We start from the raw sequence: 57,671 nt of genomic DNA on the forward strand, positions 1-57,671 counted from the left end.
AGTCATGATTTTAGTCTTGACTGGAATTTTATATGCAAATTATGCCCACTCGTATTGCGAATATTATTTATCCAAAAGATTTACCCAACGTTTTGTTCACCAGTCTTATCGTCGCTTGTCTATTGTTGGGGTTGGCTTCACTGAGTCATGGTACAGGGTTTCAAGGCTGGTTACATGTCTTTGAGAGTTGGCTACTCATGCTCATTATTATACCTACTGCTACGGCCACTATTGCGTTACCATTTAAATACCGTGATCCAGCGTTAGAGCTAAAGCTTATGTATTACCTTGGTATGTTTGTCGCTTTACTCTTTACCTTAGCAAAATTGCGCTACTGGCGTTAGAAAATGGACTATTATGATCTTGTTGACTACTTGTTCATTGATAAGAGTTGCGTGATTGCCCTTGAATTATAGTGGCAAAGCGTCCATTGTATGAGTATGACACATTTACTCATATTGTCCTGAGACGAAAAACTCTATGCAACGATGAGACAGTATAATTGAGGACATATTAGATGCCATACGATATTGATAACGAGATAGAAGTAGATAACGACAATCAAGATAAGTTTGCAGGATTTGGTAAAGAAACGACTCTTGAATTGATTCAAAGCGATGACGGCAGGTTGTTGTTACGTGATGCTGAGCAAGACGATACTCCATTAATGACTATCGATTTTTCGGATAAGCTCAAAGAGCTGCTTGGTAGTGATACTCAAGCGATCGGTCAACATATGATTCACGCTGCTATTCAGGTGATTATGCAAAAGCAGATGAGTCAATGGCATGCGCACGTATATGACAAAGAGCCAACGCATTATAGTTAATGCGTTATGAGAAACTAAAGTAGTTATTTATAAAAGTTTAAATTACTGACCACAAAAAAGGGTTTATCAATTGATAAACCCTTTTTTGTTTTCAAATAATAAGGCAATCATTATTACTTGATTTTTGCTTCTTTAAAGATTACGTGCTGGCGTACTTTAGGATCAAACTTTTTGATCTCCATTTTACCAGGCATTGTACGCTTGTTTTTGGTGGTAGTGTAGTAATAACCAGTACCAGCAGTCGATACCAACTTGATTTTATCTCTCATGATAGCTTTCCTTTAAATGGTGGTCTACAAGCGCGTGGCTTAAACTTTTTGACCTTGTGCGCGTAGATCCGCTAACACTTTATCAATACCAACTTTGTCAATGATGCGCATACCTTTGGTAGACACACGTAGACGTACAAAACGGTTTTCAGACTCTACCCAAAAACGATGATTTTGAAGGTTGGGTAGAAAGCGACGACGGGTTTTGTTGTTTGCATGCGAAACATTATTACCCACCATAGGGCGCTTTCCAGTCACTTGGCAAACTCTAGACATGGCGAACTCCTAATCTATGAGGTATGAGATATTCTCATACCAGTCTGGGCAAGTTGCGCGTATTTGCGGCATGGACACAGCAAGCAGCAGCTTTGCACCAAACAAAACTATATGAAGGTTGAGCTGGTTTTCGCTGTTACATAAAGGCAAATAACAGGCAGACCAATTCAGAAAATTTTAAAGCCGACATTTATACCATAAAATCAGTAAATACTCAAATTATTTTACGATAAACATCGTCTTACAGAAGTGGCATTATACCTTGAATTGACACTGCTATGTGATTGATTACTTAACTTATAGGTATAATTTTTAGTTGTAAGTTACGACAAAAGTCAGTAAGGTTACTGTTATAATTTTAATACAACTTATATATACAGTAAACAGAATGTAAACTTATCTATTTTTTCTTACACATTTATAGATTAGGTATGATTCTTGCTCGTATTTTCGGATATATCTTCGCTGATTCGGATTCGGAGTCCAAAACATGTCACATAGCTCGCTACCCTTTACTTCTAAGCTGTTTCAACTTACTTCTTTGACTTGTGCATTGGCATTGGCAGGATGTGGCGGGGGCGGCGATAGTGACACAGTAGACTCTGTTGCGCCTGCACCTGATTTAGGTATTGAGCAGCCAGGCTCAGGTGGTAGTAACGGAGGCAATGGTAATAATGGTGGTGGCGAACAAGTTCCAGATAGTGAACCTGATTTCTTTTTACAAAAGCTTACTACCTTACCATCCATTATTGAGCTATCAGATGAAGAAACCCTCTTTACTGTTACTGTTAAAGCCGTTGAAAAAAGCTCTGGTGGGGCAATGGTTGGCAAAGCAGTTACTTTAAAAGTGAACGACTCTGAAACCAACGGCATTACTATCGAAGGTCAGAGTACCCAAACTACTGATAATGACGGTAATGCTGTATATACCCTCAAGCTAAATCCACAAGCAGTTGCTGATAAAGATGAGCTGATAAATAAAGGTTTTACTCTATTAGCCACTGCTAATAAAGCAGATGGTACAGCTGTTACACCGCAAGAGTTAAAGGTTTCAGTAAGCAAAGAAGGCAGTGGCGACGGCACACAAGTCACTGAGAGTAAGCTTGAAATTACCTCTTCCTTAAGCACAAGTTCAGTTTCTAATAATAATTTGAACCCTTATGGAGATAGTGCTCAACTGACTGTCATCGCTAAAAACAACAATGGTGCTCGTGTTCAAGATGTAAGAGTTGGACTAGGTATTGATAGTATTAAGGGTATATCTATCGTAGGTGGTAATGGTAAAGTTACTGATGCTAACGGCATGGCAACCTTTGATATTAAAATAGAAGAAAATATTTGGACAGATGAAGATGAGGATAAGCTTGAAGCATTGCAAGAAGAGCTCGATGCGTTGCTCGAAGGCGAAGGCATTGCATATGCTATCAGTATCCAAGAGCAAAACGGTGCTACTAAACAAGATACCGGCCATCTACCTATAGCGTTGCCTGTATCTGACTATGAATTAAGTATGACTAATAGCACGGAGCCGCTTAGCGCTTATGGTGATACCCAACAACTAACTTTTATCGCTAAGCCAAAAAACAGTAGCGTATCAACCGACATTAACGGAGCTAAAGTCGCTGTCAAACTCAATGATGCGCCTAATGGTGTGAGTCTAGCAACCAATCAGCTGATTTTAGATGATAAAGGTCAAGCAACTGTTGCGTTGACGATAGCACCTAATCTTAAAGAGTCTATACGAAAAACGCTTGCTGAAGATGGCATCAGCTATACAGTGACACTGTCAGAACCCAATCGTTCAATCACTCCACAAACATTTGAAAGTTCAGTTGAAATACCAGTTGCAAAGAACGTCGTGAGTTTTGAGGGAAGTGACAAAAAACAAATCTCAAGCTCTGGTGGTAGTGCAGTGATTAGTTTTAGAGTCAATAGCAAAAATGGGGGAGCAGTAGCCAATCAATTGGTTTCAGCGACTCTACCAACGGCTTTGACTAGTAAGGGCTTAGTGACCATTGACGGTAGTGCTGAACAGGCCACCAATGATAAGGGTATTGTAAGCTATATAGTACGTGTACCTGCAGGACTGAGTGAAGCAAAAAAAGCGACTTTAGAAAAAGCAGCCAGCTTTGTTTTAAGTATCAACGCTGTGGAAGATTCTGGCGTTAGTAGTACGGCAAGTAGTGAAAGCATCACTATTGGCTCGGACATTGGACAAAGCGATATTACCTTGACAGCCAAAAGCGTACCAGAGATCGTTAGCGTCTTAGATGAGCAGTTTAAGCTACAGGTTACTGGTAAGCGTAAAGACGGTAGCGCTGCAAATGATCGCTCAGTAAAGCTCATTATTAATAAGGGCGCAGGCGTGACTATCGTTGGTAATCAGCAAGACACTAACGACGCTGGCGTAGCGACATTCACGGTTAACATTGATCAAAGCTTGACAGCAGCTCAGCGTGATCAATTGATAAAGTCCGGCATCAGTTATACCGCTGTATTGACTGATAAAGATGGTACTCAATCCAAAATTACTCAGTCTATCAAGGTTGCACAACCAACCACTAGTATTGAGTTTGCCTCTATCACAACTCCAACAATCAGTGAGCTCGGTGGTAGCGGTAATATTAATATCAAGCTGACAAACAAAGGCGATAAAACGCAGGCCGTTGATAATCAAAAGGTTGCTATTCAACTAGGCGCTAAAGCACAAAACTACGGCGTTACTATCGCTCAAGAGGCGGCAATCACAGATTTCAATGGTGATGCAACCTTCGTTGTTCAGATACCAGACAATCTAACTGCCGAGCAGCGCGCTGATCTCAAAAGCGTAGGAATCAATTATCAACTATCCTACGTTGAAAATAATATTACTTATAAGTCTGAAATACAAAAAGTTAATATTGTTACACCTACTGTTTCTCTAAACATATTGAATGCAACGAATAATATCGACAATCAAGCTGGCTATATCCTTAATAATGCCGGTAGTACAACTAAGGTACAGGCACAGCTTAATAACCAATCATCTGGCGATCAAGTAGCCAATCAACCGATCAGACTTACCTTTGATAACAAATCATTGGCAAGTTTACTAACTGTCAACGGTCAAATTGGCTCCGCAAATATCACAGCTACTACAGATGATAATGGTTTGGTAAGCTTTAATGTTATAGTTCCAAACAACTTAACTGATGAGCAAAAAGAGTCCCTTAACAAGCAGGTGCTTACTGCGACCTTGATGGAGACCCTAACGGGTAAGCAACAGCAGGTCAAAATTAAAGTACAATCCATGACTGCTGCTATCTCTTTAATAGGCAGTGCTTCAAGATCACTTAATTTAAATGGTGGTGAGAGCCAGATTGAGGTTATTGCCAAGGATAGTAAAGGCAATGTTGTAGAGGGACAAAAAGTATTCCTTGCTCTGCCAGCCTCTATCGCTCGTCAAGGAGTAACCTTGGTTTCTGGCGGCAATCAAACCACTGACAACTCAGGCAAAGCGACATTTACTATAGCTGTACCTAACGACTTAACCACTGAGCAAAAAACGGCCATTAGTAACAGTTTTGTCGTGGCGTTATCAGCGGCTGATGCTAGTGGTAATATCACTACGCAGAGCGTTACTGTTAACACGGTTACGCCAACGGGCACTGCAGAGAGCTTGAGTATTGGTGCAAATAAGGTAGTTAACACTCAAGGGGATACGTTCAAAGTCTTTGTACGTGTGACAGATAAGAAGGGTGGTATCGTAGGCCGTGAAGTGCGCTTAAACGTCGATGATCCCATAAAGACCGGCGTGAGCATTGCTAACGGCAAAGCCACGACTAACAATGATGGCGTCGCTAGTTTTGATCTTACACTCACAGACGGTGCTAACGTCAATCAAGCTGTTTTAGAAGAAGCTGGTATTCGTTTAACTGCTACGACGACAACTGCTGAAAATGTTGAGTTAGAGCAAAACTATATCGTAGCTGTAGATTCTACCAGCATTGATAGCTATCAAATTTTAGCTTCTTCTGACAAACCTACTTTAAACACTGGTGGCGATCAAACGAGCGCCACTTTCCGCGTAACCGATAGCAGTGGTGGTATCTTAGTGGGGGTGCCTGTACAGTTAAGTATTGAAAATCTAGAAGCTAGCGGCGCCGCTCTATCTACTCCAAGTATGGTTACTACTGATGCTAGTGGCTTGATAAATGTCGGGGTACTACTAGCGGCTAATAATATCAATGCGCGCCTTAATCATAGCGTCGTGATTAAAGCCAAAATCGTCACACCGCAGTATGACGAGGATGGCAATGTCAGTATGCAAGTGCGTGAGGAAAAGTCATTGAGCTTATCAGCAATTGGCACAGAGATTACGCTTGCCGCTGCAGAAGCCAATCTGAAAGATGGCGCTTCTACGACTATCACGACCACATTAGTGGATGGGGCAGGACGGGCTATTGCCAATGCTGATATGGAATTAGTCGACGCGAACGGCGATATTATCCACTCTAGTGCGACTGCTATTAGCAATGCTGATGGCCAAGCAGTATTTAATATTAACGAAGCTGATTTGAGCTTTGATAGTAATGGTAACTTACGTGTATTTGCTCGCGCTTTGGGCGAAAATAGTATTAATACTCAACGTAGTCTAAATAGTATTGAGTTGGTTAAGATTTCCCAAGCAGGAATCAGCTTTATTAATATTGCAAATATTTACAATGTTGAAGAACCACAAGAGATTCAAATTCAAATCCGTGCTGATAATGCTGATCAAGCGAACGGTTTAGAAGGGAAGCAAGTAGAATTACAGACCTCTCTTGGTAGTCTCATTACCAGTTATATCAGTAAATTCGAAAATGATGTCATCGTCTCTAAGCCTATCAAAGCTAGTGACATTAACAACAACGTCATTACTGTTAAGTTTTGGCTAAAGTCTGAGCTTGCTGGCACAGCGGTACTACAAGCTAAAGTATTAGGCGAAACTCTACAAAATGGTGAGCCGCGCTATCAGACCACCGTCGATACACGCTTCCGTGCTACGACACCTGCGAAAATGCTGTTCCAAGCAGTAAAATCTGTTATTACGCCAGGTGGTAGTACTGAAATTGTTGCTACGGTGAAGGACAAAAACGATGTGCCAGTAGAAGGGCAAACGGTCGTCTTTAGCCGTGCGGCAGATTCATCAGCTGGCCGTTTATCAGCTGCGACAGCAGTTACAAATAGCAAAGGTGAAGCACGAGTTGTCTATAAAGCCAATGCCAGCTCACCTATCGGCGGTGTGATTATCAACGCGCGTTTATTACAAGACGATGCCAATATCGGTAGTAAGACCACCAATATTACCGTCTCAGAAGAAGCGGTCTATACCACGTTAGCCTTTAGTAACGTAGTTTCTTCTGATACGATTTATTATACGAAACGCGTTTCAATTTCAGTGATGGACGGTTCGGGACGTGCTGTGCCTAATCAGGAAGTGTCAATTAAGTCTTACGCTACTGAATATGCACAAGGTGTATATTGCCTGTTAGATAGTACAACTACTTATCAAGCTGCTGATATCGAGGAATTAGACGAAAATGGTAAGGTGATTCAGGTTACAACACCAGAGCCTCAAACGTACTCTGAGAAAACATCAGTACCGTTAAAGTCTGATTGGTATCCTACGGAAGATGCTAACTACAATTACACGCTAGATCAAGATTCTGACCCTATATTAAATGAAGATAAAAATTTTAGTGGTAAGCTTGAAGCTATTAATCCAGTCACTATTCTTGGTGGCACAGTTTCAGAAGATGGTTACTCATTTATCACAGATGATGAAGGTCGCGCTGACTTTGATATTCGCTACCCACTACGCTATTCGAACTGGGTAAAAGTACGCTTTGATGCATCAACCTTTGTAAATGGTAGTGAAAACACACAAAGTATTAACTACCAACTACCAACTTCAGTAGATGACCTAATAATAAATGGTTCTACCTTAATAACTCCTTGGATTAACAATGCAAGTCCGTTTGGTACGGGTGGTGCTACATGTACCAATAGCTTGAGTGTGACGATAAATGAGAATATACCGCGTACAAGAGTAACTTTATCTCCATATTCGCCAAATTACAACGTAACAATTAATGGTGAGCAATCAGGTAATCAGCCAAATGCAGGGTTTAATACATATATAATAGACTTCAACAAAGCGTTTGAACTTGGTTCAACTGTAACTGTAAATAACAACGGTTTTGGTTTTTCTAAAGTTATCAAAATTGAGCAATGATTTATAATATTTACTTATATCATTGATATTTAGTACGAACCCCCAACCTCGTGTTGGGGGTTTTAACATTCATAATCTCAGTAACGAAATACATTCAGCAAAATATAGCAAAAACAATTAGAATAGTGGATTTGCTATGATATTAGTAGTTCTTAAAACTCAGGCAGCAAACATTTTATTTTAGGTTAAGCGCACTATGTCAGATACTATAACGACGACTTCAACACATGCTTTATCGCAAGCCATATCTAGTGCTTCACTTCCTCTTCATATGATTGATACAGCCACGCTATTGATTAAGTGCCGCGACCAAGCAGGCATTGTGCAGGCAGTATCCGAGTTTATCCATCGCTATGGCGCGAACATCATTACCTTAGATCAGTATTCGACCGCGCATGAGGGCGGGCAGTACTTTATGCGTTTGGAGTTTGCGTTAGCAGGCTTAAGTGAGATCATTGATAACTTTGAGGCCAGCTTTGCTCATACGGTTGCCAAGCGCCACAATATGGAGTGGCGGCTGCATAACAACTCGGTCAAAACCAAAGTTGGCATCTTGGTGTCAAAGTTTGATCATGCATTATTAGATTTGCTATGGCGGCATCAGCGCGGCTTGCTCGATTGCGATATTAGTTGCGTTGTCAGCAACCATCCAGACTTACGTCAAGCGGTCGAAAACTTCGGTATACCTTTTCATCATGTGCCAGTGACTAAAGATAATAAGGTAGAAGCGGAAGAACAGATTCATACGCTCATGGCAGGCAATGATTTATTAGTATTGGCGCGTTATATGCAGATATTATCGTCTGACTTTATTGATCGCTGGCCGATGCAAATTATTAATATTCATCACTCATTTTTGCCTGCCTTTGTCGGCGCAGACCCTTATCGTCAGGCCTATGATAAAGGCGTCAAGCTTATTGGTGCGACGGCGCATTATGTCACTGCTGATCTTGATCAAGGGCCGATTATCGAGCAAGATGTGCACCGCGTGACTCATCGTCAAAGTGTAATAGAGCTACGTGCTATTGGCCGCGATATCGAGCGCAATGTATTGGCTCGGGCAGTGAACTGGCATGTACAAAACCGAGTTATAGTGACGGGTAATAAAACAGTGGTCTTTAATTAAAAAAGCCCATATTCTATAACACCAATTCTAGGACAAACTTGCTACCAACAAAGCCTACTGCTAACAAGATAAAGGCATAAAAGGTAATGTTGGCTGCTCGTTTGCCACGCCAACCTGCACGCCAATGACCTATCAATAGTACGCCAAATAGTAACCACGACAGCAAGCTAAAGACTGTTTTATGTGCAATGTGCTGCGCCATTAAATCTTGTACGTAAATAAAGCCAATGCCTAAGGCGATGCTTAGTATAATAAAACCTACCAGTATCATATCAAATAATAGGCTTTCCATACTTTGTAAGGGAGGTAGTTTGTTCACCCAAAAACGATGAATGGTGTGATGTTTCAGCTCACGAATCTGCAAACGCAAAAATAGCGCTTGTAGAGCAGCCATCAGCAGTACACAATAGGCGGCAAGTGATAATAAAATATGGGCTTCAAGTCCAATACTCACATCAGTCAAGGGCTGATACGGGGCGCGGCCAACATAACCTATCGTCATGCCAATAAGCGCTGTCGGTGCGGCTAGAATTCCAAGACTAAGAATAGGACGATATAAGCAAAACAGTACGTAAAAGAATAAGAAAAACAGACTGATGAGACTGATTATATTAAATAGGTTAAAATTTAATCCATATAACGTAACGACATATGGATACAATAGCGCGGCATGGGCAAGCATACCAACGATTAATAAACCAAGGCTTAAACCTTTATGAATAGGGTGACTCTTTGTCAGCGCCCAACTGATATGGATACTGACCAATATATAAGCCATACTGGCAATGATAAACGCAAGGTGCACTGGTAAAAAGCCTCATCCCATAATGAGCACAAAATCGCCGCTCAATTTAACGCTAAAGTGGTATTATTAGAATAATCGTCCAATTTATCATAAAATGAAGGCTAATTGAGAATCATCTCTATTATTCTTTATAGCTACTAAGACAGTAGTTGCCAAATCTACAGATGCTAAGGCATCAATTACGCGATAGTATTGATAAGTAGTTGTTTTTGGATAACTTGCATATAAAACAAGCGAGTAATATTCCAAACTATTTTATTTAGTCCATCTTTAATAAAGTGCTTTTTGACTGCATATATTTTAATAAGAAGCCTTTTGATAAAAATATTTTAACTGTTTAATTGAGAGTTATTTATGTTTGATACCTTAACAGAACGTCTGTCGTCAAGCCTACGTAATATCGTAGGGTCTGGACAACTGACTGAAGACAATATCAAAGACACGCTGCGCGAAGTGCGTATGGCGCTCTTAGAAGCTGATGTGGCGCTACCTGTCACGCGCGACTTTGTCAAACGTGTCAAAGAGCAGGCGCTGGGTGCTGAGGTGCTAAAAGAGCTGGCGCCAGGACAAGCCTTTGTCAAAATCGTCCATGATGAGCTGACCGAGATGATGGGCAGTGCCAACCAACAGCTTGAGATGACAGGCAAACCGCCGGTTGTGTACCTATTAGCAGGTCTACAAGGTGCGGGTAAAACCACCACCGCTGGTAAGTTGGCCAAATATCTACAAGAGCGCCAAAAGAAAAAAGTCATGCTGGTCTCAGCTGACGTCTATCGTCCAGCAGCAATCAAACAGCTTGAGCAAGTGGCTGGTCAAGTGAATGCTAAATTTGTCAATTCAAGTGTCGATGAAAATCCTATCGATATTGCCCGCCGTGCCATCGAAGAAGCCAAAATCCAATATCAAGACATTTTGATTATCGATACTGCGGGTCGCTTACACATTGATGACACCATGATGGATGAGATCAAGGCACTAACGGCAGCGGTTAATCCATCTGAGACGCTGTTTGTCGTCGATGCGATGACGGGTCAAGATGCAGCCAATACTGCCAAAGCCTTTAACGATGCGTTGCCATTAACTGGTGTTGTCCTCACCAAGACCGACGGTGATGCACGCGGCGGTGCTGCATTGTCTGTACGGGCGATCACAGGTAAGCCGATTAAGTTTTTGGGTCGCGGTGAAAAGCTAGACGCTTTAGAGTTGTTCCATCCTGAGCGTATCGCCCAGCGTATCCTCGGTATGGGTGATGTACTAAGTCTGGTTGAAGAGGTCGAGCAAAAGATCGACCGTGATAAAGCCGAAAAAATGGCGAAAAAGATGCAAAAGGGCGGTGATTTCGACCTTGAGGATCTATTAACTCAGTTTCAGCAAATGAAAAACATGGGCGGTATGTCAGGCTTCCTCGATAAAATGCCTGGTATGGGCGGCTCTGACATGCAAAAAGCAGTCGAGGACGCTAAGCCTGAAGAAAAAGTGCGTGAAATGGAAGCGTTGATTAATTCTATGACCCCATTTGAGCGTAAAAATCCAGATAAGATCAATCCAAGCCGTAAGCGCCGTATTGCTGCGGGTTCTGGCCGTGAGATTCAAGACGTCAACCGTTTGCTAAAGCAGCATAAGCAAATGGCAAAAATGATGAAAATGATCTCAAAGCCTGAAGGTATCAGTAAAATGATGAAGTCGATGCAAGGCTTGATGGGCGGTGGCGCCGGAGCTGGAGGCGGTGGTCCTCTATTTGGTGGTGGTCAGCAGGGCGGCCCTAAAGATGTGAGCCCGCAACAGATGGCGAAGCAAATGGGACTTGATCCCAACAACATGCCTAGCACCGAAGAGATGCAAAAACAGATGCAAGAGTTGCAGGATCAAGCCCCTAAAAAGTTTAAGACGCGGTTTTAATAGTCCAGTAACAAGTTTCTGTTATTGTAAGTTTTCTTTTTAATGAAAACCCAAAGCTAAAGCAGTTTTGGGTTTTTTTGTGAAAATTATGAGCAAATATTTTCTAATAATTAAAGTATGAAAAACGTAGAAAGTCATAAAATCACTTATCCTAAATGCTATTATAGGCGCAATTTTATTGGGGTTTTTTTATATAGTCGTTTCAGTTTAAAAGTAGTATAAGTTTAAAGTGTTATAAAGCAACCGAGTGTGTAGGTAGTACTACAGACGAGACGCTATAATGTTTACAGCGGACTGACTATAGTGCCAAAAGTATAAGCCGAGGTTACGATGTTTTTAGCAATGGATACCGTGTTTGATCAGTGTTCGATCGCCGTTTTAGATGCGAGAGGGCAAGTGCTGTCGAACCATACCGAGACGGGTAAGCGTCAGCAGACTCAGCAAATCTTGCCTATGATTGATGCAGCGTTGTCTGAGGTAAATCTCAACCTTGCTGACATACAAGCACTTATCTTTAACCGTGGCCCTGGCGCATTTAGTGGTATTCGGATTAATACCGCAGTGGTACAAGCGCTATCAGTGGCGCACGACTTGCCTTGTGTCGGCGTGTCTAGTTTGCAGGCCATTGCTCAGTGTGCGTACCAACAGTATGGTGTGACAGAAGTTTATAGTGCTCTTGATGCGCGTATGCAGCAAGTGTATTTTGGCCAGTATGAATTAGTGGTTGACGACCAGTCGGGTCGTAACGTCATGCAGCCCGTATTGGCTAATGATAGCGATAGCACCGAGCAACTGTTAGATTATGACAGCCAAACTGCGCTTAATCTTGCTATCGTCGGTAACGGTGCGCCGCTATTAAAACTGTATGATGGACAAATATGCCATGACGATGTCTGGCCAGACGCAACAGTGATTGGTCAGCTGGGTATCGCTCAATTTATAAGTGCTGGTGGTACCGATGCGGCACATGCGCTGCCTAAATATCTGCGCAATCAAGCATGGAAAACCCTAAAAGAGCAAGGTAAGGCCTAAACGCTGCTAGTCGCTACAAACGATAACAACCTCTCAAACATTTATACTCAGTTACCTGTAAATCTGGATCTAGGAACACCATCGTGGATATCATTTTATTAATTCAAGCTGTCATCATGGGTATCGTTGAAGGTATCACTGAGTTTTTACCCATTTCTAGCACGGGTTATTTAATCTTATCTGCCGATTTGATGAGTTTTTGGACCAAAGACAAAGTCGATTTGTTTGTGGTGGTGGTGCAACTGGGAGCTATTTTAGCGGTCATTTATGATTATTGGGGTAGGCTCTGGCAAGCTTTTATGGGTCTACTGACTGGCAAAGCAGAAGGCATGAGTAACCCAAGACAGCTGGGGCTGAGTCTGATTGTCGCTACCATTCCAGTGATGCTCGTAGGCTTTACTTTTGCTGATGAGATTAAAACCTATTTGTTTAATCCGATCACAGTCGCCATCATGCTTATTATCGGTGGTCTGCTGATTTTTTATGTCGAGAAACGCCCGAAAACGATCGTTGCGCGTGAGGCTGAAGACGTCAGTCTAAAGACAGCGCTAATGATAGGTTTGTTTCAGTGTTTGGCTCTCATTCCGGGAACCTCTCGCTCAGGGGCAACCATCATCGGTGCGCTTTGGCTTGGGGTCTCGCGCAAGGCTTCGGCTGAGTTTTCATTCTTTTTGGGGATTCCTGTCATCGTGGGTGCTGCATTATTAGACTTGCTCAAACACGGTGATGTATTGAGCAGTCGTGAAGACTGGCTGGTATTGGGCGTAGGCACAGTAGTGTCATTTATCGTCGCGCTGCTTTGTATACGCTGGCTGGTGGCATGGGTCAGTCGCCGTGATTTTACGATTTTTGCATGGCTACGTATTATCACAGGAGTCATCGTACTGTTGGCGTCTTGGCTATTTGGCTATCAAATGGCAGGTTAAATGTGCGCTATGATTTGTGGTTATACAGGCAATAAATAGAGAGAAATAGTCATGAGCGCGTCGCGACCAGCCGCTAACAATCCTAATGTGCAAAGTTACTGTCAACTGTTTTATATCAGCGATAGCCAGCAAGCACAGATTGAGCGCTTGCAAGCATTGATAGTACAGCACCAGCTGCCCATTGTCTTGAATACTGAGCAATTGAGCGTTAAGCTCACTCAAAAACGTCGCCAGCAGTTAAGCCAAACCTTCACTTTGCCCATTTTAGTATTGGATCAAAAAGACAAGTTATCATGGCTGAGCGATGGCCTAAGCGTGGCGCCAGAATGGGACAAATTGCAGCGCCGCGTGGTAAGCGCTGGGCGTAAGTCTGAGCTATTGCTGCAAGCAGCGAAGGTCACAGCGGACAGCCGTGTGATTGATGCCACGGCAGGCTTTGGCCATGACAGCTTGATATTAGCCAGTACGGGTGCACAACTCACCATGCTCGAGCAGCAGCCGTTGATGGCATTGCTATTGTTAGTAGAGCAGCAGCGGATGAGTGCACAGCCCAATTGGCAAAAGCTGATGAGCCGTCTGCAAATTATCAACACCGATGCGCTCAGCTACTTTGCAACCTTACAAGCTGATATAACAAATGAGACTAAAGCCGTCGATGTGGTCTATCTAGATCCGATGTTTCCAGAAGACAGCTACCAAGACAGCAAGACTGGCAAAGGTGCTAAAGTTGGCAAGCATATGCAAGCGCTGCACCAGTTAGCAAGCCCGCCGACACTGGACGAAGAGCGCCAAATGCTACAACATGCGCAAGCTATCGTCAGGCAAAATAGTGACAAACAAGGCCGCGTGGTGGTAAAGCGTCCACAGCTTGCCCCAGCGCTTGCCAATCAACCGCCCAATGAGAGTTGGCATAACGAAGCAGTGCGCTTTGATGGTTATTTTTAATACAGCGATTATAGCTTATATTATTTGATTGGTTTTATTGAGGGTTTAGTATGTCAACGCTTATGATTTGGGTAATGGGTGCAAGTTTACTGCTATATAACATCGCGCTGCGTACAGAGCTACTGCAATTAAAGGCACGACTGCGTGAGCAGACAGGTACAAAAACTTATTTAGCTTATTTGCGTCAACATGCTGCCAAAGGCGATATGGCTGCTATGAAAGCCTTACGCAAAAAATATCCTGAACTATCTTTAGTTGAGGCAAAAAAACTATGGAATCAGTTATAAAAAAATGATTATTATAAGAATTGAGTAAGATTGATGTATAAATCAGCTGAGATGAGCCTAAAAGACAAACTGCACGCTTATATGCAATTGACCCGTTTTGATAAGCCAGTCGGTATAGAGCTGCTACTTTGGCCCACACTTTGGGGCGTGATGCTGGCTGCTATGGGCCATGCGCAGCAGCAAGGGGCAACGGCAGGTCTGCCTAGCCTAAAGGTATTTGTATTATTTGCACTCGGCGCGATTTTTATGCGAGCAGCAGGCTGTGCGATCAATGACTTTGCCGATCGGAAGGTCGACGGTCATGTCAGTCGTACCAAAGGCCGCCCATTAGCAGATGGTCGCTTGTCTGCCAAAGAAGCCATCGCAGCTTTTTTGATACTAGTATTACTCAGTGCCAGTTTATTGTTTTTCTTACCTATTGCAGTGTTTTATTGGTCGTTAGGGGCAGTCATATTAGCCTTTATTTATCCCTTTATGAAGCGCTACACTTATTTGCCGCAAGTGTTTTTAGCTGCAGCATTTGGCTGGGCGATACCGATGGCTTATGTCGCGATACAAGGTGCACCTGACATTTGGTGTTGGCTGTTGTTTATCGCTTATATGTGCTGGACGGTAGCTTACGATACCCAGTATGCCATGGCTGACCGTGAGGACGATCTAAAGATTGGGGTTAAATCAACGGCGATATTATTTGGCCGCTATGATGTCGTTATCATCTCGCTACTACAGATGCTATTTTTGCTCATTATGGGCGTGGTGATGTGGCACTACTTTGCGCCGACGTCGTTTGGCATAACGCCAGTATTTGGACTAGCGTTGGTCGCGATGATGTTTGCTAAGCAGAACAGCGCCTGTGCCACGCGTCGTGCAATGTCTTGCTTTCAGGCGTTTTTGGCCAATATCTGGGTCGGGCGCTATGTTTTTGCACTTATCGCAATTGCGTGTTTATGGACGACTTTTAATGGATAAATTTAAGAAGCTATCAAAGTCAAAAGCGAGAAAGCGGGCCAATCCCAATGGTCCAAGCGTCGATTATCAAGCCAAGCTTGCTGAACATGGACTGACGCGCGCGCAGGTCATCGCCACCGAGCGTAAACTGGCCAAATTTGCCAACACCATGGACTCATTGGTGCGTGTGCCATTTACCAAGCAAGGCATGGGCGCTGATGCCGCGCTTTCAACCATTCCGCTGGCAGGGGATTTGGCGGGGCTGGCGTTGACCAGCTATGCCTTTATATTAGGTCGTCAGCTAGGCGTACCGGCACATAAGATGACGCCTGCAGTGAAACTGGCATTGATCGATATGGTGGTAGGCATCGTCCCTGGTATCGGCACATTGCTGGATATCTTTATACGTCCCAGCCGCAAAACCTTGGGCATCGTGCATGAGCATCTACATGATGAGTATGGCATCACCGAAACCATGCATATGGATCGGCCGTTTTTACATCAATCATTAGAAGACAAGCAGCAGCAAAGTCGCTTTTGGCGTAATCCTATTGTGGCTTGGGTGTATCTGCATATCCCAGACATCATCGGCCTTATCGTCATCGCGATGATCGCGTGGGGGCTGTGGGCGCTTATTAGTTGGCTGGTCGAGGTATTTGGCAAGACAACGGGTTTTGGCTAAAAATAAGCAGTCATGAAAGAGGCGGCAAACGTGATTATCGTTTGCCGCCTTTTTTATTGCTTAAAATATTATTTTTAAGAGGCTTAAGCTGTTTGTTTTTTAATAAGTTGCTCAGTTAATAAATTACCAGTTGATAATTTATTCAGTGACGACTTCAGCATCAGCGCTGATGGCATCAAAGCTTTTGACTTTATCGTTTTTAATCAGGTCGATACTGCCGCCACCTGCATGACTGACCAATTGGACATCACTATCGCTTGAGCGATACGTTGGGTTATTGCCTTGGCCTTCTGGTGCGCTTAGGGTCATCGTTGAATTATTGGGCAAAGTGACAATGGCATTGAGTACGCCTGCAGCGGAGGTCTCAAAAGTGACGGATAATGACTCGCCAGCTGCGCTTTTATAACGCACGTCGGTGATCTGCGCGCCTTTAATGGCTTGCTTGGGATTGGGAGTCGCGGCTGCTGTATTTAGTGCTATTTCTACCGTTTTGATATCGTCTTCAAGTTCGTTTAAGCTAATATCGTTCTCTGAATCTGTGATGGAGTTAGCCAGGTTTTGAGAATTATCTATTTGAGCGCCGTCTATTTGATTAGCGTCTATAGATGCATCAGTACCACTATTATCATTAACAGGTGTCGTTTGAACGGGTGTTTTTGCTTGTGATTCATGAACTGCTTCAGGTTCTGGCGACTTTTGGCAAGCAGTTAGTATCAGTACACTAAACAAAATGACGGGAAAAACACGTAAGTAGGACTTGGTTTTTAATGAAGCTAAAGTAGGGGCTTTCATAATGAGTTTATTATCCATTAAGATGGGTTATTTGAACATAGTAAGCAGTAATCTGCTGTTCAATGGCAACCTATTACTAGGTGCTTACGGTAATAACTAGCTTTCGCTGTCCGCCATGTTTATCAAGGTTGTCTCGATGCTCGCATAAATATATACCTTGCCACATACCAAGCCCTAATGTGCCATTGATAAGTGGAACGGTTAAGCTGACCCCAAGCATTATACTTTTAAAATGGGCGGGCAAGTCGTCTGAGCCTTCTAGCGTATGGCGATATTCAGGCTGGTCGGCTGGTGCTATTTTATTGAGCCAATCTTCAGTATCTAGTCTGACATCTGGATCAGCATTTTCGTTGATAGCGAGACTGGCTGAGGTATGCTGTAAAAATAGGTGGACTAGGCCTGCTTTAGATGAGTTAGGTATTAGCTTATCAAGTGCATCTTCAATCATTGGCGTTATGATATGAATGCCGCGCGCATAGGCGGGTAGGGTAAGCGTGGTTTGGTGATAGGGCATTGCATACCTCTTGTCATTGGAATCAACTTTATAGATTCATAATACAAGATAGCCATGAGCGTGAAAAGCTCAGTCATAACAAAGCTGAAACTAGGTTTGGGCTTTAAGTAAGCGGCGTTTGCAAGCGTGTACGATTAGGCGATAGGCGTGCGAGCATCGCTGCCGACAACGGTGCAAACGAGCCAAGCATCATATCTGCCAAGGCCTCAGCACATATGGGGGCTAATGCATAGCCTTTTGCGCCCATTGCACTCATTGTCCAAAGCCGCTTACTATCTACCAATAGCCCAACCATTGGGTGATAGTCAGGCGTTTGCGTGCGAATGCCTGCGCGTCCATGCCATAGACTGGTATCTGTTGGAATCACTGCTGCTAACTCAGGAATAGCAGTGACGAGCTTTTCGCGGCTAATCTGATGCTCTTCATCACGAATATCGGTGCCTGTGTCATTACGCACAAAGCTTGCGCCTAACAATAAATGCGTTGCACCTTCTACCACATCATTTAACTCGTTATCGCCAGCGTGCGCGGTAAAGGGGGCACAGTAACCGCTGTATTTGAGTGGTACTTTCGGTAAGTTTGTAAGCTCGGCGGTGGTCGGCGTAAACCAAGAGAGCTGACCGCGAATCTTACGGCAATCAAAAATGCGTCGATCTAGCTTATGACTCTCAAATGCGGCGCAAATCACCACGTTATCGGCATCAAGAGAGACGGTGTTGTTTGCCTGATCATTACCTTTAATCGTAGCGGTTTGCGCCGTCTCGCTAATATCGTAAACGTCTATTTGCTGAAATTGAATGAGCGGGTGCGACAGTATGATGTCTTTTAAGGCATGCGGATTGACCAAGCCAGACTGCGGTAAATATAAGTTTTCTGTTAAATCTTGCGCGGTTAGTCCGCTGATGCTTTGAGCCTGCGGCAGCGATAAAGTGGTGGCCATCTCGTCCGGATAGTCTGCAATTTGCTCGGTGCCAATATTGGCTTTTATCAGCAAATCTAGTGCGCCTGTTGGCTCAAGTACTGGTGCTAGCTGCTGCTGCGTGGCCTTGTCATTAAGCGTTTGATATAGACGGCTGCTATAGAGATAACCGATGCTATGCAAATGCTCGTCGACATGATGAATCGGGGTCATTTTAGGCGCGAGTAGGGCGCGAGGATTGCCCGATGCTCCTGCTAGAGGTGCTGATTTGTCTGTCAAGGTAACCTTGATACCGCGATTGGCAAGTGACCATGCTGTTAGCAGACCAGAGACGCCAGCGCCAATAATTACAGTATGGGTGCTATCAGCAGCTCGATTATTAGCATGGTCGTGAGCGTTGCTATTATCGTCTGCTAGGTCAGTAGGCATAGGTACGATAGCCGTTAGCATTTCGCGCTTACGACCAAAGCCTTTGACTTTTTTGATCTCAAAGCCGCAGTCTTTTAGCGCGCGTTTGACGATACCGGCGCAGCTATAAGTGGCAGCGGTCGTGCCAGAGCGGGAGAGACGCTGAATTTGTGCAAAGATGTTTTCAGCCCACAATGTACTATTGCAAGAAGGGGCAAAGCCGTCCAAATACCATGCATCGATATAGGGCACGGACCGTAGAGACGTGTCTAATGCCAATTTGGTTAAGCTATCCGCAGCATCGCCCAACCATATATCGACCGTTAAGTTGTCATCAAAAAAACGCAAACGATGACAGCCTGCGATGAGTGGTGGATAGGCGGCCAAAAACTGCTCAATCAGCGCAGACAGCTCAGGCGCACGCTGTGCCCATAAGGCTAAGATTTGAGTGATATCCGTGAGCGGTATCGGGTGCTTTTCTGTGGTAATAAAATGCAGCTTCGCTGTTGCTAAGTGCGGATGCATTTCACGCAGCGCACGCCAGAGCTGCCACGTTGCCAAAAGATTAAGCCCTGTGCCAAGCCCCAACTCTGCGATGCTAAAACACTGATTTGGCGCAAGATTAGTCAAGCGCTCAGCCAGTTGATTGTGTGCCAAAAACACATAACGCGACTCTGCGAGACCGTCGGCATGCGAAAAATACACATCACCAAATTCACCAGATACCGGCACTTTATTACCCGTATCATCCATCTGCCAGTCGATTTTGGCAGGAGTGATAGCGGATGCAGAGGTACTGGGATCGGTAGAGTGCCGCGCAAGCGTCGCAGCGGCGCTATTATTTTTGGAGGCGGGGTTAGACATAGACGATCACATTCGACAAAGCAAAAAGACGATAAATAAAGCTACCAGCGCTCACGGCGAACAAACACAAGCCACGAGATAAAAATACCAACAAGCAGGCTAATCAAGACGGTAAACGCACCGTATAAAAACAGCTGTCCTTTGCTCTCATAAACCAAAACATTCACTTGCGTCTGTAAGTCATTCACTTGCCGCTGCAATTGCGCATTACGGCTAAGTAGTTGCTGATTGGCCGCAGATAGTGCTTGGCTTGATGGCTGAATCTGTGCGGCTAGAGTATTGCTAGCTGGCAATGTTTGGTTAGCCGCTGGTTGATTTGGCGTTGACTGAACAGAGGTGTTTTGATTGGTGGCAGTCGACATCGCTACCGTATCAGTATTTGTAACCGATGGCGCTGCCTGCACTGACATAGCGATGGCTAGAAACACACTAGCTAAGCTATATTGATAGCAGCAAGTTTTTAATGACAATTTACGCTGATTCACGACTTCGCTACTTTATTTAAGATGCTATCAACTGCTTTTGGCAAGGTATGGATAAAGGGTCTGATATCCACATGACTGTATACACCATCTCGTAAGTAAGGCTCATCGTTTGCCCATGCTTGCGCGTCTTCCAAAGACTCAAAGTCAGCGATGATTAAGCTACCTGACATCGCCTCCAGGCCATGCTCGATAGGTGTTGGGCCTGCGATGATAAGGCGGTTTGCACGGTCTAAGGCTTGCAAGCGTTCGACATGTTCAGGACGAGTGATTTTACGTTGTGCACTGCTATTGGCAACGTCGTGACCGATAATAGCAAATAAGGACATGATTCTTCCTTTATTAGTAGTAGGAATAAAAAGTTATAAATTATAATAATGCCAACTTAATAACCGCTCAATATCTATTACAAAATGGCAAATAGCAAAATAAGCGTCATTTATCATACTCATATGTAAGTACATAAAATATAGCTATGCTTCTTTATTTTGCAGACTTATCAGTTAAAGCTGGATTTAAATGCTTTTTTAAGACTGCAAACTGAGCAATGACAAACACCAACATAATCGGAATCCAGCCATAGGTTTTAAAGTTGATCCATGCTTCATCAGACATCGTAAATGCCGTGATATAATGTAAAAAGCCCATAAAGGCAAAAAATAGCCCCCAAGCGATGGTTAGCTTTTTCCAGCCGCTCATCGTGAGCGAAAAGACATCTTTCATGGCAAGCTGCATCAAGGGTTTATTAATCGCGGCACTGACAATCAGTGTTAACGCAAAGATACCGTTGATAATCGGTGATTTCCAGCGCAGATAGATGTCATCACGCAAAAGTAGTGTGCCGCCGCAAAACAAAATAGTTAGTATCAATACAACCCATTGCTGTTTATCAAATTTGCCTTTTTGGCGCACAAAATGAATTGCATAAACGACGATGGTTGCAATAAGTAAAGCACCTGCTGCTGCCAAAATACCACTTTGACGAGCAGTGACAAAAAAAGCAATCAAAGGAATGAAGTCTAGTAAAGCTTTCATAACAAATGGGATGTCCAACAAAAACGTAGTGAGTAGTTTACACGTCTACTGCAGCAAAAAAAAGCAATCAACATCACAAACATACTGATAATAAGGGTAAGTGTTAGAGAATCTCATTAACGTTTTCTATTGAGCTACTATCTATTCTTTATAATCCTATATATTCGTAATAAAATCTAAGGCCAACCTTATGAAAATCGACTTACATTGCCACAGTACCTGTTCAGACGGCACGTATGCACCAGCAGATGTCGTGCAGCGTGCTCATGCTGCTGGTGTTGATGTACTGGCATTGACTGACCACGATACGCTACTAGGCATTGATGAAGCTAGAGCGACAGCCACAACATACGGAATGACACTTATCAATGGTGTTGAAATCAGCTGTGAGCATACGCTCAGTGGCGGCTATGGCAAAAATAAATCGACCAATAAGATCATTCACATTGTCGGGCTTGATTTTACCGATTTAGATAAAATGCACGCAACGCTGCAGCAGTTGCAAGATAGCCGCGCTACTCGTGGTCAGCGAATTACTAAAAAGCTAAGCGAGCTATTAGGTATCGACTATGACGAGCTATGGCAAGCGATACTCGATAAAGCAGGTGGTAACCCACAAGGAGTAGGACGTGCGCATATTGGTCAGGTGTTGTTTGAGCGCGGTGATGTCAAAACCGTGCAAAAAGCCTTTGATAAATATCTGGCTGACAACAAACCTGCTTATGTGGCGATCGATGCTTTGAGTATGGCTGAAGGTATTGAGCTGATACATGCTTGCGGCGGTAAGGCTGTGCTTGCGCATCCAACGCGTTATCAGCTTTCAGCGACGCGTGTACGTAAGCTCATCGCCGAGTTTGCAGCGCTGGGCGGTGATGCTTGTGAGTTGCCAGCGACCAGTGAGCCGATTAGCACCCGCCGGATGGTCGATCGTAGTATCGCTGAACATGGACTTGCTACCTCAATTGGTAGTGACTTTCATGGTAGCAATATGCCATGGCGCCGTATTGGAGATGTGCCAGAATTATCAACTGAACAACAAGGCGTTTGGCAACTTTTTCAAAATACCAGACATTGATTATTGAGCAATTATTAACCATATGTCATATATAGAGACCATTGATAACAATCATATTGCCAAATGATTTGAAAGTTGCCAAAATCAATAATAAACATACTAGAATTATACAGGTAAGAATTACGTTCACGAAAACGAGTATAGTGCTGCGTCAATTGACGGCTTATTTAAAATTACACTGTATATCAACCATTTAAGGTCTAATCTAATAAGTATCGTCATCTACCATATCCTAAGTTCAGTACCAATGTAGTAGTAATCAAGGCATAAGGCCTTTATTGCTTTAAACTCATCTATCAGTCTGTTAGCACCTATTCACAAACCATGTTGTTTGGATTGGTCTTGGTGACAGAATGAATAAATATGCACGTGGTAACGCGTATATGGTTACATCGATATACCGAGCAGGCTACAAAAAACTTTCTCAAATGATTTTTGAGTGGCAAGCTGCGGATAGAGCGTCATTGTTAGCCATATTCATTGTGATGGAAATCATCATGCATTGGCTATGGTTTCTATTTGTCTGGTTACGACAAGATGCGTTAGATAGTTATGTGGATATGGCTCTCTTATATCCAATATGGATTATCATAACGCTCATAGGGATATTCTTTTGGTGGATGGTAGGTCACTTATCTCGTATCAGAGACGATTATAAGCGTCTGCATAATTGGCAAATCGTACTCATCTGTGTGTATGGTTTATACATTGCAGTCATCGTTTTGGTCATGGGTCATAGCAGCTTGGTTTCAGGAGTATCGCTCGTCGGCGGTACGATGCTTGCGATGATGCTAGTACGCCGTCGTTACATTTGGTATGCGTTCTTGTTTCAAGTTTATTTGATTGTATTGATGGCAATTTTGCCTTATTTGGGGGTCACTTTACCCAGCATGCGTCAATTAAATATTACCTCGTTACCGCTTGGTACCTATAATTATCAGACCTATAGCGAGATGACGAGTATCGAAAACGCGATAGAAGCCACTATTTTTCAAGATGGTACGCTTAGCTGGGATAGTATAAACGAGATTCGGCGCTCTTCAGTATTCTTCTGGCGTGCAACGCATATGTATTTGGCATTGCCCAAAGCCATTTTTATGGTATATATTTTTAGTACGCTGTTGTTGATTTTGGATAATAGCAAAAAACAAATCGTACAACATGCCAATCATGATGAGCTGACAGGTCTAAAAAATCGCCGCTATGGCCTAACTAAAATGCGCCAAACGCTAGCCAAACTCACCAAAAATCAAGATTATACCGTAATCTTACTCGATTTAGATCTGTTTAAAGACATTAACGATAATTATGGTCATGATGTCGGTGATCATGTATTAAAAGAAGTTGCAAATACCTTAACAGATAAGCTCACTGAGACAGATATTGTCAGCCGTTACGGTGGTGAAGAGTTTTTAATCGTCTTACCTGATATAACCCATGATCTGGCGATGGCTATTGCAGAACAGCTGCGTTGCGATATTGCGGCTCATGTGTTTCAAATAGATCATAGCTTAAGCTTTAGTGTAACGGCGAGTCTAGGGCTTTATACACTGACTCATACGGAGCGAGCATGTATCAAACAAAGATATACGGCTATAAAATTGAAAGAGACGATGACCACGTCATCATTAACGAAGTTGCCAGCGATTAAGTCACGTAAGAGCAATCGCGCATCTATAACAGCATCAGAGCTGCGACGCGCCCAGTTGCCTAGTGATATTTGTCAGCGTTTGATTAGAATCGCAGACAAAGCATTGTATGAAGCCAAAGATCGCGGTCGTAATCAAGTCGTCAGTGCCAACGATATGATAGTAGCAAAAGACAATATTAAGCCACTATATAGTAGCCGAAAAAACAGTAGCCAAAAAACAGGTACTTGATTGGTTATGATCAGTATGGCTCAAAAAAAGCAGCTAATCGTTATACACTCGGCGATGAGATGTTTAGCTGTTGTACCAAGCTTGCCAATACACTGGTCGCAAAGCTGCCAGTCGTCAAAGTAAAGTTTAATACCAGCGTTTGCTTATCACTATTTTGTTCCTCCTGCCACTCCCAGCTTAGCGCCTCAATTGGTAATCGCAGCGCGCGTCTTTGGGCTTTGACATCGCGCTGCTCTAAGCCTGCTGCTAGCTGCGTCAGCAGTGGATTATTTTGTATCACATCATTTTCAAGCTGAGCTGCTATGCCGCTGACTTTGCCATTACCCACGCCCCAAAGCACACCAGTTGGATGAATATCACCACTGGCAACACGCGCACACAGCGACTCGTCTATCTCTTCACTGGCAAATATCGAACCTGAACCATCTAAATTAAACACTTCACCGGCAAGTCCGGTATTCCAGTTGCCTGCGCGGACTCTGGCTGCCAATATCTCATTAAATAGTAAGCTGCGCGCGGCAGATAGCTCCATCGCGTTTTGCTCGCGTGGTACGCGTTTACGTTTACTCTTTTTTGTCTGAGGTTTAAAGGCAGGTGCTGGACGGGCAAACAGTCTCAAAGCCTCTGTGATATTGTTACCATGCCATCCAAAGCGCTGCGGGCCAAAGTAATTGGGCACACCGCTTACGCTGATATTTTGCAAATGCTGATCTACTGATGCCTTATCGCTACCTTCTAATTCAATATTACGTAAGGTGATAATAAACTGATTGGCCCTATGCGTGCCGCGACCTAATTTTTTATTGTGCCAATGCTGGGCAATGATAGTGACCGACTCGTTGTCACCGATATCTGTTGGCGCAAACTCAGTCGCAGGCAGCAGCTTTTTGGGTATTCGCAGGCTAAACCACTGCGTCGTCAGTGCGTGACGGTCTTTGAGGCCCGAATAACCGACATCACGCAACGGAATCTCTGCCCATTCTGATAGCAATTTTGCCAAATACGCCGTATTTATCCCTGATTTTTCAATATGTAGCCATAGATGCTCGCCTTCGCCAGTGAAGTCGAGTGGCAAGAGTTCGTTGACAACAAAATCTGTGTTATAGGACTTGTAAGTCGCTTGTTTGATAGGCGGCGGTACTGGCTGCGGGAGCTGTGCGGTATCTGTTACGGCTTTGATATCGATGTGTGCAATATCATCATTTGTAACAGCCAGCTCGTTAGTAGAGGGCTGACGGTTTAAGTTAGGTTGAGAAATAGATTTATCTGTTATTTCGTTCCGGTTTTCTTGAGAAGTCATAAAGTCGTCTTGTATTTTGATTATGAGTTTTAGCTTGAAAGGGTAGAGCTATTTGTTAAAGGCTAGTAAGGATTAGGGAATTACGTTTTGCAACGCAGCGAACATACAAATAAACAGCGTGCGCTAAGTGTTATTGCTACTATCAATATATCTGTTTTTTTAAATGTATAGTTGATACTAAATAAAATGGATAGATGACACTATGATGCGTGACTGGTACAAATTTTCTCACTTGCTGCAGCTAGTAGACAGAGGCTTCATAAAATTCATCTCAGTAATGCATGGTAGTTTGCACGAACCCTGTGTTTTTAAAGTATATCGACTATCTTCACACGTTTTATTTAGGACGCAATGTTAACTGTTAAGGATAACCTATGAGCCAAGTCAATAGTAACCAAGACGATAATAAAATCGCCACCAAAAATCTAGTAACCATTAATAAATCTGATATCCCAAATGGCGGTATGAAATCCTACAAACAAGATGACGATAGTATCATTTTAATTACCCGTGATGAGGATGAGTTTTTTGCTTTCGATGGCAAATGTCCTCACGTTGGTGCAGATTTAGGTGATGGCATGCGCTATGGTAATCGAGTGGTCTGCCCATGGCATCATGGCACTTTTGATAGCCGTGATGGGAGGCTGTTAGAGCCAGTTGCTATGCGCGGGCTGACCCAGTATGAGCTGACAGATGAAGGCGATAGCTTGACTGTCAATACATCAGCGAAGATAGATAAACGAGTAGAGAATGATAAGCTGACCGATACACATACTATTATCGTAGGCGGCGGCGGTGCGGGTTTTATGACTGCTCATCAGCTACGCCACACCGGTTATGGCGGCAACATTACCATTGTTAGCGCTGACGATAATGCACCTTATAATCGCCCATTATTATCCAAAGCATTTATGGCCGGACAAATAGACGAAGATAAACTGTTTTTTGGTGGTTCGAATTGGGCTGATAGAAATAATATTAAGCTACGTTTAAACCAAACAGTTAGTGAAATCCAGCCTAATGAGCGTACGATCGTCATTGAAAACGAAAGTGGTGAGAACGAAAGACAAACCGCAGACTTTTTAGTCGTAGCGACAGGGGCACAGCCAAAAATACCACCATTTAAAGGCGCTGATGCCAAAGGCGTTTATACCTTGCGCAATTTAGATGATGCCAAAGCCATTAAAGCGGCCAGTAGCGGTAAACATGTCGTCATCGTAGGTACGGGCTTTATCGGTATGGAAGTGGCGTCATCACTGGTGCAAGCAGGAAACGTCGCCTCTATCACTATTATCGGGCGTAGTGCTCGGGTTATGAGTAATATCGTATCAGAGAGCATCAGTAATGCTTTGATTGATTTGCATAAAGAAAAAGGCGTCACCTTTGCCTTTGGTGCAGGCGTCGATGCTATCAATAGTGATAATGGTGAAGTGAGTGGGGTAGTGTTGTCTGATGGCAGTACGATTGCAGCCGATATGGTTATATTAGGTACAGGCGTAGCGCCGCGTACCGATATCATCGATGATGTCAACGATCCTGATGGCGTGCAAGTAGATGAGCGTTTGCAGCTGCGTGATGGAGTGTATGCACTCGGCGATATTGCTAAAGCTCCCAATCAGATGGGGCGCATGCGTATCGAGCATTGGCGGGTAGCATTGCAGCACGGTATCGTTGCGGCAGCGGCTATCTTGGGTGAAGATAATGTCAATGCTTTAGAAGAGCGTATTCCGTTCTTTTGGTCGGCGCAGTACGGTAATAGCCTGCGCTATAGTGGTCATGCAGCGACTCCTGACAATGGTATTGTATTTGGCACGCCAAGCAAGTTTGACTGTATCGAATACTACTTTGATGATGAAGAGGAAAACTCTCGTGCAAGCGCTGCCATCTCACTTGGGCGGGACAAAGAGTTGGTCGCTTTTAGTGAGCTGCTGCGTCGTGGACATGCACCAACGCGGGCACAAATTAATGCAGGGTTCGATATTATCACACAAGCGCAGGCGTTATCGCGCTAGCATTTACAGGCGAATAAGGTTTACTATTAAAGCTGGCTTGATTATTCAAGTCAGCTTTTTATATCGTAATAGTAAAAGGATATCACAGAGTATGAATAAAGAGATTATAAATAAAAACCATAAAAGTAAGGACGCTGTGTTTTTACGGCAAGCCAAAGCGGATGATATTGGCGCACTCGAACAGCTATTAAATCGCTGCTATAGAGAAACCGCAGGCTGGACCAATGAAGCGGATTTAGTTGGCGGCATTCGCATCACTCAAGCTGAGCTGGCAAGCATCATCGAGAATCCAAAACACTATCTGTTTGTGTATCCAAAAACCACAACAGGCACGCGCGATGGCAATGAAACTGGTGAGCTGCTTGGCTGTATCGCCGTCGATATAAAAGACGATGCCGACTCGAATAAAGACGATCAAAATACGAGCGCTGATAAGGATAAAGCGTACATCGGTATGTTTGCGGTACATCCAGAGCTGCAAGGGAGCGGTGTAGGCAATGTGATACTACAAGCGGCAGAGTCGTTTGCTACGCGGCATCTAGCAGATAACGGCCAGCCAAGTCGTTTGACCATGTCTATCTTAAGTCATCGTCCTGAGCTCTTGGCCTATTATCAGCGCCGCGGTTATCAATTAAATGGTAATAAAATGCCGTTTCCAGATGACGGCAATAATGGCGAGCCAAAGCGTCAAGATTTAGAGTTATTGGAATTAGAAAAAGTGGTGAGTACGTAAACCCTAACCCCAAAAATGTCCAAAGGTCATAAATAAGCCAACGCTGAGCAAGATAAATGCCACGATGATCAAGCGCTTAAACCAGTTAAAAGCGGGTAAGCGTGTGGCATTATCATCAGACATTAGAAAAGCAAATAAGCATAGTAAGCTGCCTGCTAATGTCATAATCCCAACACCTATGGGTAAAATATACAGATATACCTGCCACGTCACCATTATAAAACCATCTCGCAACTATTTATGTTATTGGCATCATAGCAGTATCGTGCTTGGGCTGTCTGTATGTGGTTTTACACTAAAGTAAAAATAGACAATAAAAAAGGCCATTTCGTTAAAAATAGCCTTTCTTCTAACTCTGTCTGTCTAGCGCATGGTCACAAACTCTTCTGCACCCGTTGGATGGATGGCAACGGTATTATCAAAGTCAGCCTTAGTCGCGCCCATCTTAACTGCCACTGCAAACCCTTGCAGCATCTCATCGACACCGTAACCGATGCCATGTAGGCCAATGATTTTTTCGTCATCACCTAGGCACACCAGCTTCATCACGCATTTTTGACGATGCTGCGTCACCGCGCTATACATCGAGGTAAAGGTTGAGGTGTAGCACTTGATATTGTCTTTGCCAAATTGGTTGACCGCATCGATCTCAGATAAGCCAATCGTCCCAATCGCAGGGTGAGTAAAGATAACCGTCGGTATCAAATCATAAACCAGATGCTCATCGGTCTTGTCGTTAAATAAGCGCTCAGACAAACGCCTGCCAGCGGCAATGGCTACTGGTGTCAAGTCGATGCTATTTTCGATAATATCACCGACCGCGTAAATACCATCGACATTGGTATTTTGGAACTTATCGACTTTGATTTTGCCAAACTCGGTGGTTTCTACGCCTGTCACTTGCAGGTTGATGTTGTCGGTTGAAGGCGCGCGCCCAATCGCCCAAATCAGGCAATCGACCGTATCAAGCGTGCCATCTTTGGTACATAACTCTAAACAGCCATCTTCCTTTTTATTGACTTCCGTCAGTGTGGTGTTGGTATGCAAATGAATACCGTCTTGCTCCATCTCTATCAGTAGTGCCTCGACGATAGTATGATCAAACGAGCGCAGCGGTGAATGCTGACGGACATATAAATGCACCTCAGCGCCGAGGCTGTTGAGCACGCCTGCGATTTCAACAGCGATATATCCTGCACCCGCGATAGCGACCCTTTTTGGCAAATGAGTCAATTTAAAAAAGCCATCAGAATCGATACCGTGCTCTGCGCCTTTGATATTAGGCTTAATAGGGTGACCACCCGTCGCGATTAAGATATGATCGGCAGTGATATGCTCGCCATTGACCTCAACCGTATTGGTATCGACAAATTTAGCAAAGCCTTTAATCACTTCCACGCCGTTTTTGGCCAGATTGTTGTCATAAGCGCGGTGAATGTTTTGGATATACTGCTGGCGGCTTTGTACCAGTTTTTGAAAGTCAAAGTTTTTTAATTCCACATCAAAGCCATAATCTGGCGCATACTTCTCAATCGCTTCGGCCACTTGCGCGCCGTACCACATCACCTTTTTGGGCACGCAGCCCCAGTTGACGCACGTGCCACCGAGTTGCTCCGCTTCGATAATGGCGCATTTTTTGCCGTAGCTTGCTGCGCGGTTGATCGAGGCAATACCACCGCTACCGCCGCCAATGGCGATATAATCATAATGCTTTGTCATTGTTATGTCTCTTTATTAAGTTTCGGTACAGTTTTGAACTCTATTGTAATGGGTATGGATAATCAATCTTACAAGTTTTTTATCATAAGGGTGTGCCAGCTAGCATCAGTTTGTAAAAGTATTTAAACAAAAATAGCCTAACACATAATAATCTCATTTAAACCTATCTAAACCTGCCTAGACTATGGCGCGACGTCTATAAAATAACAGCCCCGGAATGGACAGACCCAGCACCAACCCTGAGGTAACAAACAAGGCTTCGAATAAATACACCATCATTTGCCCAAATAACTCATCTGAGAAACCAAAATAGCCTATCTGTACCATACTGACCATTGCCTTATAAGCAGCGATACCGGGCATCATACAGATGACACTAGGAGAGATTAGCGCTTTGGGCGGCAGGGTGTATTTTTTAGAAAAGTACACACCCAAAAAGCTGGCAAGCATCGCCCCAAAAAAGCTGGCCACCACCAGATGGACGTGCTGATAGACGAGTGCTGTCTTTAGCCCAAAACCAAACGCCGTCATCAGCAAACACGGCAAAATATAGCGTTTGGGCACGCTAAACATCAGCGTCCAACCAAGGGTTATGATACATGACAGCACGATAGTTTCAATGAACCACATCTTAAAACCCCCAATGCTGTATTTGTAGTAATATCAGCGCCATAACGATGCCTACGCACGCGGATAAGGTCAGCATATAGGTAAAGACCGCCCGCCCAACGCCAATATTGACATAGCCTTTTAGAATGTCTGAGAAAGAATTAATCAAAGGAAAGCTTGGCACCAATAACAGCACGCTAGAGGCAACCGCAATATCGGCATTATTACCAATATCAAAATAATAGGTTGTCGCGCCAATTAAAGAGGCGATAAAAGCTGTCACAATGACGGTAATAAAAGGATTAAAATGATGCTTGGCTAAATAAATGCGCGTAAACATCGCTACCATGCCCGCGACGAATGTTACCCCAGTAATCGACCAACTGCCACCATTTAGATAAGCAAACGCGGCACAAGACGCCCCAACGAATATGCCCACCAGCCATGTTGGGTACACTGCCTTATCTAATTTATCAAACGCATGAATGGTGCGGTCCGTCAGCTCAGACTTTAGCTTGTCATTACGCCTTGCAGCTTCGGTTTTATTAACGATTTGCTGAATCTGTACCAGTAAATTGACATTGATACTTTGGTTAATGGTGTCTCTGGTAGTGGTGATACAGCGCTCATCGCAGATGGTGGTCAAGGTAATGGCATTAAAGTTCAGCGAGCACTCGACGCTACTCATTCCCAAAGCCAGCCCCAAGCGTTTGGATAAATCCACCACCACGGCAGACTCCGCGCCATATTGCATAAGAAGTAGGCCGCAGCGCACGCATAATCGAGTAATACGCTGCTGCTGTATGTAGCTGGTAGAGGTCATTGGAGGAGTATGCATATTGGCTGAGATATTGATATGGACAGAGGTAAAGATAGCATAACTTGCCCTGCTTATTTGCTACTATTATAAAGCGTAAACCATTGCCGCAAGGAGAACAAAATGCACATTGCTATCTTAACCCTGACTTTTGCGCTACCCGGATGTAGCTCACTTAAAGAAAAGCGCCAACGAATGGGCGGCTTGCACGCGCGCTTTGGCAATACGCCAAGCGTCGCCGTCTGTGAGAGCGGCGAGCGCGATCGGCATGACGCCAGCGAATGGACATTTGTTATCGTTGGATTATCCAAACGTGAAGTTGAGTCGCAATGTAGTCAAATTGAGGAGAAGATAGAGCGGACGGTGGATGCAAGAATGATGAATGTTGAGAGGGAGTTTGTTTAGGTTATTAGCTTTCACTAGCCTACGAGCTAAGTTAGGTTTTCTGTTAAATTATTAGTATTATCTAACCACATTTTTATAGAAGGTTCGTTGTTCGGATTATCAACAATGTTCTCTTGCAGTAGTTCCAGTATCCATAGTCTAATTTCTTCACGTTTACCGTTAATCTCTCCTAGACATGGATGTAACAAAATTGAATGGATAAATAATTTACGATATCTTTGGTCATTTTCAATATCTGCCCAAATCACCTTTCTCAAAATATCTTTATCAATTAACTGAAGAGTTTCTTTATCATCGGGGTAATGTACTCTACGACTCTGTTTATGAAACTTTAAAAAAATTGAGAGAATAGTATGAGAGTTAAAGCTATTAGCCTTAAAACTCTCTATTGTATCAATAGTAAAACTATAGAATCTATCTTTAGACTTTCTGCCAAACGAATAGAAGTCATCTACAGATATATGACCTTTAGATGACCTAACTGATTGTTCAATATATCTTTTAATATGGCTTTCAAGTTGAGTAGCCAAGTCTGACCTATTGCTAGTTTCAAGAATATCACAATAAAAGCTTAAGTTACTTAATTGATCTGAAGATAGACTGCTACAAGCTACATAGTATAATCTTTCAGGAAATCTTGGTTTTATATCCAAGTTATGAAACTCTTGTAATACTTGGGTCTTCAACCTGCTATCTTCTAAGTTTTTTTCATTAAGAATATCTTTCTCATTTAGAAGTTTCGCCATATTACTTTTTAGGTCTAAATCTCTAACCAATGAAACAACGAAGTGACCCCAACCTGAAATAATGAAATTTGAAATGAATGGGTCGATAATATCTCGAATTTCGTTAAGTTTTTCAAACTGTTTGAGAGTGTGTAAGTCTGCCTTAGATGATATTTCACTGGAAGATGATTTTAAGTCGATGAGCAGATCTGAAAAAACTGGATTATTTTCATCAAAAATCGTTATAAATGAGTCAAAATTTATCTCTAAACCTAGTGATTTAGGCATATCATGCGCAAACATAATTACTAAAAGAAACTCTAATATTTGTTTCTTACTGGCGAAAGACAGTTCACTACCTGAGCTATCTATTATAATCTTGAAAGTGTTCTGTACACGTTGATAAAATCTTAAGTTCTTGATATTTAATGTTTGATAGAAACGCTCGTATATAGAAAGCAGGTCATTATCATTAACTATATTATTCTTAATAATGGTTATTGATTCGCTTAGAGTTAAGACTTCATCAAATACTTTTTCTTTGTAATCCTGAAATTTTTTATCAGCTTCCTTCTCGTGTAGTAAAACAATAACTTTGCATTTCTTTTCTAAATTTAAATGATTAACCAGCCCCATCACGTCTTTAATATCTAATTTGTCTGATATTCGCTCAATATCATCTATACATATTAAGGTCTCATTAACCATATTAGATATAGTACTAGTAATCATACTTTTGCTAAGAGATAGAGCAACACCACTGCCTTCAATCTTAGGTAGATCAACTGCATCAATTGTGTTTTGAAAAACCTTCTTTATTCCAGATAAGTTATCACTGCTCTGTGATGTAGAGTAAGATTTGATAGCTATTTCAAATTTCAAGGCATCCAATGAATCAATGCCGAATAAGGATACATAAGCAATTTTCTTAACTCGGAAATTCTCCCGATATTTTTTACAGAAACTCTTCCAAAAATATGTTTTTCCAACCCCCCATTCTCCAGTCAGTGCAATAGCAAAAGAATCGTCAGTATTGACTAGCTCTAAAAGCCTCTTCTCAAGATTTTCTACATTTGCCATTACTCATTACCTTACAGATGTTTTTAAAATAATAATTATATTAACACCGAACCTGAGGCTTACCCAACAAAAAAGACCACCCCCTAAAGAGCAGCCTTTAAATTAAAACCAAACAAATAACCTATTAACTCACTTCTTTCATCGCCTGTTTAAGCATCGGCTTCAAGAACTCACCAGTATACGAGCCTTTGACTTCTGCCACTTCCTCAGGCGTACCTTCAGCGATGATCATGCCGCCGCCTTTACCGCCTTCAGGGCCCAGATCAATCACCCAATCGGCGGTTTTTATGACATCGAGGTTGTGCTCGATGACCACGATGGTATTGCCTTTATCACGCAGCGCATGCAAGATATTAAGCAACTTATCGATATCATGGAAATGCAGGCCAGTGGTCGGCTCATCCAAGATATATAGCGTTTGTCCCGTGTCACGCTTGGCCAGCTCACGCGCCAGTTTGACTCGCTGCGCTTCACCGCCCGATAGGGTAGGCGCGGATTGACCAAGACGAATGTAGCTAAGCCCCACATCCATCAATGCTTGCAGACGACGATAAATCGCAGGAATGGCTGAGAAAAACTCAGTCGCATCCTCCACCGTCATCTCTAGCACATCGGCGATGGTTTTGCCTTTATAGTAAATCTCTAGCGTCTCACGGTTATAGCGTTTGCCGTGGCAGCTATCGCACGGCACATACATATCAGGCAAGAAGTGCATCTCAACTTTGATAAGACCATCGCCTTGGCATACTTCACAGCGTCCGCCTTTGACATTGAAGCTAAAGCGGCCTGCCTTATAGCCACGAGCGCGCGCTTCTGGTGTCTGGGCAAACATCTCACGCACTGGAGTGAAGACGCCAGTATAAGTGGCTGGGTTTGAGCGCGGTGTACGGCCGATTGGGCTTTGATCGATATCGACCATTTTGTCCAAATGCTCAAGGCCGCTGATACTGTCATGCTTGTCCGCAATAAGGGTAGAAGCGTTATTTAACTGAGTTGCAGCGATAGGCATTAAGGTGCGGTTAATCAAGGTTGATTTACCCGAGCCTGATACGCCAGTGACACAGGTCATCACACCGACTGGCAAGCTCAAATCGACGTCTTTTAAGTTATTACCCGTCGCGCCTTTTAGCTCAATACTCATCGGTAATTTTTTAGGCTTAGCTTTACCTTTGGCTTCCACTTCGATGGTTTTGGCTTTGTGACGTACTTTTGGGATTTCGATTTTTTTCTCACCAGACATATATTGTCCGGTCAGCGAGTCTGGGGTCGCCATAATCTCATCGATCGTACCTTGCGCGATGATGTGACCGCCATGCACGCCTGCGCCGACACCGATATCGATGACATGATCCGCTTGACGAATCGCATCTTCATCATGCTCAACGACCAGTACCGTATTACCCAAGTCACGCAGCCGCGTTAGAGTCTTTAGCAAGCGATCATTGTCACGCTGATGCAGACCGATTGACGGCTCATCGAGCACATACATAACGCCCATGAGACCAGCACCGATTTGGCTAGCAAGACGGATACGCTGTGCTTCACCGCCCGATAGCGTCTCAGCAGAGCGGGCAAGGGTCAGATAGTCGAGTCCGACGCTAACAAGGAAGTTTAGGCGCTCATTGATTTCTTTAAATATTTTTTCTGCCACTTCACCTTTGTGACCGCTGATTTTGAGGGTTTTATAATAGTCCGCGGCATCACCGATAGAGAGCTTGACGATATCGGCGATGGTTTGCTCATCGACGCGCACGTTGCGCGAGATTTCATTGAGACGCGCGCCATCACAGACATTACAGGTGGTGTCGGCCAGATACTTTGCCAGCTCATCACGCACAAGGTTACTTTGCGTTTTGGCATAACGACGCTCAAGATAGGGCAATACGCCTTCAAATGGTACCGTCTTATTGGTCTTACGGCCGCGCTCATCGGTGAAGTTAAAGCTCAGTTTTTCTTTACCAGAGCCGTGCATGATAAGGTCTTGCTGCTTTGATGATAGCGCTTGCCACGGCGTATCCATATCGATATCAAAGTGCTTGCAGACGGTAGAGAGCAGACCAAAATAATAAGCATGACGCTTGTCCCAACCATTAATCGCGCCTTGGTTGAGGGATTTTTCATGATGGGTAATCAGCTTCTCAGCAGCGAAATACTGACGTTTACCTAAACCGTCACAGCTTGGACAAGCGCCGTATGGGTTGTTAAAACTAAACATCCGCGGCTCAAGCTCAGGCACTGCTCGGTCACAGACAGGGCACGAGTGCTTCGACGACATGACTTGATTGGCGTCCCCGCCCTCGGAAGGATTGCCATCCATAAAGTGTAGCGTGACAAGACCTTGACCCAAGCGCAGGGCAGTCTCCAAACTTTCAGCGACACGGTTACCCAAGTCGTCACGGACTTTAAAACGATCGACGACGACTTCGATGGTGTGTTTTTTCTTTTTATCGAGCGTGGGTAGCTCATCAGTATCATAGACATCGCCATCGACACGCACGCGCACAAAGCCTTGCCCAATCAATTGCTCAAGCAAGACTGTATGCTCGCCTTTGCGCTCACGAATCACAGGAGCCAGTATCATAAGCTTGGTATCAGTAGGCAATGCCATGACTTGATCGACCATTTCAGTCACTGACTGGGCAACCATGGGTTCGCCATGCTCAGGGCAATAAGGCGTGCCGATACGGGCATAAAGCAGGCGCAAATAATCATAAATCTCGGTAATGGTACCAACCGTCGAGCGCGGATTATGGTTGGTTGATTTTTGCTCAATGGCAATAGCAGGGGAGAGTCCTTCGATGCTATCGACTTCGGGCTTCTCCATTTGTGATAAAAACTGACGCGCATAGGCGGACAGACTTTCGACATAACGGCGTTGTCCTTCAGCATATAGGGTGTCAAATGCCAAAGACGACTTACCAGAGCCAGATAAGCCTGTAATTACCACGAACTTATCACGTGGAATGTCCAGATCGATGTTTTTTAGGTTATGAGTGCGGGCGCCGCGTATTGCAATGTGGTCATTTGCCATCGGTTACAGGTTTCCTATTTGCTAAAAACGTTATTAAAACAACTATGTGTGTATGGTCATAAAATATGAATCAAATTAAATAACATAAGGATGCTACTTCATTTAAATATGATGCGTTTAATTGTAAGTTATAAAGTTTTATGGCGGCTACTTATGAAAATAGCTGCATCAACTATTTATCAAGTACTACTTATCCAAATGTTAAGCCATTCTATTTATCAAAGCACTAGTGGCTAAAATTAACAAAAGTTCAAATTAAAGTATGATTAATAAGATTATTGTTCGGTCACTAAGTTTTTGATGTTTTTTTAATCACTACATCAATTTTTAAGTTTATATAAAGTAATCAGTTAATACTCTAGTATTACAACAAGATAGACTCATATTAAAAAGATATTAGTAAGCCAATTCTATATTTTTAAATGTTATACAACACAGATTACGATAACATTGTTCGCATTCGTAAAATTATTCTGTTCGGATGTTTTTTTATCATATTTTGTATAACGTTTTACTTTATTGTCATGCAAGTGCCATTATTCAAGGTATGATTCTGTATTAGATGCACTTAGTAACAAAACTGTCTAGTAAGATAAATGGGTTGCGAATAGATAGTCTATGGTCAGTCTACTTTTAGAGAGAGGCGACTATAGGCTGCCTTGGTGAGCAGGTAAAAGTTTCGGCAACCAAGGAGCGAATGTTTTATACTGTGGGGCTTGATTGACAAGTTAGGCTGATCGCATGAGCCTGTATCGATGGCGCTACATAATCGACAGTCAGATAAAAAGGTCAGATCAGCGATGATAATATCAGTGAGGCAAGTATGAATAGCGTAGAAAAACGGGCAATTCTCGGGGTCGGTGGTATATTTGCCTTGCGGATGATTGGCTTGTTTATGATTGTGCCTGTTTTCTCTGTATATGGTGACAACTATGCGTATGCCACGCCGTTTTTGATTGGTTTGGCCGTTGGTATTTATGGGCTTGGGCAAGCGATTTTTCAGATACCGATGAGCCTTGCTGCCGATAAATTTCCGCGTAAACCGATTATCTTTTTGGGTCTGATATTATTTGCTTTGGGCGGTATCATCGCGGCTAACGCGACAGATATTTATGAGGTTATTATCGGCCGGGCGCTGGCAGGGAGCGGTGCGGTCTCGGCGGTGCTGATGGCATTGTTAGCTGATGTGACACGAGAAGAGATGCGCACCAAAGCAATGGCAACGATGGGGCTGACTATTGCCACCTCCATTATGCTCGCTTTAGCTTTTGGCCCACTACTGGTGGGTTCGCTTGGTATTTCAGATCTGTTTTGGCTGACATCAGGATTTGCTGTTTTGGCAATGCTGCTACTTTTTGTCGTACCCACGCCGCTACGTGTGCTCAAGCACAATTTAGACAATAAATCGATTGGTCAGCAGTTGGCAAGCGTGCTAAAAATTGGCGATTTAAACCGTTTGCATATCAGTATTTTTGCGCTACACCTGACCATGACGGCGATATTTGTGATTTTACCGCACCAGCTTTCTGAGGTGCTGGGTTTGTCGGTTCGTCAGCAGGGCTTGATGTATTTGCCGCTATTATTTATCGGCTTTGCGGTGGCGATACCTTTTATTATCATCGCTGAGAAGAAACGCAAAATGCGTCAGGTGTTTTTGGGTGCAATTGGTCTGATGACCGCTGCCCTTGCGTTACTGGCGCTGGGTAGTCAAGTGGGTGTCGGAATTATCTTGGGGTTGCTCTTATACTTTATGGGTTTTAACTTACTCGAAGCGACAATTCCTTCTTGGATATCCAAACGCGCGCCAGTGGCAAATAAAGCGACGGCCATGGGGCTTAATTCGTCCAGTCAGTTTTTTGGGGCATTTGTTGGCGGGGCGATGGGTGGCTTACTGTTGACGCAGCCAAATTTGCTAGCGTGGGGCATACTGGCACTGATTATGGGCGTAGCGCTACTTATCATTATTCCGATTGCGCAGCCGCCTTATTTGTCGAGTACTACCGTCACTATTCCCAAAAATATCGATATACAAGATTGGTCACGGCAGATGTTGGCGGTAGATGGCGTCGATGAGCTGGTGGTCATGGCAAAGGAGCAAGTAGCGTATCTTAAACTTGACAAAACCCAACTGACAGATTCTTCACGACAAGCGTTGTCGCATTTGGCACAAAGCCCCCTAGATATTTAAACAAAAATTGGTTAAAGTAAAATTAAATTACTGATAGTATGAATTGGTTTCAATAAATGACAGTTCACACGATCTATTAAATTATTCATAAGTAAAAGGACGGTATCATGCGCGGAGTTAATAAAGTTATCATTATCGGTAACCTTGGAGCAGACCCTGAGGCACGTCAATTTAATAACGGCGGTAGTGTGACCAATATTTCGGTCGCAACGTCAGAGCAATGGACAGACAAACAAAGCGGTGAAAAAAGAGAAGCGACAGAATGGCACCGTATTGCATTGTTTAATCGTCTAGGCGAGATTGCCGCGCAGTACCTTCGTAAAGGCAGCAAAGTATATATTGAAGGCAGTTTGCGTACGCGTAAATATCAAGATCAAAATGGCCAAGATCGTTATATTACTGAGATTCGTGCTGAGCAAATGCAGATGCTAGATAGTGCGGGTGGTGGTCAAAGCCAAGGCGGAGGCTATGGCAATCAAGGCGGTCAAAACAGCTTCGGTCAGCAAGGTGGGTACAACCAAGCTGGCGGTGTAGCAGCCCAAGGTATGGCGCAGGGCGGCAACCAAGGTGATTATAACAATCAAAACACTTATAACAACCAAAGTGCCCCTCAGCAAAACCCGTTTAATCAGCCTAATCAAACGCCAACCCAAAAGCCTACAGCGATGCCAGATGGCCCTGTCGATGATGATATTCCTTTCTAGGATATACCTAAGATATATCTGTAAAGCGTATTAAAAAGTATATAATTTCAAAACCAAAAGAGCCCATATTTATGGGCTCTTTTTTATGTAGATGATCCAATTTTAAAAGAACATAGTGTCACTAAAGGATAGTTATCAAATTAACGAACTTTTTATAATAAACTTATGTCTATAAAATTACTTCCTTATATGTCATTTAGCTGCTTTTGATAAAAGGTAACATTTTAATGTCAATGTCACACTCTACTATTAAAAAATTTGAACATTATTATTGATATTTAGTTATTCATTAAATAATAAAACTATGTTAATCTCGCACAGTTACTATAGCTAGCTAATTAGAACTAGCTAATTAGACATTGAAAATCATATAATAAATCAAATCGATTTGTATTAAGTCTGATTTGATTATTAATTTCAAAAGATATTAATAGTTATAAAGCAGTACTGCTAGTTACCTATCCTTTGCTTAATAAGTTGCAAAACCATATTGAGCTTATCTCTATTTTTAAGACTGAGGTTGTTATGAATAAGAATAATCCAATTGATTTAGATAATCTAAATGTAGATGAGTTACGTGCTATTACAGAGAACGCGCAACAACTTATCGCCAAAAAACAGCATCAGCGTTTATATGATGCGTATATGCAGTTCGAAAAAATTGCAGAAGACAGTAATAGTACGATTGAAGAGATTTTGAAAGCTGGTGAAAAGCTAGAAAAAAAACGCAGTATTAAATATCGCAATACTGATAACCATCAAGAAACTTGGACTGGCCGTGGTCGTAAGCCCACATGGTTGGTGGATGCACTAGCAGCAGGTCGTGATTTGGAAGATTTTGCTGTATAAAAATTGCTCTAATATGACGACGTATTTATAGTAGATGCACTTATTATATTGCATTAATTGTACGAGCTATTTATAAACGTGTTATATAATAAAGCTTTAATACGCCCATCTGATTAGATTCTAAAAACCAGTATCTTTGTTTGAAGATACTGGTTTTTTTGCTGTCATCTATAGGTAATAGTTTGTTATCATAATATCATTTTTACCTCCAAGAAGAGTAATCTAACTGTGTCCAAAGCATCTGCTTCGTCTTATAAGCGTCCTCGTAAGCTGTGGTGGCTGGTTGGATTTGTTTTGTTTGCTCTGTTTGCGTTAATGCAAATGCCAGCATCTTGGGTCGTTGAGAAGTACGCACCTGATTCGACTTATATACAACATGTCTCAGGCAATCTGTGGCAAGGTTCAGCAATTTGGCAGCTACCAGTAGCGACTGTTCCATTGACGGGATCGGCCGAATGGTCTTGGCAGCCATGGCAACTGTTCTTGGGTAAGATAGGCGCTGATGTCAATATTACTACCGGACAAACCCGTCTTGATGGGCACGTCAATATAGGAAGAAATTCTTGGCAAGTTGATGATATGAGCGGTAAGATCGCTTCTGACACGCTATCTAGTGTGGTTGATTGGCAGCTGCCAAATACACCTATTCAAGTAAATGCGGTCTCATTGCAGCGCCAATCAGGCGCAGAAGTGACTGGCTTTACGACAGCAGATGGTCAGCTCACATGGGTGGGCGGCGAAGTTGGTTATCCAAGTGGGGGCAAAGTGTTTTATATCACAATGCCAGCGACACGTGCCGAGCTAAATACAGAACAAAAAAACGATAAAAACTTGCTGCATATCAATCTATTAGACAATCAAGATAAGCGTCTGGGCGATTTATATCTTGATGGTGATAACATGCTAGATGTCAGCTTAACGCAGCGATTGTTAGAAAATATGCCCGAATATCAAGGTCAAGCACCAAAAGACACACCAGTAGTAAGTGTTCGCCAACCACTACTGACAGGCTTAGGGGCGCGTTAAATGACGAGTATTCCAGCACGCCTAAAGCCAGTGATAGACAACCTAAATAGGTTCTCAGTATGGTTGTTATTATTAGCGACTGGCTGGTTGGCTTGGACAATCGCGCGTCTATTGTGGCTTATACTAGCGCCGCCGACAGCACCTGCACTGCAAATGCAGCCATTACAGAATAATCCAGCATCTAATGCGGACACCAGCAGTTTGTTTGCGATATTCGCCGATCCCGAACCGGTAACTGCTGCTCCAAAGCCGCCACCTAATGTAAATTTAAAAGGGGTGCTATTGGCGATACCAGAGAGTTTGTCATCAGCGTTGTTAGATGTAGAGGGTGAAGTCAAAAACTACCGTATCAATGAGAGCTTACAAGATAGCGGCTATGTGCTGGTTGCTGTCGATTGGAATGCTGTCGTTATCGCTGATGCTAGTGGTAGGGAGACAGTCATTAGTATGGCGGACTCTATGCCACTTGATCAAAGCGATATGGCAGCAGGGAATGTGAGCAATCAGCGCTTACCAAGTAATGAACCAGTTGATGATTTGCAACCAATGCCATTACCTAATGCCATGTCCAATGACAATGTTGTCAATGCGGCTACTAGCTCCAATGATGGCTCTGACATCGACTCTACAGAAAGTGACTCTACGAATAATAACAATGGAACGGGCAACGCAAGCTCTGCCATTGATGAAGCTGTCACTGCATTACAAGACAGTCCAGCCAGTTATTTGAGTCGTATGGGGGTTATGGCTGCTGGTGAAGGCTATCAAGTCACCGCTGCAATGCCGGCCGGAATACGCAATCGATTGGGGCTAGAGCCGGGCGATCGAGTACTTACGGTAAATGGCCAAAACATCGGTAGCGATCCTATGCAAGATGCTGGTTTGTTGAAGCAAGTACAGCAATCAGGTGAGGCTCAGATTGAAGTAAAACGTGGAGAGCAAGTGATTACGATTCGTCAGCAGTTTTAAAAGATCTGATAGTGTTTAAATAACGCTGTTTGATCAAACCACTATTATCTTGACCATATAACAATATTGTTAGCGCTATCTTAGCAACGTTTCAGTTTACACTGAGTGATATCACAATGGGTAATTATAACCATGATAAGTTTTTATAAATTTTCAGTAACGCCTCTACGCCATTCATTGCAGCGTCTGCTGTATATATGTCGGCCATTGTGTTTAGCATTGCCGTTATGGGCTGCAACGTTTGGGTTTGCCAGTGCAGAAAGTTGGAAGGTAAACCTGCAAGATGCAGACATTAAAGCCTTTATTAACGAAGTGGCAACGATTACCAATCAAAACTTTGTCCTTGATCCGCGCATCAATGGCAATGTCACCGTGATATCTAATAAAGCCTTGTCTCGTGATGAGATTTATCAGCTGTTTTTGAGTGTCATGCAGGTCAATGGCATTGCAGCGATCGACTCAGGAACGACAATTAAGCTCGTTCCTGATAACGTCGCAAAGCAGTCTGGTGTCGAAGTCGATCTGCGAGGGGATAGTGTGGGTGAGGCTTTGGCAACTCGCGTCATTTATTTGACCAATACCCAAGCAGCAGAAGTACTGGGCGTTATTCGGCCACTGATGCCGCAATCTGCCCACGCTGCTGCTGTACCTGGCGTCAATGCGCTGGTATTGTCTGATCGCGCTGACAGCTTGAACCAATTAACCACCCTAATTCGCGATTTGGACAACAATGTTAATGATAGCTTGCAAGTCATACCACTGCGCCATGTAGACGCTGAGCGTATGATGGATCTTATCAGTGCTTTAGTTTTAAATACAGGAGGTCAGGCACAAGGAGGCGGCAATCAGCTCAAAGTGATCGCTGATACTTCTAGTGATAGACTGCTGGTTAAAGGCAGTCCTGAGATGATTGCTAAAGTACAAGAAATGGTCAATCAGCTTGATACCACGCCTTCGCGTCGCTTAAGTGGCTTGCGTGTCTTTCGCTTAAAATATGCCAGCGCTGGTCATATCGCCGAGATGTTACGCGGCTTACTTGCCAACCAGTCTATTAATAGCACGGGAGCGACATCGACTTTAGAGTCAGCTTCACTAAATAGTGCCAGCAGTACAGGTGGTGCATTGGGAAGTAATACCAACGATACACTAAATAATAATGGCTCAACTGGCAGTAATAATTTGACCTCATCTTCTACGAGCAGCTCAGGCGGGGCAGGCACGAGCAATGGTGGTCGGCCATTTAGCATTATCGCTGATGAAACGCAAAACTCGGTGATCGTCAATGCAGATCCTGAGCTGATGTTTGAGATTGAAGCGGCTGTTAATCAGTTGGATAATCGCCGTGCGCAAGTGCTTATTCAAGCTGCTATCGTTGAGGTTTCAGGCGACGATGCCGCCCAGCTTGGTGTACAGTGGGCACTTGGCAATGCAAACAGCGGCTATGGAGTAGTGAATTTCAATAACGTTGGCGCCAGCGCTGCATCGCTAGCAGGCGCAGTATTGTCTGGTGGTACATCAGGTATTAGCTCTGCGGCAGGCTCTATTGCCGGCGCGTTACTTGGTATTGGGGATAGTAGTACAGACAGTAATGGCAATACGCAGTTTTATGGCGCTATCTTGCAAGCGTTAGACTCATCTACTAGCGCGAACTTGTTATCTATGCCCTCTATTTTGACTTTGGACAATGAGAAGGCCAGCATTTTGGTTGGTCAAAACGTACCATTTGTAACGGGCTCTTATACCACTAGCGGTAACTCATCTGAAAATCCATTCCAAACTATTGATCGTCAAGACATCGGTATCAATCTTAATGTCATTCCACATATTGGTGACAACGGCACGGTACGTTTGGAGGTCTCGCAAGAAGTCTCCTCGGTCGTACCTAGTAGTGTTGGTAACGCTAGTGGATTGATTACTAATAAAAGCTTAATCAACACTACTATTCTAGCGGATGATCAACAGACCATCGCGCTTGGTGGTTTGATGCGTGACAACACGACCAGAAATCAACAAAAAGTCCCAGGTTTGGGTAACGTGCCTATTATCGGGCGGCTATTTCGCTCTGATAGTGATAGCACTCAAAAGAGTAACTTAATTATATTTTTACAACCAACTATTTTGCGTGATGGCGGTGCGGTCGCGAGCGTCACTGAGCGCAAATACAATCAGATGCGCGTACTACAGTTGGTCATCGATAAGAATGGAACGATCAAACAGCTACCTCTTAGCGGTACTGAAGGCTGGGATGGCAAGGTTGATGCTGATTATGAGTTGATGCCACTAAACCCGCTCGTACCTAAGCGCGATCAAAAGTCAAAACCGCCAGCGCAAGGGTTTACTAAGGTAGATGACCCAAGTACAGGCATTACGACATATCCGTTAAAGCGTTAGAATATAGCCGTCTAAGCTCATTGTTTGGCTTTTTTAGACTATGATAAAGGACCATAACAGGGACGGGAGAAAGGCGATGAGTAAACAAAAATGGCTGAAATTAGGTATTGCTGGCACGGCCTTACTGCTGCTACCAAGACGTAGCAGCTGGCAACAGACTCCTCATGCTAAAAACTTATCAGAAAAAAGAGATTTAAAGAATGACGCTTTAAAAAACAATGCTTTAGAAAAAGCCACTTCAAAAAAAGACAACTCGAAAACTACCAGCCCTCAGCAGACAGACCCGCAACATCAAAACTGTGACAAGAATAAATAAACGGTTAAGAAACAGCTTTTATACTGGCGAACTAAACTGCATACAGTAAAATCAATACAAAAAAATTAGCTACTTAATAACTCTGTATCAACACATAGATACAGAGTTGCTAAACATGTAAAAATTAAAATACTCTATCCTCATAATCATCTAACTGCTTATTTAGCACTTGTTAACCGACTATTAAAATCAACGATAAAGGCGGATTATGATTCATACAGATTCCCATTCAGCGCTAAACCATACCCCACTACCTGCCATTTATCCCCTGATCGATACTCATACCCATTTTGATGCGTCAGTCTTTGATAACGATAGACAACCACAGACGCAGCAGGCTTATGAGCAGGGTGTTCGGCATTTGGTATTGATTGGTTATTTACAGCGATATTTTTCTAGACTCTATGAGACGCAGCAAGCAATCGAGCAGATGCATCTATCTGAGGATAAGGATAAAACTGATCGTAGAGATGTATATCCTGTAGCTCACATTGCACTTGGCTTACATCCTTTTTATATCGAACAGCATACCGACGCGCATCTGTCTAGCATGGCGCAAATGGTACAAGAGCAGCGCCCATTGGCAATTGGTGAGATAGGGTTGGATACTTATACTGATGCTATGAAACAACCTGAGGTTTTTGCTAAACAAGAGCGTTTTTTTAAAGCGCAACTAGACATCGCTGTGCGGCATAAGCTTCCTGTCATGCTGCACATTCGTAAGGCTCATGCAGAGGCCTTGGCGTTATTAAAGGCACATAGCTATGATGCGCATAAACTTGGTGGTATTGCCCATAGCTTTAGTGGCGGCGAGCAAGAAGCCAAAGCTTTTGTCAAACTAGGCTTTAAGCTTGGTGTCACCGGACAAATCACCAATCATAACGCCAAAAAGTTACGCCGTGCTATTAAAGCTGCCGTTGATAACTATGGCATCGAATGTTTGGTCTTAGAGACTGATTGTCCTGATATGACACCTATTATGTGTCAAGAAGCTGACAATATATCAACCGGCCAATCAAATAGTCAATCAGCAGCGGGACAAAGTCCAGATAACGAATGGCAAGGTACAGATGGGCACAATCGTAATGTACCCGCCAATCTACCTTGGGTGTTAAAAGGACTTAGTGAGTTGCTCGATGTAGAGCCAGAAGTGCTCGCACCTCAACTGTGGCAGAATAGTTGCGAAGCCTTGCAAACTTCTTGGCCTTACCCTACATAAGGCATTAGTAATTACAAAATATCAGCATTTTTAAAAGAGTATTAACCCTAGTGTTATCAAATATAAGAGCTTCTTAGTCATTATGAATCAACAATCGCAATCCACAAAAACTAAGCATCAATCGGCTATTATTGAGTCGACTTTAGAACATGGCACATTAAATGCAACAACTCATACAGTAAGCGATACCGCCGATGCGGATTCACAATACGAGCGGCGCTTTCAAGGAACGCAGACATTATACGGTATGGCAGCATTTGATGTTTTTGCTGCAGCGCATGTTTACGTTATTGGGGTAGGCGGCGTAGGTTCTTGGGCTGCTGAGGCACTGGCACGTACCGCAGTAGGCAATATTACGCTAATCGACTTAGATGTATTGGTAGCCTCCAATGTCAATCGGCAGCTACCTGCGCTTGATAGTACGTTTGGACAGAGCAAGATAGCAGCGCTAGGCGCGCGTTTGCAAGAGATTAACCCAAAACTTACTTTGCACTTGGTAGATGATTTTTTGACTGCTGAGAATGTCGCTACGTTACTACCGAGTCGTAGTGAGGCAAAAGCTGCCGCAGCTGAGCGAAAGCCGATTGTTATTTTAGACTGTGTGGATGATATGAGTGCCAAGCTTGCTATTGCACTACATTGCCGTTTTAACAAGCTAAAGCTTGTTTGTGCTGGTGGAGCAGGAGGGAAGATAGACCCTTCTCAGATTACCGTCAGCGATTTGAAGGACAGTTATCAAGATCCGTTACTAGCGCGTCTACGTAATAAGCTGCGCCACGAAAAAGGCATCAATAGTGCCCTAAAAGATAAATTCGGTATCAGATGTGTGTATTCAACTGAGCCGCCACGTATAGACAAAAGCTGTCAGGCAGGCGGGTTACAATGCGGGGGTTATGGCTCTGCAGTTGCGGTAACCTCTGTAGTGGCAATGATTATGGTCAGCGAGGCGTTACAAATGCTGAGTAAGCAAGCTGGCGTCTGACCCATTACTTCCTATTAATTTGGAGACAGTTTTGTCGATTCATACTTATCCGCTAGCGCTAGATGAGCATTTACGTATCGCTAAGCTACATGAATACGACGTGCTTAATACTTGTAATGAGCCTGCATTTTCGCGTCTGACTGAGCTTGTAAAATTGTTCTTTGATGTGCCTATGGTAGCTATTACGTTTATGGATGAACATGTCCAGTATTTAAAATCCCCGCATGGATTTGGTGATCTGTGTACCACTAAGCGTGGCATAGCGATTTGTAATTACACGGTACTGTCTAATAGTGTTTTTACTGTACCAGATCTATCTCTTGATGAGCGTTTTGTTGATAACCCATTAGTAACAGAGGATCCTCATCTACGCTTTTATGCAGGGGCACCGATTACCCTAAAAGAAGATAACAAGATTTATCATTTAGGGTCACTTTGTTTGTTCGATACCAAGCCTAACCATACCTTTGATGATGATAAGGCTAGACTGCTTATACAGTTCGCTGAGATGGCGGCAGACGCGTTGCAGTTACAAAAGAATCAACGCCGGGCCAAACATGCCAATAAAATGAAATCCGAATTTTTGGCAAATATGAGCCATGAGATACGCACTCCCATGAATGGTATCATTGGTATGGTTGAGATGCTCGACGATACTGATTTGAATGTCGAGCAAAGAGTTTATGTAGACAACATAAAAATATCGACAGAGCACCTGCTTGCAATTATCAATGGCATCCTAGACTTATCTAAAGTTGAGTCAGGCAAGATGACTGTTGATGCCATACCTATGGACTTATCTCTATTGTGTGATGAAGTCGTCAGTTTATTTGCAGTCAAAGCTCGTCAGCGTGGTCTTACACTAGATTACAATTATAGTGAAAAACTATCGCCTTATATGCAAGGAGATCCAGTACGCCTAAAACAGATTTTAGCAAACCTAGTCAATAATGCGATTAAGTTCACTCGTGAAGGTGGGCATGTCAGTATTGATGTCGCTCATGCGCCGCATTGTAAGGAGAATGAGTGCAAAAGTTTGGGCATAAAAACTGATGAGATAGTCTGTCATGATATGACTGTTTGTATTGATATCAAGGATACAGGCGTTGGCATTAAACCTGAGTCACTAGATGCTATCTTTGATGCTTATAATCAAGCAGACAAGTCTACCCACCGCTTATACGGCGGTACAGGGCTGGGTCTGTCTGTTTGTAAGTCTTTGGTCAATTTGATGGGTGGTCATATTTGGGCAAACAGTGTGGTGGGTGAGGGGACTACGTTTAAGGTATTGTTGTCTCTAAGAGCTATTAGTCAAGCAAAGTATGATGACTGGCAACGCTCAAACACTATGGAAGTTAAGCCCAATTCTCAGTATTCGGGTCATATACTACTGGTCGAAGATGATAATGTTAACGCCATGATTGCCAAAAAAGCATTATGTAACAACGGCCACAAGGTCACCCACGTCACAGATGGACAAAAAGCCATAGAGCAGTTCTCAGCACACCCGCAGCGCTTTGATGTGATACTTATGGACCATCACATGCCGATTATGGATGGAATGCAAGCAACGATTAAGCTACACGAGATTTATGACCCCGCATCACTACCACCAATCATTGCGCTAACTGCAAATGCTATGGATGGCGAGCGCGAAAAATATCTGAAAGTTGGCATGCAAGACTACTGCACCAAACCTTTCAAAAAAGAACAACTCAATGCGCTGGTACAGTACTGGCTCATGCATCAACAAGCAACAAAGAAAAAGGCCGATAACAGAAGCCTAAAAGAGTTATCCTGACAGTTAGTTACTCATAAGGATGATCTAATAGTTAGTAAATAACTAGTCGCAATAATTAAAAAAGCTCAACCATCGTTACAATGGTTGAGCTTTTTTTATGAGTCTAACGACATTAGCTCACTCGGGTCTGATAGTCACCTGTGCGCGTATCGACACGGACGATTTCACCTTGTTGGACGAATAATGGTACACGTACGACTGCTCCCGTCTCTAGCGTGGCAGGTTTGCCGCCACCACCTGAGGTGTCACCGCGTACGCCAGGATCGGTTTCAGTAATTTGCAATTCAACGAAGTTTGGCGGCGTGACTGATAAAGGCACCCCATTAAACAAAGTAATCACGCAAAGCTCGTTACTGTTGTCTTTAAGCCACTTTGGCGCATCGCCAACGGCCGCTTTATCCGCTTGTAGCTGCTCAAAGCTCTCTGGATGCATAAAATGCCAAAACTCACCATCGTTGTATAGATAGTTCATTTCAGTATCCAATACGTCAGCCGCTTCTAAGCTGTCACCTGATTTAAACGTTTGCTCGAGTACTTTACCACTACGAAGGTTGCGTAGTTTAACGCGGTTGAAGGCTTGACCTTTACCGGGTTTGACAAACTCGTTTTCAAGAATGGCACAAGGGTTGCCATCAAGCATGACTTTTAAACCGGCTTTAAATTCATTGGTAGAAAAACTTGCCACAAGAGACTCCTAAGGGTTGTAGTAATTATACTGATAGGTTACTGCTTAATTATCAGCGCGTCGCCAAACCTGACATGATGATACTGATGCTCAAATACCTATCATATGAGCCAAAGTCTATGGATGGCAAGGGTAAATAGGTATAAACCATGATGTTTGCTTGGCATGCTTTGATAGTGCGCTGATTTACAGCGTATAATGTCGGTTTTTAGGCACACGCATTAGGTTGTCATGATAAACCATTTAATCACACAAAAAAACTGGCAAACGCAATTATCCGAAGCAATTACTTCAGTAGATGAGTTGCTTGAGATACTCAATCTTGAAACCTTGAGAACTCAAATTTATATACCAGCGCACTTTCCTTTACGTGTCCCGCGTGCCTTTGTCGCTAAAATGACTGTCGGTGATGCGCATGATCCCCTATTAAAACAGGTATTACCAGACACCCAAGAACAAATCGCTGTGACAGGTTATGTCGCCGATCCATTAGCCGAGAACGATCAAAACCCTATTAAAGGGCTACTACATAAATACCAATCTAGGGTGCTATTAACCGTCACTGGTGCATGCGCCATCCATTGTCGTTACTGCTTTCGTCAGCACTTTGATTATAATGCCAATATGCCAACTTCCACCGAACATTTAGCGATTGCTTCTTATATTAAGGAGCATCCTGAAGTAAATGAGGTCATCTTGAGTGGCGGTGACCCGTTAAGTGTATCTAATCGGCGACTGTTTGGCTGGCTTGACATCTTGGAGGCGTTACCACAACTGACGACCATTCGCTTGCATACCCGCATGCCGTTAGTGATTCCTGAGCGCTTGGATAATGCTTTGCTAGATCGCTTTAGTCGAAGCCGCTGCAACATCGTGATGGTTATTCATTGCAATCATGCTAATGAGATTGATACTAATACGGCGCAATATTTGCAGCGTGCACGGGCCGCAGGTATAGTTTTGTTAAACCAAGCTGTCTTATTAAAGGGTATTAATGACAGCGTTGAGACCCAAGTTACTCTCAGTCAGCGTTTGTTTGCAGCAGGCGTTTTGCCTTATTACTTACATGTACTCGATAAGGTTTTGGGTGCCGCTCATTTTGATAACGATGAGCAGTCTGCTATCGATTTGTATTGGTCATTGTTGGCTGGGCTTCCTGGGTATCTTGTGCCAAAACTGGTAAAAGAGTTGCCAAACCGACCATTCAAGGTGCCGATTAATATTTATAAAGACCGTTAAGGTATGCAGCACAGTAAGTTGTGGTAATATGTTTTGCTGAACATTAGTAACGCTTTATAATGCATCACATATACAAGTAATATCGCGCCTGTTCACTTGAGAATAGATGTTTTATTAAAGAGGGCTTATGATAACGTTGTCAGATTTTCAGGAACATCTATCACGTAAAGCACCATTAAAACAATCCTCGCGTAGATATGTTGACGGACAAGAACAACAGCTACGTAAGTGGGCTGCAAGCTTATCAATACAAACGGAGGCTCAGCAGGCAGTACAGATAGAGCAAGTGCTGACTGAGCTTGCGGCAGCAGACTTAGATGACAAACTGCGTCTTAAGCTTTTGATGATTGTGTCTTGTGCATCCGATCGCTTGATTACATCTTTGCACAAGCATTATCATTATGAGTTAGGCGCGCTTAGCAAGGCGCAGCTAATATATGTAGATCAAGTCAAATCATTATACTATTCGACCATATTAGCCTACGACAGCGTCATACAACGTAAAAGCCTAATTTTAAATGAGCCGAAGACCCCGGTAACAGGCCGAGGTTGGAAGCGTTTTTTGTCGTTAGCTACAACATCACCACTTGTTTTGGCCGCTGCTATTTATCAGTCACTCACTATTTATCAAAAGCTATTGAGTGAGCAAAATATATCCTACCAGTCTCCACCACCGCATTTATGGGCGGCATCTAATGAGCTATACGACCTAGCTTGTCAAATAAATGTGGCACATGCCGACTTAAGCACGCAAGTAGTTGCCAAGCAGGCCTGCAGCATTCACGACTTATATGTACAGATTTGCTTGCATAGTTTATTGAATGTCCGTGTCCTGCGACGTTCCAATATGCTCTTGCTCCAGCGTTTACTGCCATCATGGGCAACTTATGTTCATGCTACGATCGAACCGCAAACTGAGACACGTCTCTTTGTAGACCTACAAAGTGGCAATCCGCCTGATTATCTTACCGCCAGCTCCGCTATTAACCCCTATGAAGAGCACCATCGTTGTCTGTTTATCGAACTTGGACCACTAATAACATATCTACAGCAGCGCAAACAATCTTTGGTTGATAGTAATAACGCTGCGATTGAATATCAATTGGTCAACAAGGTACTAATGGCAATTAAGCATCGCTATGTCGAGCGGACAAAGGCAATATCAACCAAGTATCATTCAAAACAGCGTGCGACCGTTATTAGTGGTTTTAATAATATTCATTACAAGGTGGCTGGTGCACAGAGCTTAAAGCATCTGATTGCTGCCAAAAAGTTAGCAGATGAACAGCTACCACGCTATGATACACAGCCCAAAAAGGATAGGTTACAGGGTGAGCTTGAGGTAGAAGCGGTTGATAATACAGATATAACATCACAGCTTAGAACCTTACATTTATCATCTTCAGAAGATTTAATAGCATCAGATGTCGATACAGACAGTAGCGATAAGCTTGATACAGCGCCGCCACCACTTAGTCTTATGAGTCTGTTCTTATTAGATTATTCACATAACGACAGCAAATATAAATGGTCAATGGGTATGGTACGCTGGCTCAATCTTGATAATAAGCCCATTGAGGTTGAATGGCAGGTACTGGGTCATGAATTGACAGCTTGTGCCTTGCGTTTAGACATCAGAGACCATCGTGGACAAAGCTTTATGCCAGCTTTTATGGTAGCGGGCGATAAGGACTTACAGACAGAGTTCACCATTATAGTGCCTTCTTATCATTTTCAAGCTAATGACAAAGTCATGCTGCGTCTCAACGACAAACAAAAAGCGCTCTGTTTGCAGCAGTGTTTAATCAATAGTGAAGAGTTTAGCCAGTATAAAGTGATACAGATTTAATTGAATAAGATTGCTACAATCAGCACTTTTATACAAAATTAAGCATTGCTCAAGTCTACTCGTAATCTAGTATACTGTAACGACGGTTACAAGAATAAAAAGGCCCATTATGCGTACCAAAAACATCCTAAATCTCTTAGTTATAGACGAAGACCAGCTTTATGCTGAGCGTTTAGTCAGCTTATTATCTGCTTACTACGATGAAGTCAATCTTGGGTTTTTGGATGACAGAGAAGAGCTGTTAAAGTCGCTGCGGCATCAATGGGATGTCTTGGTATTTGGACGCGCCTACGATTTGAGTTTTACGGATGTGGTCGGTATTGTGCAGGAGCAAAACCTTGATCTCCCAATCATTGGTCTGATGAGCGATGAGATGGCGAAGACTGGTCGCAACGAAGATGGTTTGCCAGCAGTCATTGATGGGGTGATGGTAAAGGCATTACTCGCAGACAAAGAGGTACAAGTGGTGATGGCGATCTGCCTACAACATGCCAATCTGCGTAGTCTACGACAGCTTAATACCTTACGTCATGTACTCTCTGAGGCTGAGCAGCGCGCTAACATCTTAATTAAAAACTCCAAAAGTGCGGTCGCTTATATCGATCAAGGCATTCATATTTTTGCCAATGAGCCATATTTAAAACTGTTTAATTTTGAATCAATGGACGAGATTATTGGTTTGCCAGTCATTGATTTTATTGCTGGTAAAGATAACGTCAAAGGTTTTAAAGAGTTTTTACGTCAATTTGATAAAGGCAATCGTGATCAAGTTGAATTTAGCTTTGAAAGTAAACGTATGGACGGTAGTACTTTTGAGGCCAAGCTACAACTTGCAGTCGCTACGCTAGATGGTGAGCCAGTTACTCAGATTATTATTCAACAAAACAATAATAACAGCGCTGAGATTGCTGCGCGTTTGGCTGCAGCCGAACGTCAGGACAGCTTGACAGGACTGTACAACCGCCGCGGCTTTGAGGAGCGTTTTGAAGCTTTACATCAGTCGGTAGTAGAAGGTAAAGCGCATGCAGCACTATTATATATACAGTTAGATAATATTGGCAAAATCAGTAGTAGCTTGGGCTTGCAAGGGGTAGATACTACCATTCAGCAGGTGGCTCGTATGCTTGAGCAAACAGTAGCAGAGGGACACATTAGCCGCTTTAGTGATACGGCATTTACAGTGTTAATCGAAGACTTATCCTCTAAAGCGCTGGTCGATCTCGCCGAAAGTATCCGTCAACATATCAGTGATATGCTCATCGAAGTCGATAAACGCACAACCAGTACGACTGTGAGTATTGGTATCGTCAAAATAGAACCCAATGCTGCTGAACCACAAGTCTTGTTTGATCGTGCGGTTGATGCGATAAACCATATCAGAGTTGAAACTGCAAATCATGGTAACGCTTATCACTTGTATGACCCAAGTGAACATGCAAATAGTGACGATAGTGCTCTGGCCGAATATCTAGTAAGCGCTATCACGCACAATCGCTTTGAGCTGTTTTTTCAGCCAATCTATGATATCAATCAAGATCGTAGCGACTTCTTTGAAGTTTATTTGCGTCTACCGTTAGCCGATGCTGATAATACTGTACTGACGCCTGACAAATTTATGACAGTCGCCAAAACGCACCATTTACGCGAAAAAATAGATCGCTGGATATTAATCAATGCCTGCAAACAGTTAAATGAGGTGCGCAAGACCCATCCTGAAGCTCGCCTATTGATACAGCTCACTAGCGCTTCATTGATCGATAAAAAACTGCCAAGCGTAGCCAGTCAGTTGATCAAAGCGGTGGGCGGTGTATCTGGAGCATTGACACTTCAGTTCAATGAGCAAGATGTTGCCAATCATCTGACCATTGCCAAGTCTCAGTTTGCCGCTTTAAGCGATGTTGGTTGTCAAATAGGCATCCATAATTTTGGTACCTCAGCAAAATCGATTGAGATTGCTGAATTTGTACAGCCTGATATGACGCGCCTTGCACATGATTATGTAAATGAGATTAATAAACCTGACAATTTAGAGGCGATTAAGTCCTTAATCGTACGCACCAATGAGCTTAATATCGATGTGTTGATGCCCTATATTGAGGAAGCTGCTACGATGTCAGTGTCGTGGAGTGTCGGTGCGCGTTATTTGCAAGGGTATTATCTAGAAATGCCAAGTAACACGATGAATATCGTTTAAGACAGTTTTATTTCAATAAGGCTACGTGTTGTCAGCTCAAGCTAGAAACGGTAAGCTCTACCGAGGGTCTTGCTGACATCGATCTCTTTTGCTTATTACTCAGTAGCCAACTGCTAATGTGTTTTGTCAGCGTACGCATATCAGCTCATAGGCGTACCATCACCTCTGTAACCCCATCGTACGTCTGCTATCATCCCTACAAGCTGATAAACCGTCTCAATCCATAGATATAAAGAATATATAAATATGCTGATTAACGTCAATATTTCATTCAGTGGTATATTAATTGCAGTGCTTGTATCGATAATGCTTACAGCACTCACTGCTTGCGAGCGTACCCCGCCTGATTATCGTGATCCTGTTACCTTACCAGTGTATAGCGCAGGAGACGCTGATAATGGCGCTATCATTTATGAAGAAGCTTGTGGTCAGTGCCATCAGCTAACCCCAGGTAGCAATAAAAAAGGCCCACAATTGATGAATATATATGGGGCACCTGCAGCTGAACTAGAGGACTATGACTATGGCGCAGCATTAGCAAACTCAGGCTGGGTATGGGACGCTAAAACTTTAGATCCTTATATTGCTGATGCTCAAAAAGCAATGCCAGAGTCAAAAATGTTGTCAGACCCGATGCCAGACGCCAGCGAACGCGCTGATATTATCGCTTATCTATCCACTTTGCGTATGGCCACTCCTGCTGTCGATAGCAATGGAAAACCCATCAAGGCTGAGCATACAAAAATGAGTGATGAGCCAGTTGAGATAGAGGACGGCGTAGAAAACCAACCTGCTGCCAGCTTCTAATAAAAAGAGTTGCTCAAGCTTGGTTTATCTTTTTCATTGTTATTAGATCGCTTTTGCTTGTGTTTTTTATCTTATTAAAAAAAGCGTATTGGATATTACTTACCACTCTTGATGAGTTTATGTGACAATATTTTAGTACGCACTAATAAAGTTGGTAGTTTATTATGCACCAAAGCCATGCTTACGATGTCGCATCTCACAAAAATGTTGTACTTCCATTAGAGTCAGACTCTGGTTTAAGTGATTCAAACGATGTTACCGATAACTATCTAGCCAATCAGCGTCAAGTAGCACAGTTGCTTGTACAACTAAATCAAATCGTGCTTGATAAGCCGCAGGTGGTGAAGCTGGCACTGAGCTGCGTGCTGGCAGGTGGGCATCTACTCCTACAAGACTTGCCTGGCATGGGCAAAACGACGTTGGCTCAAGGGCTGGCGCAGCTACTGGGCTTATCATACAATCGCGTGCAGTTTACCAATGATATGCTGCCAGCAGATATTTTGGGTATGAGTATCTATAACCAAACCACGCAGAGCTTTGAGTTTCGTAAAGGGGCAATCTTCACACAGCTATTGCTTGCTGATGAAATCAACCGTTCTAGCCCAAAGACCCAAAGTGCGTTACTAGAAGCGATGGAGGAGCATCAAGTCACCCAAGATGGACAGACTTACCGTTTGCCTCAACCTTTCTTTGTCATAGCTACTCAAAACCCAATGCAACAAGCGGGCGTATATCCCTTACCTGAGTCGCAGTTAGATCGGTTTTTGATGTGTCTGTCGCTTGGTTATCCTTCACCAGCTGCCGAGCGGGAATTACTACGGGGACAAGATCGTCGCGAGATACTGGCAAGTTTAAATGCGGTGCTTGAGACAGATGCTGTATTACTTGCACGCCAAAGTGTTCAGCAGGTATATGTAGCAGATGTCGTATTGGATTATCTACAGCGATTGGTTGCAAAGACTCGAGTCAGCCAAGAGTACCACGGACTGTCACCTCGCGGTGTATTGTCGCTACAGCGTGCTGCTCAGGCTCATGCATATGTATCTGGACATCAAGAAGTAACGCCAGAGGATATCCAAGCTGTTTTTGCTGCTGTTACAGATCATAGGTTAGGCCAACGATTTGTACCGTCGCATGTCGTTGGCGGGCAAGGGGCACAGACTATAGCTCAGCGGATTATGCATAAGGTACCAGTGATTGTTTAAACTAAGATTTGAGCGCACGCTATAGTATAACCACAATGATAAGGCAGTTATGACTTTATTACCGCGTACCTTGACTCAGCCAATAACGCAAGCATTGGCACGCTGGTTTGCCAAGCGCGCTCCTAAAAGTGACAGTGCTAAGCTCAACTTGCGCAACGTTTATATTTTCTTTAGTAGAGAAGGCGTACTTTTCGCCGTTTTATTGATTATCACTTTTGTGGCTGGTATCAATTATGGTAACAACTTGGTGCTGGGCTTATGCTTTTATCTTGTGAGTGTATGGTTGATAAGCTTTCATATAACCTTTGCTCATATCTCAGGCTTACAAATCGATCTGATTGAGGTGACAACAGCAGAAGTGGGCTCACCTGTTTGGGTGACATTGCAAGTACGGAGCGAAAGCCAGCAACCCAGACGACAATTGACGTTTGTGTTTGAGCAGTTTAATGACGAAAAAAAGAAGGCCAACAAACGTACTGATCGAAATATAAACAAGTCCTATATTAGTGCAAAGGTGAGTGTGCCGGTATCACGTTTACACGGTACACAAGTCATTCGCTTGCCCAT

49 protein-coding genes (1 of these 49 cut by a window edge) are annotated in these 57,671 nt (G+C 43.3%); 32 read left to right on the forward strand and 17 right to left on the reverse strand.

The window, feature by feature from the left end; genetic code table 11:
• Positions 1–32: 32 nt before the first annotated feature.
• Together Q0895_RS07505 and Q0895_RS07510 are read left to right on the forward strand one after the other, a co-directional pair.
• A complete protein-coding gene (locus Q0895_RS07505; RefSeq protein WP_299187197.1) occupies positions 33–344 on the forward strand; it encodes a hypothetical protein in 312 nt (103 codons plus the stop codon).
• A 173-nt stretch (positions 345–517) separates the two neighbouring features.
• Complete coding sequence (locus tag Q0895_RS07510) at positions 518–829, forward strand: hypothetical protein (protein WP_299187200.1); 312 nt, start codon at positions 518–520, stop codon at positions 827–829.
• 113 nt (positions 830–942) lie between these two features.
• On the opposite strand, the gene rpmG is transcribed toward Q0895_RS07510, so the two are convergent.
• Together rpmG and rpmB are read right to left on the reverse strand one after the other, a co-directional pair.
• Positions 943–1,098, reverse strand: coding sequence for a 50S ribosomal protein L33 (gene rpmG, locus Q0895_RS07515; protein WP_010201403.1), 156 nt, complete (start codon positions 1,096–1,098; stop codon positions 943–945).
• 39 nt (positions 1,099–1,137) lie between these two features.
• On the reverse strand, positions 1,138–1,374 hold the full coding sequence (gene rpmB, locus Q0895_RS07520; RefSeq protein ID WP_299187210.1) for a 50S ribosomal protein L28: 237 nt from the start codon (positions 1,372–1,374) through the stop codon (positions 1,138–1,140).
• 490 nt (positions 1,375–1,864) lie between these two features.
• Between rpmB and Q0895_RS07525 the strand changes: the two genes are divergently transcribed.
• Complete coding sequence (locus tag Q0895_RS07525) at positions 1,865–7,630, forward strand: Ig-like domain-containing protein (protein WP_299187212.1); 5,766 nt, start codon at positions 1,865–1,867, stop codon at positions 7,628–7,630.
• A gap of 271 nt (positions 7,631–7,901) precedes the next feature.
• Positions 7,902–8,756 carry a formyltetrahydrofolate deformylase gene (gene purU, locus Q0895_RS07530; RefSeq protein WP_299187364.1) on the forward strand — a complete coding sequence of 285 codons (855 nt, stop codon included), beginning with the start codon at positions 7,902–7,904 and terminating at the stop codon, positions 8,754–8,756.
• Between the two features lie 13 nt (positions 8,757–8,769).
• On the opposite strand, the gene ccsA is transcribed toward purU, so the two are convergent.
• Entirely contained in the window at positions 8,770–9,561 is a 792-nt protein-coding gene (gene ccsA / locus Q0895_RS07535) for a cytochrome c biogenesis protein CcsA (RefSeq protein WP_299187214.1), read from the reverse strand.
• Between the two features lie 354 nt (positions 9,562–9,915).
• On the opposite strand from ccsA, the gene ffh reads away from it, so the two are divergent.
• The 7 genes from ffh to Q0895_RS07570 all read left to right on the forward strand — a co-directional run bounded on the left by ffh (position 9,916) and on the right by Q0895_RS07570 (position 16,280).
• Positions 9,916–11,460: a signal recognition particle protein gene (gene ffh / locus Q0895_RS07540; protein WP_299187216.1), complete on the forward strand. Its 1,545-nt coding sequence runs from the start codon at positions 9,916–9,918 to the stop codon at positions 11,458–11,460.
• A gap of 330 nt (positions 11,461–11,790) precedes the next feature.
• A complete protein-coding gene (gene tsaB, locus Q0895_RS07545) occupies positions 11,791–12,492 on the forward strand; it encodes a tRNA (adenosine(37)-N6)-threonylcarbamoyltransferase complex dimerization subunit type 1 TsaB (RefSeq protein WP_299187218.1) in 702 nt (233 codons plus the stop codon).
• 83 nt (positions 12,493–12,575) lie between these two features.
• The gene (locus Q0895_RS07550) at positions 12,576–13,418 is read left to right on the forward strand and encodes an undecaprenyl-diphosphate phosphatase (RefSeq protein ID WP_299187221.1); all 843 of its coding nucleotides are present in this window, start codon (positions 12,576–12,578) and stop codon (positions 13,416–13,418) included.
• Positions 13,419–13,469: 51 nt separating this feature from the next.
• Positions 13,470–14,363, forward strand: coding sequence for a class I SAM-dependent methyltransferase (locus Q0895_RS07555; RefSeq protein ID WP_299187224.1), 894 nt, complete (start codon positions 13,470–13,472; stop codon positions 14,361–14,363).
• Positions 14,364–14,413: 50 nt separating this feature from the next.
• The gene (locus Q0895_RS07560) at positions 14,414–14,650 is read left to right on the forward strand and encodes a hypothetical protein (RefSeq protein WP_299187227.1); all 237 of its coding nucleotides are present in this window, start codon (positions 14,414–14,416) and stop codon (positions 14,648–14,650) included.
• Between the two features lie 51 nt (positions 14,651–14,701).
• The gene (gene ubiA / locus Q0895_RS07565) at positions 14,702–15,619 is read left to right on the forward strand and encodes a 4-hydroxybenzoate octaprenyltransferase (RefSeq protein WP_299187367.1); all 918 of its coding nucleotides are present in this window, start codon (positions 14,702–14,704) and stop codon (positions 15,617–15,619) included.
• A complete protein-coding gene (locus Q0895_RS07570; protein WP_299187229.1) occupies positions 15,612–16,280 on the forward strand; it encodes a DUF4112 domain-containing protein in 669 nt (222 codons plus the stop codon). The genes ubiA and Q0895_RS07570 overlap by 8 nt, the downstream gene beginning before the upstream one ends.
• 138 nt (positions 16,281–16,418) lie before the next feature.
• Here Q0895_RS07570 and Q0895_RS07575 read toward each other — a convergent pair whose 3' ends face one another.
• From Q0895_RS07575 to Q0895_RS07600, 6 genes are all read right to left on the reverse strand, one after another.
• Positions 16,419–17,072, reverse strand: a complete 654-nt coding sequence (locus Q0895_RS07575) for a hypothetical protein (protein ID WP_299187231.1) — start codon at positions 17,070–17,072, stop codon at positions 16,419–16,421.
• Between the two features lie 76 nt (positions 17,073–17,148).
• A complete protein-coding gene (locus tag Q0895_RS07580; RefSeq protein ID WP_299187233.1) occupies positions 17,149–17,586 on the reverse strand; it encodes a secondary thiamine-phosphate synthase enzyme YjbQ in 438 nt (145 codons plus the stop codon).
• A gap of 103 nt (positions 17,587–17,689) precedes the next feature.
• Positions 17,690–19,777: an FAD-dependent 5-carboxymethylaminomethyl-2-thiouridine(34) oxidoreductase MnmC gene (gene mnmC / locus Q0895_RS07585; protein ID WP_299187235.1), complete on the reverse strand. Its 2,088-nt coding sequence runs from the start codon at positions 19,775–19,777 to the stop codon at positions 17,690–17,692.
• A gap of 41 nt (positions 19,778–19,818) precedes the next feature.
• A complete protein-coding gene (locus Q0895_RS07590) occupies positions 19,819–20,262 on the reverse strand; it encodes a hypothetical protein (protein WP_299187237.1) in 444 nt (147 codons plus the stop codon).
• Entirely contained in the window at positions 20,259–20,588 is a 330-nt protein-coding gene (locus Q0895_RS07595; RefSeq protein WP_299187238.1) for a YciI family protein, read from the reverse strand. The genes Q0895_RS07590 and Q0895_RS07595 overlap by 4 nt, the downstream gene beginning before the upstream one ends.
• A 154-nt stretch (positions 20,589–20,742) precedes the next feature.
• Positions 20,743–21,294 (reverse strand): septation protein IspZ, encoded by a 552-nt coding sequence (locus Q0895_RS07600; RefSeq protein ID WP_299187241.1) that lies wholly within the window; start codon positions 21,292–21,294, stop codon positions 20,743–20,745.
• Positions 21,295–21,484: 190 nt separating this feature from the next.
• Here Q0895_RS07600 and Q0895_RS07605 point away from each other — a divergent pair, with 190 nt between their 5' ends.
• Together Q0895_RS07605 and Q0895_RS07610 are read left to right on the forward strand one after the other, a co-directional pair.
• Positions 21,485–22,369, forward strand: coding sequence for a PHP domain-containing protein (locus Q0895_RS07605; protein ID WP_299187243.1), 885 nt, complete (start codon positions 21,485–21,487; stop codon positions 22,367–22,369).
• Between the two features lie 383 nt (positions 22,370–22,752).
• Positions 22,753–24,249, forward strand: coding sequence for a GGDEF domain-containing protein (locus Q0895_RS07610; protein ID WP_299187245.1), 1,497 nt, complete (start codon positions 22,753–22,755; stop codon positions 24,247–24,249).
• A 40-nt stretch (positions 24,250–24,289) separates the two neighbouring features.
• Here Q0895_RS07610 and Q0895_RS07615 read toward each other — a convergent pair whose 3' ends face one another.
• Positions 24,290–25,549 carry a tRNA pseudouridine(13) synthase TruD gene (locus tag Q0895_RS07615; protein ID WP_299187247.1) on the reverse strand — a complete coding sequence of 420 codons (1,260 nt, stop codon included), beginning with the start codon at positions 25,547–25,549 and terminating at the stop codon, positions 24,290–24,292.
• Between the two features lie 374 nt (positions 25,550–25,923).
• Between Q0895_RS07615 and Q0895_RS07620 the strand changes: the two genes are divergently transcribed.
• Complete coding sequence (locus Q0895_RS07620) at positions 25,924–27,561, forward strand: FAD-dependent oxidoreductase (RefSeq protein WP_299187250.1); 1,638 nt, start codon at positions 25,924–25,926, stop codon at positions 27,559–27,561.
• A gap of 91 nt (positions 27,562–27,652) precedes the next feature.
• Positions 27,653–28,294, forward strand: a complete 642-nt coding sequence (locus tag Q0895_RS07625) for a GNAT family N-acetyltransferase (protein WP_299187254.1) — start codon at positions 27,653–27,655, stop codon at positions 28,292–28,294.
• Between the two features lie 3 nt (positions 28,295–28,297).
• Here Q0895_RS07625 and Q0895_RS07630 read toward each other — a convergent pair whose 3' ends face one another.
• The 4 genes from Q0895_RS07630 to Q0895_RS07645 form a co-directional block, all read right to left on the reverse strand.
• Positions 28,298–28,459, reverse strand: a complete 162-nt coding sequence (locus Q0895_RS07630) for a hypothetical protein (protein ID WP_299187256.1) — start codon at positions 28,457–28,459, stop codon at positions 28,298–28,300.
• Between the two features lie 198 nt (positions 28,460–28,657).
• The gene (gene gorA / locus Q0895_RS07635; RefSeq protein ID WP_299187259.1) at positions 28,658–30,013 is read right to left on the reverse strand and encodes a glutathione-disulfide reductase; all 1,356 of its coding nucleotides are present in this window, start codon (positions 30,011–30,013) and stop codon (positions 28,658–28,660) included.
• Between the two features lie 177 nt (positions 30,014–30,190).
• Positions 30,191–30,643: a threonine/serine exporter family protein gene (locus tag Q0895_RS07640; protein WP_299187261.1), complete on the reverse strand. Its 453-nt coding sequence runs from the start codon at positions 30,641–30,643 to the stop codon at positions 30,191–30,193.
• A 1-nt stretch (position 30,644) separates the two neighbouring features.
• Entirely contained in the window at positions 30,645–31,445 is an 801-nt protein-coding gene (locus tag Q0895_RS07645) for a threonine/serine exporter family protein (RefSeq protein ID WP_299187369.1), read from the reverse strand.
• Positions 31,446–31,562: 117 nt separating this feature from the next.
• On the opposite strand from Q0895_RS07645, the gene Q0895_RS07650 reads away from it, so the two are divergent.
• Positions 31,563–31,844 (forward strand): DUF503 domain-containing protein, encoded by a 282-nt coding sequence (locus Q0895_RS07650; protein ID WP_100749948.1) that lies wholly within the window; start codon positions 31,563–31,565, stop codon positions 31,842–31,844.
• Positions 31,845–31,870: 26 nt separating this feature from the next.
• Here Q0895_RS07650 and Q0895_RS07655 read toward each other — a convergent pair whose 3' ends face one another.
• Both Q0895_RS07655 and uvrA read right to left on the reverse strand, forming a co-directional pair.
• Positions 31,871–33,649: a P-loop NTPase fold protein gene (locus Q0895_RS07655; protein WP_299187275.1), complete on the reverse strand. Its 1,779-nt coding sequence runs from the start codon at positions 33,647–33,649 to the stop codon at positions 31,871–31,873.
• 124 nt (positions 33,650–33,773) lie between these two features.
• The gene (gene uvrA, locus Q0895_RS07660) at positions 33,774–36,680 is read right to left on the reverse strand and encodes an excinuclease ABC subunit UvrA (protein WP_299187278.1); all 2,907 of its coding nucleotides are present in this window, start codon (positions 36,678–36,680) and stop codon (positions 33,774–33,776) included.
• 823 nt (positions 36,681–37,503) lie between these two features.
• Between uvrA and Q0895_RS07665 the strand changes: the two genes are divergently transcribed.
• The 10 genes from Q0895_RS07665 (at position 37,504) to Q0895_RS07710 (ending at position 49,125) form a co-directional block, all read left to right on the forward strand.
• Positions 37,504–38,868 (forward strand): MFS transporter, encoded by a 1,365-nt coding sequence (locus tag Q0895_RS07665; protein ID WP_299187281.1) that lies wholly within the window; start codon positions 37,504–37,506, stop codon positions 38,866–38,868.
• 107 nt (positions 38,869–38,975) lie between these two features.
• Positions 38,976–39,572, forward strand: coding sequence for a single-stranded DNA-binding protein (gene ssb / locus Q0895_RS07670; RefSeq protein ID WP_299187284.1), 597 nt, complete (start codon positions 38,976–38,978; stop codon positions 39,570–39,572).
• A gap of 525 nt (positions 39,573–40,097) precedes the next feature.
• Positions 40,098–40,421, forward strand: a complete 324-nt coding sequence (locus Q0895_RS07675; RefSeq protein ID WP_075102750.1) for an H-NS histone family protein — start codon at positions 40,098–40,100, stop codon at positions 40,419–40,421.
• Positions 40,422–40,649: 228 nt separating this feature from the next.
• Positions 40,650–41,447: a type II secretion system protein N gene (gspN, locus tag Q0895_RS07680; protein ID WP_299187296.1), complete on the forward strand. Its 798-nt coding sequence runs from the start codon at positions 40,650–40,652 to the stop codon at positions 41,445–41,447.
• Complete coding sequence (locus tag Q0895_RS07685; protein ID WP_299187297.1) at positions 41,448–42,416, forward strand: type II secretion system protein N; 969 nt, start codon at positions 41,448–41,450, stop codon at positions 42,414–42,416.
• A gap of 132 nt (positions 42,417–42,548) precedes the next feature.
• Positions 42,549–44,807: a type II secretion system secretin GspD gene (gene gspD, locus Q0895_RS07690; protein WP_299187299.1), complete on the forward strand. Its 2,259-nt coding sequence runs from the start codon at positions 42,549–42,551 to the stop codon at positions 44,805–44,807.
• Between the two features lie 76 nt (positions 44,808–44,883).
• Positions 44,884–45,123, forward strand: a complete 240-nt coding sequence (locus Q0895_RS07695) for a hypothetical protein (protein ID WP_299187302.1) — start codon at positions 44,884–44,886, stop codon at positions 45,121–45,123.
• 208 nt (positions 45,124–45,331) lie between these two features.
• A complete protein-coding gene (locus Q0895_RS07700; RefSeq protein ID WP_299187305.1) occupies positions 45,332–46,342 on the forward strand; it encodes a TatD family hydrolase in 1,011 nt (336 codons plus the stop codon).
• A gap of 247 nt (positions 46,343–46,589) precedes the next feature.
• Positions 46,590–47,324, forward strand: coding sequence for a tRNA threonylcarbamoyladenosine dehydratase (locus tag Q0895_RS07705; RefSeq protein WP_299187372.1), 735 nt, complete (start codon positions 46,590–46,592; stop codon positions 47,322–47,324).
• 31 nt (positions 47,325–47,355) lie between these two features.
• Positions 47,356–49,125 (forward strand): GAF domain-containing hybrid sensor histidine kinase/response regulator, encoded by a 1,770-nt coding sequence (locus Q0895_RS07710; RefSeq protein WP_299187308.1) that lies wholly within the window; start codon positions 47,356–47,358, stop codon positions 49,123–49,125.
• Between the two features lie 112 nt (positions 49,126–49,237).
• On the opposite strand, the gene efp is transcribed toward Q0895_RS07710, so the two are convergent.
• The gene (efp, locus tag Q0895_RS07715) at positions 49,238–49,810 is read right to left on the reverse strand and encodes an elongation factor P (protein ID WP_299187311.1); all 573 of its coding nucleotides are present in this window, start codon (positions 49,808–49,810) and stop codon (positions 49,238–49,240) included.
• Positions 49,811–50,041: 231 nt separating this feature from the next.
• On the opposite strand from efp, the gene epmB reads away from it, so the two are divergent.
• The 6 genes from epmB to Q0895_RS07745 all read left to right on the forward strand — a co-directional run.
• A complete protein-coding gene (gene epmB, locus Q0895_RS07720) occupies positions 50,042–51,049 on the forward strand; it encodes an EF-P beta-lysylation protein EpmB (RefSeq protein WP_299187313.1) in 1,008 nt (335 codons plus the stop codon).
• 127 nt (positions 51,050–51,176) lie between these two features.
• Positions 51,177–52,898, forward strand: coding sequence for a hypothetical protein (locus Q0895_RS07725; RefSeq protein WP_299187316.1), 1,722 nt, complete (start codon positions 51,177–51,179; stop codon positions 52,896–52,898).
• A gap of 109 nt (positions 52,899–53,007) precedes the next feature.
• Complete coding sequence (locus tag Q0895_RS07730; RefSeq protein ID WP_299187319.1) at positions 53,008–55,092, forward strand: EAL domain-containing protein; 2,085 nt, start codon at positions 53,008–53,010, stop codon at positions 55,090–55,092.
• Positions 55,093–55,398: 306 nt separating this feature from the next.
• Positions 55,399–55,899 (forward strand): c-type cytochrome, encoded by a 501-nt coding sequence (locus Q0895_RS07735; RefSeq protein ID WP_366139923.1) that lies wholly within the window; start codon positions 55,399–55,401, stop codon positions 55,897–55,899.
• A gap of 164 nt (positions 55,900–56,063) precedes the next feature.
• Positions 56,064–57,104: an AAA family ATPase gene (locus Q0895_RS07740; protein WP_299187321.1), complete on the forward strand. Its 1,041-nt coding sequence runs from the start codon at positions 56,064–56,066 to the stop codon at positions 57,102–57,104.
• 49 nt (positions 57,105–57,153) lie between these two features.
• On the forward strand, positions 57,154–57,671 hold the 5' portion of the coding sequence (locus tag Q0895_RS07745) for a DUF58 domain-containing protein (protein WP_299187323.1). 538 nt of this gene lie beyond the right edge of the window; the window shows 518 of its 1,056 coding nt (coding positions 1–518); the start codon lies at positions 57,154–57,156; its stop codon lies off the right edge, out of view.

Origin of the sequence: uncultured Psychrobacter sp. (assembly GCF_947495825.1) — a bacterium.
GTDB lineage: Bacteria > Pseudomonadota > Gammaproteobacteria > Pseudomonadales > Moraxellaceae > Psychrobacter.

Bases quoted from the DNA above. Each gene is read 5' to 3' on its own strand.
- Q0895_RS07740 (WP_299187321.1), top strand. From the start codon at position 56,064: ATGCACCAAAGCCATGCTTACGATGTCGCATCTCACAAAAATGTTGTA.
- gorA (WP_299187259.1), bottom strand. From the start codon at position 30,013: ATGACAAAGCATTATGATTATATCGCCATTGGCGGCGGTAGCGGTGGT.
- tsaB (WP_299187218.1), top strand. From the start codon at position 11,791: ATGTTTTTAGCAATGGATACCGTGTTTGATCAGTGTTCGATCGCCGTT.
- Q0895_RS07605 (WP_299187243.1), top strand. From the start codon at position 21,485: ATGAAAATCGACTTACATTGCCACAGTACCTGTTCAGACGGCACGTAT.
- purU (WP_299187364.1), top strand. From the start codon at position 7,902: ATGATTGATACAGCCACGCTATTGATTAAGTGCCGCGACCAAGCAGGC.
- Q0895_RS07725 (WP_299187316.1), top strand. From the start codon at position 51,177: ATGATAACGTTGTCAGATTTTCAGGAACATCTATCACGTAAAGCACCA.
- Q0895_RS07525 (WP_299187212.1), top strand. From the start codon at position 1,865: ATGTCACATAGCTCGCTACCCTTTACTTCTAAGCTGTTTCAACTTACT.
- Q0895_RS07510 (WP_299187200.1), top strand. From the start codon at position 518: ATGCCATACGATATTGATAACGAGATAGAAGTAGATAACGACAATCAA.
- uvrA (WP_299187278.1), bottom strand. From the start codon at position 36,680: ATGGCAAATGACCACATTGCAATACGCGGCGCCCGCACTCATAACCTA.
- epmB (WP_299187313.1), top strand. From the start codon at position 50,042: ATGATAAACCATTTAATCACACAAAAAAACTGGCAAACGCAATTATCC.
- ssb (WP_299187284.1), top strand. From the start codon at position 38,976: ATGCGCGGAGTTAATAAAGTTATCATTATCGGTAACCTTGGAGCAGAC.
- Q0895_RS07695 (WP_299187302.1), top strand. From the start codon at position 44,884: ATGAGTAAACAAAAATGGCTGAAATTAGGTATTGCTGGCACGGCCTTA.
- Q0895_RS07645 (WP_299187369.1), bottom strand. From the start codon at position 31,445: ATGACCTCTACCAGCTACATACAGCAGCAGCGTATTACTCGATTATGC.
- Q0895_RS07610 (WP_299187245.1), top strand. From the start codon at position 22,753: ATGGTTACATCGATATACCGAGCAGGCTACAAAAAACTTTCTCAAATG.
- Q0895_RS07555 (WP_299187224.1), top strand. From the start codon at position 13,470: ATGAGCGCGTCGCGACCAGCCGCTAACAATCCTAATGTGCAAAGTTAC.
- Q0895_RS07580 (WP_299187233.1), bottom strand. From the start codon at position 17,586: ATGCCCTATCACCAAACCACGCTTACCCTACCCGCCTATGCGCGCGGC.
- Q0895_RS07735 (WP_366139923.1), top strand. From the start codon at position 55,399: ATGCTTACAGCACTCACTGCTTGCGAGCGTACCCCGCCTGATTATCGT.
- Q0895_RS07560 (WP_299187227.1), top strand. From the start codon at position 14,414: ATGTCAACGCTTATGATTTGGGTAATGGGTGCAAGTTTACTGCTATAT.
- ffh (WP_299187216.1), top strand. From the start codon at position 9,916: ATGTTTGATACCTTAACAGAACGTCTGTCGTCAAGCCTACGTAATATC.
- Q0895_RS07620 (WP_299187250.1), top strand. From the start codon at position 25,924: ATGAGCCAAGTCAATAGTAACCAAGACGATAATAAAATCGCCACCAAA.
- rpmB (WP_299187210.1), bottom strand. From the start codon at position 1,374: ATGTCTAGAGTTTGCCAAGTGACTGGAAAGCGCCCTATGGTGGGTAAT.
- Q0895_RS07575 (WP_299187231.1), bottom strand. From the start codon at position 17,072: ATGAAAGCCCCTACTTTAGCTTCATTAAAAACCAAGTCCTACTTACGT.
- Q0895_RS07705 (WP_299187372.1), top strand. From the start codon at position 46,590: ATGGCAGCATTTGATGTTTTTGCTGCAGCGCATGTTTACGTTATTGGG.
- Q0895_RS07615 (WP_299187247.1), bottom strand. From the start codon at position 25,549: ATGACTTCTCAAGAAAACCGGAACGAAATAACAGATAAATCTATTTCT.
- Q0895_RS07685 (WP_299187297.1), top strand. From the start codon at position 41,448: ATGACGAGTATTCCAGCACGCCTAAAGCCAGTGATAGACAACCTAAAT.
- Q0895_RS07655 (WP_299187275.1), bottom strand. From the start codon at position 33,649: ATGGCAAATGTAGAAAATCTTGAGAAGAGGCTTTTAGAGCTAGTCAAT.
- gspD (WP_299187299.1), top strand. From the start codon at position 42,549: ATGATAAGTTTTTATAAATTTTCAGTAACGCCTCTACGCCATTCATTG.
- rpmG (WP_010201403.1), bottom strand. From the start codon at position 1,098: ATGAGAGATAAAATCAAGTTGGTATCGACTGCTGGTACTGGTTATTAC.
- Q0895_RS07595 (WP_299187238.1), bottom strand. From the start codon at position 20,588: ATGTCCTTATTTGCTATTATCGGTCACGACGTTGCCAATAGCAGTGCA.
- Q0895_RS07675 (WP_075102750.1), top strand. From the start codon at position 40,098: ATGAATAAGAATAATCCAATTGATTTAGATAATCTAAATGTAGATGAG.
- mnmC (WP_299187235.1), bottom strand. From the start codon at position 19,777: ATGTCTAACCCCGCCTCCAAAAATAATAGCGCCGCTGCGACGCTTGCG.
- Q0895_RS07570 (WP_299187229.1), top strand. From the start codon at position 15,612: ATGGATAAATTTAAGAAGCTATCAAAGTCAAAAGCGAGAAAGCGGGCC.
- Q0895_RS07640 (WP_299187261.1), bottom strand. From the start codon at position 30,643: ATGTGGTTCATTGAAACTATCGTGCTGTCATGTATCATAACCCTTGGT.
- Q0895_RS07730 (WP_299187319.1), top strand. From the start codon at position 53,008: ATGCGTACCAAAAACATCCTAAATCTCTTAGTTATAGACGAAGACCAG.
- Q0895_RS07600 (WP_299187241.1), bottom strand. From the start codon at position 21,294: ATGAAAGCTTTACTAGACTTCATTCCTTTGATTGCTTTTTTTGTCACT.
- Q0895_RS07650 (WP_100749948.1), top strand. From the start codon at position 31,563: ATGCACATTGCTATCTTAACCCTGACTTTTGCGCTACCCGGATGTAGC.
- Q0895_RS07630 (WP_299187256.1), bottom strand. From the start codon at position 28,459: ATGACATTAGCAGGCAGCTTACTATGCTTATTTGCTTTTCTAATGTCT.
- Q0895_RS07505 (WP_299187197.1), top strand. From the start codon at position 33: ATGCAAATTATGCCCACTCGTATTGCGAATATTATTTATCCAAAAGAT.
- ubiA (WP_299187367.1), top strand. From the start codon at position 14,702: ATGAGCCTAAAAGACAAACTGCACGCTTATATGCAATTGACCCGTTTT.
- Q0895_RS07625 (WP_299187254.1), top strand. From the start codon at position 27,653: ATGAATAAAGAGATTATAAATAAAAACCATAAAAGTAAGGACGCTGTG.
- Q0895_RS07665 (WP_299187281.1), top strand. From the start codon at position 37,504: ATGAATAGCGTAGAAAAACGGGCAATTCTCGGGGTCGGTGGTATATTT.
- Q0895_RS07700 (WP_299187305.1), top strand. From the start codon at position 45,332: ATGATTCATACAGATTCCCATTCAGCGCTAAACCATACCCCACTACCT.